Annotated in this window: 44 protein-coding genes and 3 tRNA genes (1 of these 47 cut by a window edge); 19 read left to right on the top strand and 28 right to left on the bottom strand. The window is 62.9% G+C overall.

The features are described 5' to 3' along the window. From QD280_RS14455 to QD280_RS14440, 4 genes are all read left to right on the top strand, one after another. Window positions 1-63, top strand: the final stretch of a protein-coding gene (locus QD280_RS14455; RefSeq protein WP_279839819.1) for a beta-ketoacyl synthase. It extends 1,812 nt beyond the left edge of the window; the window shows 63 of its 1,875 coding nt (coding positions 1,813-1,875); its start codon lies beyond the left edge, outside the window; its stop codon occupies window positions 61-63. A 177-nt stretch (window positions 64-240) separates the two neighbouring features. Continuing rightward, window positions 241-750 carry a pantetheine-phosphate adenylyltransferase gene (gene coaD, locus QD280_RS14450; protein ID WP_043334599.1) on the top strand — a complete coding sequence of 170 codons (510 nt, stop codon included), beginning with the start codon at window positions 241-243 and terminating at the stop codon, window positions 748-750. 10 nt (window positions 751-760) lie between these two features. After that, window positions 761-1,018, top strand: a complete 258-nt coding sequence (locus QD280_RS14445) for a YfhL family 4Fe-4S dicluster ferredoxin (protein ID WP_043334597.1) — start codon at window positions 761-763, stop codon at window positions 1,016-1,018. A 568-nt stretch (window positions 1,019-1,586) separates the two neighbouring features. Beyond that, window positions 1,587-4,517: an MASE3 domain-containing protein gene (locus QD280_RS14440; RefSeq protein ID WP_279839803.1), complete on the top strand. Its 2,931-nt coding sequence runs from the start codon at window positions 1,587-1,589 to the stop codon at window positions 4,515-4,517. Between the two features lie 107 nt (window positions 4,518-4,624). Here the strand turns inward: QD280_RS14440 and QD280_RS14435 are convergent, their stop codons facing one another. Continuing rightward, window positions 4,625-4,906: a hypothetical protein gene (locus tag QD280_RS14435; protein ID WP_234368090.1), complete on the bottom strand. Its 282-nt coding sequence runs from the start codon at window positions 4,904-4,906 to the stop codon at window positions 4,625-4,627. Window positions 4,907-5,179: 273 nt separating this feature from the next. On the opposite strand from QD280_RS14435, the gene QD280_RS14430 reads away from it, so the two are divergent. The 4 genes from QD280_RS14430 to QD280_RS14415 all read left to right on the top strand — a co-directional run bounded on the left by QD280_RS14430 (window position 5,180) and on the right by QD280_RS14415 (window position 10,236). Then, complete coding sequence (locus tag QD280_RS14430) at window positions 5,180-6,514, top strand: MATE family efflux transporter (RefSeq protein ID WP_279839802.1); 1,335 nt, start codon at window positions 5,180-5,182, stop codon at window positions 6,512-6,514. A gap of 168 nt (window positions 6,515-6,682) precedes the next feature. After that, entirely contained in the window at window positions 6,683-7,993 is a 1,311-nt protein-coding gene (locus tag QD280_RS14425) for a short-chain fatty acid transporter (protein WP_153636577.1), read from the top strand. Window positions 7,994-8,265: 272 nt separating this feature from the next. Then, window positions 8,266-8,790, top strand: coding sequence for an acyl-CoA thioesterase (locus QD280_RS14420; protein WP_043332919.1), 525 nt, complete (start codon window positions 8,266-8,268; stop codon window positions 8,788-8,790). Window positions 8,791-8,904: 114 nt separating this feature from the next. Beyond that, window positions 8,905-10,236 carry a methylated-DNA--[protein]-cysteine S-methyltransferase gene (locus QD280_RS14415; RefSeq protein ID WP_279839801.1) on the top strand — a complete coding sequence of 444 codons (1,332 nt, stop codon included), beginning with the start codon at window positions 8,905-8,907 and terminating at the stop codon, window positions 10,234-10,236. 13 nt (window positions 10,237-10,249) lie between these two features. Here QD280_RS14415 and QD280_RS14410 read toward each other — a convergent pair whose 3' ends face one another. After that, window positions 10,250-11,698, bottom strand: a complete 1,449-nt coding sequence (locus QD280_RS14410) for a PLP-dependent aminotransferase family protein (RefSeq protein WP_279839800.1) — start codon at window positions 11,696-11,698, stop codon at window positions 10,250-10,252. Window positions 11,699-11,855: 157 nt separating this feature from the next. Here QD280_RS14410 and QD280_RS14405 point away from each other — a divergent pair, with 157 nt between their 5' ends. The 6 genes from QD280_RS14405 to QD280_RS14380 all read left to right on the top strand — a co-directional run bounded on the left by QD280_RS14405 (window position 11,856) and on the right by QD280_RS14380 (window position 15,945). After that, window positions 11,856-12,458, top strand: a complete 603-nt coding sequence (locus tag QD280_RS14405) for a LysE family translocator (RefSeq protein WP_279839799.1) — start codon at window positions 11,856-11,858, stop codon at window positions 12,456-12,458. 132 nt (window positions 12,459-12,590) lie between these two features. Continuing rightward, on the top strand, window positions 12,591-13,196 hold the full coding sequence (locus QD280_RS14400; RefSeq protein ID WP_043332924.1) for a glutathione S-transferase family protein: 606 nt from the start codon (window positions 12,591-12,593) through the stop codon (window positions 13,194-13,196). A 44-nt stretch (window positions 13,197-13,240) separates the two neighbouring features. Further along, complete coding sequence (locus QD280_RS14395; RefSeq protein ID WP_107335943.1) at window positions 13,241-13,684, top strand: GNAT family N-acetyltransferase; 444 nt, start codon at window positions 13,241-13,243, stop codon at window positions 13,682-13,684. 106 nt (window positions 13,685-13,790) lie between these two features. Further along, a complete protein-coding gene (locus tag QD280_RS14390) occupies window positions 13,791-14,195 on the top strand; it encodes a DoxX family protein (protein WP_043332928.1) in 405 nt (134 codons plus the stop codon). Next, the gene (locus tag QD280_RS14385; RefSeq protein WP_279839798.1) at window positions 14,195-14,779 is read left to right on the top strand and encodes a DNA-3-methyladenine glycosylase I; all 585 of its coding nucleotides are present in this window, start codon (window positions 14,195-14,197) and stop codon (window positions 14,777-14,779) included. Before QD280_RS14390 ends, QD280_RS14385 begins: the two co-directional genes overlap by 1 nt. A gap of 50 nt (window positions 14,780-14,829) precedes the next feature. Next, a complete protein-coding gene (locus tag QD280_RS14380; protein ID WP_279839796.1) occupies window positions 14,830-15,945 on the top strand; it encodes a metal-dependent hydrolase in 1,116 nt (371 codons plus the stop codon). Window positions 15,946-16,030: 85 nt separating this feature from the next. Here the strand turns inward: QD280_RS14380 and QD280_RS14375 are convergent, their stop codons facing one another. From QD280_RS14375 to QD280_RS14365, 3 genes are all read right to left on the bottom strand, one after another. Then, on the bottom strand, window positions 16,031-17,350 hold the full coding sequence (locus QD280_RS14375) for a sodium ion-translocating decarboxylase subunit beta (protein ID WP_192839147.1): 1,320 nt from the start codon (window positions 17,348-17,350) through the stop codon (window positions 16,031-16,033). Window positions 17,351-17,420: 70 nt separating this feature from the next. Further along, window positions 17,421-19,256, bottom strand: coding sequence for a sodium-extruding oxaloacetate decarboxylase subunit alpha (gene oadA / locus QD280_RS14370; protein WP_279839794.1), 1,836 nt, complete (start codon window positions 19,254-19,256; stop codon window positions 17,421-17,423). Window positions 19,257-19,461: 205 nt separating this feature from the next. Beyond that, entirely contained in the window at window positions 19,462-19,728 is a 267-nt protein-coding gene (locus QD280_RS14365) for an OadG family protein (RefSeq protein ID WP_279839792.1), read from the bottom strand. A 256-nt stretch (window positions 19,729-19,984) separates the two neighbouring features. On the opposite strand from QD280_RS14365, the gene QD280_RS14360 reads away from it, so the two are divergent. Beyond that, window positions 19,985-21,043 carry a tRNA-dihydrouridine synthase family protein gene (locus QD280_RS14360; RefSeq protein WP_279834665.1) on the top strand — a complete coding sequence of 353 codons (1,059 nt, stop codon included), beginning with the start codon at window positions 19,985-19,987 and terminating at the stop codon, window positions 21,041-21,043. Between the two features lie 357 nt (window positions 21,044-21,400). Here the strand turns inward: QD280_RS14360 and QD280_RS14355 are convergent. The 9 genes from QD280_RS14355 to QD280_RS14315 all read right to left on the bottom strand — a co-directional run bounded on the left by QD280_RS14355 (window position 21,401) and on the right by QD280_RS14315 (window position 29,570). Then, a tRNA-Arg gene (locus tag QD280_RS14355) sits at window positions 21,401-21,477 on the bottom strand. 96 nt (window positions 21,478-21,573) lie between these two features. After that, window positions 21,574-21,650 (bottom strand) — tRNA-Arg (locus tag QD280_RS14350). Window positions 21,651-21,672: 22 nt separating this feature from the next. Beyond that, a tRNA-Ser gene (locus QD280_RS14345) sits at window positions 21,673-21,765 on the bottom strand. Between the two features lie 463 nt (window positions 21,766-22,228). Next, window positions 22,229-22,420, bottom strand: coding sequence for a carbon storage regulator CsrA (gene csrA / locus QD280_RS14340; protein WP_043332937.1), 192 nt, complete (start codon window positions 22,418-22,420; stop codon window positions 22,229-22,231). A gap of 358 nt (window positions 22,421-22,778) precedes the next feature. Beyond that, window positions 22,779-24,026: an aspartate kinase gene (locus QD280_RS14335; protein ID WP_043332939.1), complete on the bottom strand. Its 1,248-nt coding sequence runs from the start codon at window positions 24,024-24,026 to the stop codon at window positions 22,779-22,781. 109 nt (window positions 24,027-24,135) lie between these two features. Then, entirely contained in the window at window positions 24,136-26,739 is a 2,604-nt protein-coding gene (gene alaS / locus QD280_RS14330; RefSeq protein ID WP_279839790.1) for an alanine--tRNA ligase, read from the bottom strand. Window positions 26,740-26,981: 242 nt separating this feature from the next. Next, window positions 26,982-27,566 carry a regulatory protein RecX gene (locus tag QD280_RS14325; protein WP_153636995.1) on the bottom strand — a complete coding sequence of 195 codons (585 nt, stop codon included), beginning with the start codon at window positions 27,564-27,566 and terminating at the stop codon, window positions 26,982-26,984. Between the two features lie 232 nt (window positions 27,567-27,798). Continuing rightward, on the bottom strand, window positions 27,799-28,866 hold the full coding sequence (gene recA, locus QD280_RS14320; RefSeq protein WP_192839149.1) for a recombinase RecA: 1,068 nt from the start codon (window positions 28,864-28,866) through the stop codon (window positions 27,799-27,801). Between the two features lie 215 nt (window positions 28,867-29,081). Continuing rightward, entirely contained in the window at window positions 29,082-29,570 is a 489-nt protein-coding gene (locus QD280_RS14315; RefSeq protein WP_279839818.1) for a CinA family protein, read from the bottom strand. Window positions 29,571-29,784: 214 nt separating this feature from the next. Here QD280_RS14315 and mutS point away from each other — a divergent pair, with 214 nt between their 5' ends. After that, entirely contained in the window at window positions 29,785-32,364 is a 2,580-nt protein-coding gene (gene mutS, locus QD280_RS14310; RefSeq protein WP_279839787.1) for a DNA mismatch repair protein MutS, read from the top strand. Window positions 32,365-32,642: 278 nt separating this feature from the next. Continuing rightward, window positions 32,643-32,966, top strand: coding sequence for a ferredoxin FdxA (fdxA, locus tag QD280_RS14305; RefSeq protein ID WP_043333067.1), 324 nt, complete (start codon window positions 32,643-32,645; stop codon window positions 32,964-32,966). Window positions 32,967-34,228: 1,262 nt separating this feature from the next. Here the strand turns inward: fdxA and eno are convergent. The 12 genes from eno to pilM all read right to left on the bottom strand — a co-directional run bounded on the left by eno (window position 34,229) and on the right by pilM (window position 51,647). After that, entirely contained in the window at window positions 34,229-35,518 is a 1,290-nt protein-coding gene (gene eno, locus QD280_RS14300; RefSeq protein WP_043332946.1) for a phosphopyruvate hydratase, read from the bottom strand. Window positions 35,519-35,620: 102 nt separating this feature from the next. Further along, entirely contained in the window at window positions 35,621-36,472 is an 852-nt protein-coding gene (gene kdsA, locus QD280_RS14295; RefSeq protein ID WP_192839151.1) for a 3-deoxy-8-phosphooctulonate synthase, read from the bottom strand. A gap of 131 nt (window positions 36,473-36,603) precedes the next feature. After that, entirely contained in the window at window positions 36,604-38,244 is a 1,641-nt protein-coding gene (locus QD280_RS14290) for a CTP synthase (protein WP_043332948.1), read from the bottom strand. Between the two features lie 194 nt (window positions 38,245-38,438). Beyond that, window positions 38,439-39,854 carry an FAD-dependent oxidoreductase gene (locus QD280_RS14285; RefSeq protein ID WP_043332950.1) on the bottom strand — a complete coding sequence of 472 codons (1,416 nt, stop codon included), beginning with the start codon at window positions 39,852-39,854 and terminating at the stop codon, window positions 38,439-38,441. Between the two features lie 77 nt (window positions 39,855-39,931). Then, entirely contained in the window at window positions 39,932-44,383 is a 4,452-nt protein-coding gene (gltB, locus tag QD280_RS14280; protein ID WP_192839153.1) for a glutamate synthase large subunit, read from the bottom strand. A gap of 507 nt (window positions 44,384-44,890) precedes the next feature. Beyond that, the gene (gene aroB, locus QD280_RS14275; RefSeq protein WP_054556505.1) at window positions 44,891-45,997 is read right to left on the bottom strand and encodes a 3-dehydroquinate synthase; all 1,107 of its coding nucleotides are present in this window, start codon (window positions 45,995-45,997) and stop codon (window positions 44,891-44,893) included. A gap of 69 nt (window positions 45,998-46,066) precedes the next feature. Beyond that, a complete protein-coding gene (gene aroK, locus QD280_RS14270) occupies window positions 46,067-46,609 on the bottom strand; it encodes a shikimate kinase AroK (RefSeq protein WP_054556506.1) in 543 nt (180 codons plus the stop codon). Next, the gene (locus tag QD280_RS14265) at window positions 46,609-48,666 is read right to left on the bottom strand and encodes a type IV pilus secretin PilQ family protein (RefSeq protein ID WP_107335935.1); all 2,058 of its coding nucleotides are present in this window, start codon (window positions 48,664-48,666) and stop codon (window positions 46,609-46,611) included. The genes aroK and QD280_RS14265 overlap by 1 nt, the downstream gene beginning before the upstream one ends. A gap of 152 nt (window positions 48,667-48,818) precedes the next feature. Next, window positions 48,819-49,370, bottom strand: a complete 552-nt coding sequence (locus QD280_RS14260) for a pilus assembly protein PilP (RefSeq protein ID WP_192839155.1) — start codon at window positions 49,368-49,370, stop codon at window positions 48,819-48,821. Further along, a complete protein-coding gene (locus tag QD280_RS14255; RefSeq protein WP_043332958.1) occupies window positions 49,367-49,999 on the bottom strand; it encodes a type 4a pilus biogenesis protein PilO in 633 nt (210 codons plus the stop codon). Before QD280_RS14255 ends, QD280_RS14260 begins: the two co-directional genes overlap by 4 nt. Beyond that, window positions 49,996-50,586: a PilN domain-containing protein gene (locus QD280_RS14250; RefSeq protein ID WP_064503256.1), complete on the bottom strand. Its 591-nt coding sequence runs from the start codon at window positions 50,584-50,586 to the stop codon at window positions 49,996-49,998. Before QD280_RS14250 ends, QD280_RS14255 begins: the two co-directional genes overlap by 4 nt. After that, complete coding sequence (gene pilM / locus QD280_RS14245) at window positions 50,583-51,647, bottom strand: type IV pilus assembly protein PilM (RefSeq protein ID WP_279839782.1); 1,065 nt, start codon at window positions 51,645-51,647, stop codon at window positions 50,583-50,585. The genes QD280_RS14250 and pilM overlap by 4 nt, the downstream gene beginning before the upstream one ends. 248 nt (window positions 51,648-51,895) lie before the next feature. On the opposite strand from pilM, the gene QD280_RS14240 reads away from it, so the two are divergent. Further along, complete coding sequence (locus QD280_RS14240; protein WP_192839156.1) at window positions 51,896-54,412, top strand: penicillin-binding protein 1A; 2,517 nt, start codon at window positions 51,896-51,898, stop codon at window positions 54,410-54,412. A 224-nt stretch (window positions 54,413-54,636) separates the two neighbouring features. Beyond that, window positions 54,637-55,398, top strand: a complete 762-nt coding sequence (locus QD280_RS14235; RefSeq protein ID WP_043332961.1) for a DUF481 domain-containing protein — start codon at window positions 54,637-54,639, stop codon at window positions 55,396-55,398. A gap of 188 nt (window positions 55,399-55,586) precedes the next feature. On the opposite strand, the gene QD280_RS14230 is transcribed toward QD280_RS14235, so the two are convergent. Beyond that, the gene (locus tag QD280_RS14230) at window positions 55,587-56,855 is read right to left on the bottom strand and encodes a malic enzyme-like NAD(P)-binding protein (RefSeq protein WP_054556560.1); all 1,269 of its coding nucleotides are present in this window, start codon (window positions 56,853-56,855) and stop codon (window positions 55,587-55,589) included. Window positions 56,856-57,424: 569 nt separating this feature from the next. Continuing rightward, window positions 57,425-57,637 (bottom strand): 50S ribosomal protein L31, encoded by a 213-nt coding sequence (rpmE, locus tag QD280_RS14225; protein ID WP_054556509.1) that lies wholly within the window; start codon window positions 57,635-57,637, stop codon window positions 57,425-57,427. Window positions 57,638-57,671: the final 34 nt, after the last annotated feature.

The raw sequence follows: 57,671 nt of genomic DNA, 5'->3' as shown, positions 1-57,671 counted from the left end.
CGTATCCCCGGCTATGCGAAGCCCGTCTCGCTCAAGGTCGACAACCCCTTCGGTTCGCTGTAAGACCTGCTCGCTACCCCTCCCGGGTTGCGCACTCGCTGTCGAATCCCCTCCCGCGACTGGCAAGCCGCGCGAGGGGTTCTACACTCGGCGTACCGGCCTTCTGCGGCTCCTCATCCTTCGTCGTCCACTGCAGCCGGTCACCAGGCTGATCCGCTGCCGACAGAGCTCGAGTTCGTCATGCCCAAGAACATTGCCGTCTATCCCGGCACCTTCGACCCGATCACCAATGGCCATACCGACCTGATCGAGCGCGGCGCGCGCCTGTTCGACAAGGTGGTGGTCGCGGTGGCTTACAGCCCCAGCAAACGCCCCGCGCTGCCGCTGGAGATGCGCATCGATCTGGCACGCCGGATTCTGGCGCATCTCGACAATGTCGAGGTCATCGGTTTCAGCTGCCTGCTGACAGAGCTGCTTGAGCAGCAGAATGCGCGTATCATTCTGCGCGGCCTGCGTGCGGTCTCCGACTTCGAGTACGAACTGCAGCTGGCCAACATGAACCGGGCCCAGGCGCCGCACGTCGATAGCCTGTTCCTGACCCCGGAATTACAGAACTCCTACATTTCATCGACCATCGTGCGCGAGATATCGCGTCATGGCGGTGATGTGTCGCGTCTGGTGCATCCGCTGGTGGCCGAGACCCTCGCCCGGCATTTCTCCGCTACCGACGACGACACCGCCACAAGCTGAGGACAGCATCATGGCCCTGATCATCACTGATGAGTGCATCAACTGCGACGTCTGCGAGCCGGAATGTCCCAATGGGGCCATCTCGCCGGGGGAAGAGATCTACGTCATCGACCCGGACCTGTGCACCGAATGCGTCGGACACTTCGATGAGCCGCAATGTCAGCAAGTCTGCCCTGTCGACTGCATCCCGCTCGACCCGGCCAACAAGGAAAGCCAGGAAGAGCTGATGGACAAGTACCACATCATCACGGCCGCACTCGGCAACTGATTGCCGCCTGCTCCGGCAGCCGTCATGGCGATGACATGGCTTGTATTGCGCCACATCCGTCGTGACGGCTGCTTTCTTATTGCCTGACACCTCCTGCCTTCTCCGCAAGCCCTCTTCCTCAAGTCCTTTCCTCAGGCTCGGCCCTGACTGACGCTTCAGCGCCTGATTCGCCAACGCGACGCCTCTTGCCGCGAGACAGCAACGGGTAACGTAACCGACTGGCACTAACACCGACTGGCAAAGGCGCGACGGGCAAAGACGCCGGCTGGCGACACACTTCGTTCGCGATCAAGACCTCCCCCGGCGCGCTGCCCGCCATTGCCTGCTCTCGCCGTCCTCCCTGCTGGCCCCGCTGCTGACCCCGCTGCTGACCCCGCTGCTGGCCTCACGGCTGACATGGCCAGACAGCATCGTGGCTACCAGCCTGCTCTCGGCCCCTGCCTAAACGGCTACGCAATTAATACCAAACGCTACGTCAGGTTATTTTCTGTTAGGGTAATGTAAACAATCTATTCTATCCTGTAGTGATAAAGTCACTGTCGTACCCTTTAACGCGCACGGATTGCCCATGTCCTCTCGCTCTCTCTCTACCGTTCTCAAGCGCCCCTTCCTGGGGACACGCACACAGCTGCCCAATGCCGGCACGGCGATGCTGCTTGTCATGCTGGCGATCATGGTGGTCTTGATCGTGGTGCCGCGTCCGCAGCTGTTCAGCTCGGTCGGACAGTACCTCGTCCCGCATTCACTGCTGGAAATGGGCGCGATACTGGTCGCACTGATGTCTGCCGTCTCCATCTTCCAGGGGCACCGTCGGACACTGCCGACCAGCTTTCTGGTCATGGGGTGCGCCTTCATGCTCTCCGCCTTCTTCGACATGGTGCACATCTTCAGCTACGACGGCATGCCCGACTTCGTCAGCGAAGCCTCCGTCAGCAAGGCCATCCATTTCTGGCTGGCAGGGCGGACCGCCTTCATCATCGCGCTGCTGGCCCCCTGCCTGCTGACAGCCCGCCCCGTACCGCGCCGCTATCTGCCCGTGGCCTTTGGCTTGACGCTCGCCATCGGGCTGGCGGTGAGCTGGATAGGCCTCTTTCATCTCGACTTCCTGCCAGAGACCTTCATCGTCGGCAGTGGCCTGACTGCCTGGAAGATCGGCTACGAGTGGGCCCTGGCGCTGAGCGCTGTGCTGGCCGCGGTACTTCTGCTCGGCGCGCGCCGACTGCCTGAAGGCACCAATGCCGGCTGGCTGGCGGTCGCGGCGCTGGCCACGGGAATTTCCGAACTGTGCTTCACCCTTTATGCCACTGCCTTCGATGTCTTCAATCTGCTCGGCCATCTGTACAAGGTGGTGGCTTACGCGATGATCTATCACGCCATCTATTCATCGCGCATGGTCTACCCCTATCAGCAGCTGCAGAAGATGAGTGACGCCCTGGGCGAGGCCGAACAACGCTGGCAGTTCGCGCTGGAAGGCTCAGGCGCCGGCGTCTGGGACTGGAAGCAGGATACCGATCACGTCTTCTACTCTCCGCAGTGGAAAGCGACGCTCGGCTTCCAGGAACACGAGATCGGCAGCAGCTTCGATGAGTGGAAGTCACGCATCCACCCGGATGACATGCCGCGCACCCTCGACGACCTGAAACAGCACTTTGAAGGCCACAGCGCAGAATATCGCAACGAGCACCGCATGCTGACGCGCAACGGTGAATGGAAGTGGATTCTCGATCAGGGACGCGTGGTGGAGCGTGCCGAGGATGGCAGGCCCCTGCGCATGATCGGTACTCACAGCGATATCGACTGGATCAAGGAGCAGCAGCAACGCCTGATCAGCAGCCGTGCCCGTCTGCGCTCCATCTATCACTCCGCACCGGTGGGCATCATCGTCGCCGACCGGGATGGCACCATCGCGGATGCCAACTCGGCCATGCATGCCCTGCTGGGCAAGAGTGATGCCGAGCTTTTCCAGCAATCGCTGTGGGGGCTGTTCTCACTGGATGAGATCAGTCGCATGAAACGTGCCTGGGGCCAGCTGCAGCGCGAGGGCGGCAGCTTCCAGGACGAATACCACATGCAGACTGACACGGGGCAGATGTTCTGGGCGGAAGTCACCCTCACGCCGCTGGAGGGCGAGGAGCGCACCCTGGTACTGATCAACAATATCGAGGACCGCCGCCGCGCCATCGAGTTGCTCGAGGAGAATGCGACTCTGTATCAGGAAGTCTTCAGCACCGGCAACGCCATCAAGCTGCTGATCGACCCGGAGCTTGCCGAGATCATCGATGCCAACCCGGTCGCCGCCGACTTCTATGGCTACAGCATCGGCGAGATGTGCGGCATGCCACTGGGCCGTATCAACGTGCTGGCCAGCCAGTCGCTCTCCAAGCGCATCCGTGCGGTCGTCAACCGTACCGACAACCACTTCGAGGCCAGCCATCAGCTTGCCAACGGTGAATTACGTGATGTCGAGATCTTTACCGGCCCGGTGGACCTGAACGGCCGCACCCTGCTGTTCTCCATCGTTCACGACATCACCGATCGCAAGCGTGCCCAGCGCGACCTGCAGGCCGCCAACCTCAAGCTGTCGCGACTCTCCGAGAGCCGCAGCCAGATCCATCACCTCGCGGAATGCCTGCTGACCTGCTCCCAGCTCGATGAGATCATCACCCAGCTCAATGTTCGTCTGCCCAGCCTGTTTGCCGGCTGCGAAGGCAACGTGACCCTGCATGACCCGAATGACATCAATCAGACGATGCATATCAACTGGGGGTCACCGCCCACCGACGCTCGTCACCTCAAACAGACGCTGACGGTCGGGGATGGCCAGGTGGGGGAGTTCGTGCTGCTGATCCCGCCGGAAGAAGACAGCCTGGAACGCCTTCAACCCCTGGCGGAAGATGTCAGCCATCTGGTGATGCTGGCACTGGCCGACCTGCAGCTGAAGCGGGGTCTGGCACATGAGGCGCGCAAGGATACGCTGACGCGCCTCTTCAATCGTCGTCACCTCGATGAGGTGCTGCCCCAGAAACTGGCCGAGGCCAGCATCGGCAACCCGCTGTCCCTGGTGGTGCTGGATCTCGACCACTTCAAGCAGGTCAACGATACCTACGGACACGAGATGGGCGATCAGGTCCTCACGCGCCTGGCCAACCTGATACGTGAGTCGCTGCGCAGCTCCGATGAAGCCTGTCGCTACGGTGGCGAGGAGTTCGTGATCCTGATTCCCGGTGCCAGCGCAGCGGTGTCACGCGCACGTGTCGAGGCCATTCTCGAAGCCTTCCACGAAGAAGTCTTCGAGCATGAGACGCTGGGGCCGCTGACCGGCTTGAGCTTCTCCGCCGGGGTCGCCAACGCGCCGCATGACAGCCAGGCCACCGACGCACTGTTCAACATGGCCGACAATGCGCTCTACCAGGCGAAACGCGCCGGACGCAAACGCGTGTTGTGCTTCAACTCACTGCCGCCCGCAGCCGATAGCCACGCCAGGCAACCCGCGCACTGACCCCATCTCTCACCACCCTTCAGACACGACAACGCCGACCCTCGAGGTCGGCGTTGTCGTGTCCAGCCATGAGCGACGCGTGCTCACCAGCCGCGATCAGGACATCCTCAATCCCAATCGACACGCGTGGTCTTGCAGCCGAGGCAGCGAGCGAAGGTCGCCTGCGCCGGGGTCGCGACCAGTACGCGCGCCGTCTCATCGATATTCTGCCCCATGGCCGCGAAGGGAGCCGACACGACAAAGATGGCAGCACCGACGACGGTCGTGGCTAGCAACAGTGGACGCCCGATAAGGGCATCGGCCACCATCATGCCTGCGCTGGGTGTGTCGTCACCCTGCTCGCTGGGCAGCTCGATGGCCTGCACCGGCGTCGCCAGCACCAGCGTCATGCCAGCTACTGCAAGCCCAGTGCGCAATCGCGTGCTTCGCTGAAGAATCGTGCGTTTCATAGTCAGTTCCCTTGCGTCCGGACGCTCCATGCGTCCCTGTTATGGGTCTTCGCGCCAGTGGATCTCTCGGCTGGCGCATGGCAGGCCTTGCCATCAAGTCACCAGAACTAGATTAGCGCTCCAGCGCCATTACGCCCAGCCCTGCCAGGCCTTATCCTGATCAACGCGACCGCTCCCGGCTGACGTTACCTTCACCCCTCATTCGGACCCAACATGCCCGCCCCTTCCCTGAAGACCGCCACACTGCCTTCCGCCGATCGCCATATGTGGCGCCTGGCCTGGCCCATCATCCTTTCCAACATTTCCGTGCCGTTACTGGGGCTGGTGGATACCGCCGTGGTCGGGCATCTCGAGGATGCGGTGTATCTGGGCGCGGTCACGCTGGGCGCGGTCCTCTTCAGCTTTCTGTACTGGGGCTTCGGGTTCCTGCGCATGGGCACGACCGGCATGACGGCACAGGCCCATGGCCGTGAAGACCACGATGGCCTGCGCACCCTGCTGGGCCAGGGCATCGGGCTGGCACTCGCCATCGGGCTGGTGTTGATCATCGCCGGCTCGCCGCTGATCACCCTGGGACTATCGCTGATGGAGGCCAGCGAGGCCACGCGTGCCCTGGCCCATGACTACGCCAGCATCCGTCTGTGGTCGGCGCCGGCGGTGCTGATCAACTACGTGATTCTGGGCTGGTTCCTGGGGCTGGGGAATTCGCGCGTCACGCTCGGCATCCTGGTGCTGACCAATGGCGTCAACATCCTGCTCGACCTGGCCTTCGTGCCCGGGCTGGGCATGACCAGCGATGGCGTGGCGCTGGCCAGCGTGATCGCCGACTACTGTGCGCTGGCCACGGGCCTGTGGCTGGTCGCCCGCCAGCTCAGACGCATGCCGGGGCGCAGTGACCGCGCAGCGCTGCTGTCTCTCCCCGCCTGGGGCGCGCTGATCCGCGTCAATCAGCATCTGTTCGTGCGCACCCTGTGCCTGCTGGGCGCGACGGCCTATTTCACCTCGCAGGGTGCCAGCTTCGGCGATGATGTTCTGGCGGCCAATGCGGTGCTGCTGCAGTTCGTGATGATGACGTCCTATGCACTGGATGGCTTCGCCCAGGCGGCGGAGTCAGAAGTCGGGCGAGCCGTCGGCCAGAACGACTGGCAACGCTTCGCGCGCAGCGTGGGGGCGGCAACCCGTTTCTCCTTGATCACCGCGACAGCGGCCAGCGGCCTGCTCTGGCTCTGCGGGCCGGCGTTGATCCACCTGCTGACCGACATTCCCGAAGTCCGTGCCCTGGCCACCCTCTATCTGCCCTGGATGGTCGCCATGCCCCTGGTCGCGGTGTGGAGCTACCTGCTGGACGGCATCTTCATCGGTGCCACGGCGACGCGTGAAATGCGCAATACGCTGGTGGTATCCCTGCTGGCCTTCATCGGCCTGTGGCCGTTGCTCGAAGGCTTCGGCAATCATGGACTGTGGCTGGCCTTCCTGCTGTTCACCAGCGTGCGCTCTGCCGTGCTCGGCGGCTACTACCTGCATCATCGCCGCCATCATTGGCGCTGATGCCATGCCCGTTGGAGCCTCCAGCAGGTTGATGCAGCGCTGAAAGGCTTGCCGCTGGCATTGGCGTGCCACTCGACCATCGCGCGATATTCCCCTGATAGCGAATAGACTAATGTGAGCGTGCCAACCCGTTTCCCATACTGATAAAAAGCCAACAGGGACTCTCACATGCTGCAATCGCTATCACGGCCAGCCGTCAAGCTGGTTGAGCGCTATCTGCCTGACCCCTATATCTTCGTCTTGTTGCTGACCGTCGTTGCAGCGGCAGCCGCCATGCTCATCGAACAGCGCTCCCCCACCGAGGTGATGCGCTATTGGGGCGATGGCTTCTGGAATCTGCTGACCTTCTCGATGCAGATGCTGCTGGTGTTGATCTCGGGCTTCATGCTCGCCAACACCCCGCCGGTGAAGAAAGGCCTGGCCAGCATCGCCTCGCTGGCCAGAACGCCCGGCAGCGCCATCATGCTGGTCACCTTCGTGTCGCTGATCGCCAGCTGGATCAACTGGGGCTTCGGGCTGGTCATCGGGGCACTGTTCGCCAAGCAGCTGGCCAAGATGATCAAGGTCGATTACCGCCTGCTGATCGCCAGTGCCTACTCCGGTTTCGTGATCTGGCATGCGGGCATCTCGGGCTCGATTCCGCTGACCATCGCCACCGCAGGCCACTTCACCGAGGACAGCATCGGCATCGTGCCCACCTCGGACACCATCTTCGCCTTCTTCAATATCGCCATCGTCGCGGCGCTCTTGATCATCATGCCGCTGGTCAATCGCGCCATGATGCCCTTCGAGAAGGAAAGCGTGTACGTGGACCCAGCCCTGCTCGAGGAGAAGCACACCGAGATCAGCGACCAGCCTCGTCCCGCCGAGCGTCTCGAGAACTCGCCGATTCTCGCCTGGGTCGTCGGGCTATTCGGCCTCGCCTGGCTGGTGGATCACTTCGTGATTCGTGGCGGCGGACTGAACCTGAACGTGATCAACTTCAGCTTCCTGTTCCTGGCCATCGTGCTGCATGGCACGCCGCGCAAGCTGCTGGACAGTCTGAATGAAGCCATCAAGGGTGGCGCAGGCATCGTCATCCAGTTCCCCTTCTACGCCGGCATCATGGCGATCATGGTGCAGTCGGGACTGGCCGCCACGCTGTCCGAAGGCTTCGTGTCGATTGCCACCGCCGACAGCCTGCCGTTCTGGTCCTTCATCAGTGCCGGTATCGTCAATCTGTTCGTGCCCTCCGGTGGCGGTCAGTGGGCCGTGCAGGCACCGGTCATGATTCCCGCCGCGCAGGCATTGGGTGCCGACCTGTCACGCGTCGCCATGGCCGTCGCCTGGGGCGATGCCTGGACCAACATGCTGCAGCCCTTCTGGGCATTGCCGGTGCTTGCCATCGCCGGCCTCAAGGCCAAGGACATCATGGGCTTCTGCCTGGTGCAGCTGCTGGTGACCGGCATCATCATCTCGCTGGGTCTGACGCTGCTTTGACACCCACCTGACGGCGGCGTCAGCTAGCCCTTTCAGCCTGCCATTCAGATAGCCTGCCTGATAACCCCGCAAGCTCCTTGCCCCCACAGGCGACTGTGGGGGCAAGGTCGTTTATAGATAGCTGATATGCCGCTCACGGGGTGCCAAGACGTCACGAATCCCGCAGACTAGCCATTATCCCTCTCTGCGCGGCATGCCAGAGCCATTGCTTCACCTGAGAGCCCCTGACAGCTCCCACTCACCTGACAGGCCCGTGCCTGAAGGACGCCCCAATGAGCGAGAACCAGCCAGAACAGACCGCCCTCAACGAAGCTCTGCCCGGCCAGCATCAGTTGATCATGACCGAGCTGATGACCCCCGACATGGCCAACTTCAGTGGCAAGGTGCACGGTGGCGCCATCCTCAAGAAGCTGGATGAAGTCGCCTACGCCTGTGCCAGTCGCTACAGCGGCAGCTACGTCGTCACCCTCTCGGTCGACCAGGTGCGCTTCAAGCAGCCGATCCACGTCGGCGAGCTGGTGACCTTCCTGGCCTCGGTCAATCACGTCGGCCGCTCCTCGATGGAGATCGGTATCAAGGTGGTCGCCGAATCCATCCAGGGACGCCTGATTCGCCATACCAACAGCTGCTATCTGACCATGGTCGCGGTCGATTCCAACGGCCAGCCGGTGCCGGTGCCGCCACTCAACCTGGAAACCCAGGAACAGAAGCTGCGCTTCCACAAGGCCGCCATCCGCAAGAAGCTGCGCAAGCAGGCCGAAGAAGAAGAGAAGCGCCAGGAATCCATCGAGTTCTGAGCGAACCCCGGCAAATGCTGCGAGCGCAATCCTGACAGTCAGCACAAGATACGGAGTGCACAGCCCCGAGCGGATGGCGATACTGATCGTGAACCTTGCACAGCGAGATTAACGATGACATCAGTGTCCGGCGAAAAGACAGCGGCAGGCATGACGGCACCACCTGCCGCTGGCGACGCTCAAGGGTGCGATGAGGCCATCTGGCAGCGTCTGCTGGCGCGCCAGCCGATCGCCTGGGAGACGCTGCGCTACGGCGTGATCACCACTGGCATCTTCTGTCGCATCGGCTGCCCATCCCCGGCGCCACGCCGCGACAACCTGCGCCTGTTTGCCGATTGTCACGCGGCGCGAGCCGCAGGCATGCGCGCCTGTCGGCGCTGTCATCCTGAGCAGTCCGACAAGCCTGATCGCTCTCAGGCCGACAAGCAGACTCGCCATCCCGTCAGGGCCACGTCTGGAGCACCGACGATGCCGGAATCGAACGCTTCACATTCATGCGCCTCCACTGCCGCCCGCTCGACACCTGCGAATGCTGACTCAACCCCCGCCTCGCCCTGGCCGCTGACGGTATGTCGGCAGCTGGAGCAGGCCGTCGCCGCAGGCGAGCCCTCCCCGACACTCGCAAGCCTGGCGGCGGAGCACGGGATAAGCGCCTCTCATCTTCAGCGCCGCTTCACGGCACTGCTGGGCCTGTCACCTTCCGAGTACTCGGCGGGTCTGCGTCAGATGCAGTTCCATGCGCTGCTGGAGGAAGGCCATGGCGTGACCGAGGCGATCATCGCCGCCGGCTATCGTTCCAGCAGTCGCGCCTATGCGCGCAGGGACGGCATCACGCCCAGCGCCCGCCGCTCCGGCGGCCAGGGAGAAGACCTGCTGGCACTACATTGGCCGTGCCGCTTCGGGATACCGGAGCAGTCCTGCTGGCTGAGCGCAGGACTCAGCGCGCGTGGCGTGGTCGTCATTCAGCTCAGCGACAGTCGTGAGGCGGGCCAGCAGGCACTGGAAGCACGCCTGCCCAGGGCCAACTGGCAGCAGATGGAGACAGTGACAGACGAGCAGGACGGCAACACTCACGCGGCCAGTCGCCTGCTGCATACCTCACTGGGGGCACGGTTGCTAGCCCTGTGTGAGCAACCGGAGACCAGTCATGCGCTGCTGCTCGAGCTACCGCTGGATGTGCGTGGCACTGCCTTTCAATTGAGCGTCTGGCAGCAGCTCAACGCCACCGTGAGTGGCGATACCCTGACCTACCGCCAGCTGGCCGAGGTGCTCGAGCGGCCGACCGCCAGCCGCGCCGTCGCCAATGCCTGTGGTGCCAATCCGCTGGCTCTGCTGACACCTTGTCATCGTGTGGTACGCGGCGATGGCGGGCTCGGCGGCTATCGCTGGGGCGTGCCGCTCAAGCAGGCCAGATTGGCGCAGGAATCCGGCACCCGCCGGGAGTGACCGCGGCGAAGCGCTAGAGTGTCATGGGGCGCAGCGCAGGCGGCGCCTGCAGCTGCTCGCGCACGATTTCCAGCGCGTGGGTCAGCGCCTCACGGCTCTCGGCGGCGCTCAGGCACAGCCGGATGGCCTGCGGTGGCGGCTCATTGCCGACACAGAAGGGCTCGGCGCTGGTGACGTGCACCCCCCGCTCGGCCAATGACGCGACCATCGCCTGACTGCGCTGCCCTTCGGGCAACTCGAGCCACAGATCGAACGAGGACGGCCGCGCCGCCGGCGACCACTCCGCCAGCAGCGTGCGGGCCAGTCGCTGGCGCGCGCGCATCTCCTCCATCTGCCACGCCACCAGCTGTGTCGCGTTGCCGCTGGTCAGCCAGGCGCAAACCGTCTCCATCAACAGCGGCGCCACCATCCAGCTGTGGCTGCGCAGCACTGCGCCGATGCGGGTCAGTACCTCCACCGGCGCCCGCAATACGCCCAGGCGCAGGCCGCCAGCCAGCAACTTGGAGGTGCTGAAGACATACAGGGTGCGCTCCGGCGCCATCTGATAGAGCCGCGTACCGCACTCCTCGTCGGGCAGATATTGCACCCCATCTTCCAGAATCCAGAAGTCATGCTGGCGCGCGAGGGCGACCAGTGCCTCGCGCCGTGCATGAGACAACTGTGCCGCGCCCGGATTGTTCTGCTCGGCCATCACATAGACCATTCTGGGTGCCTGCTGACGACACAGCCGCGCCAGCGCCTCGACATCCATGCCGTCCTTGCCCAGCGGCACCCGCAACAGCTTGAGGCCACGTTCGGCGCTGGCGACGATCAAGCCGGGATAGGTCAGTGCGCCGGTAACCACGGCATCCCCGGGTGCCAGCAGTGCCGACAACGCCAGAGTGATGCCATTCTGGCCGCCCTGGGTCAGCATCAGCTCCTCGGGGTCGACCGGCATGCCGAGCTCGCCCATCCAGCTCGCCAGCAACTGCCGGTGGCTGCCGTCGCCGAATTCATTCTGATACTCGACACTGCGCAGCAAGGCCTCGGGTGACTGGCTGATCGCGGCCAGCGCTGCCGCCATTCCCTGCTGCCGCGCGGGGTGAGGCGGTGGCAGGCTCATGGTGAGATCGATCACGCCGGATGCCGGCAGCGCGCCCTCCTGTTCTGGCGCCAATCCATAGACCTTGCTGGCACGCAGGGCATGCCCGAAGCTGCTGAAGGACCCATGCGCGCTTCGGGTGGCGCCATTGATGTAGGTGCCGCTCCCGACACGCGCCGACACCAGGCCACTCCGCTCAGCCTCGGCGTAGCCTCGTGTCACCGTGCCGATGGTCACCCCCAGCGCATCCGCCAGCCGCCGTTGAGGCGGCAGTCGCTCGCCTTCCTTGAGTTGGCCCGCGGCGATATCGAGGCGGATGGCCTCCGCCAGCGCACGGTAACGCGGCATGGCGGGATCCAGGGTCGGAATCCACATTGTCATGGTGACAAAAAACCTGTTGACGGTAATTGTCATCAGATTATGCTCAAAACATGCCGCCAACAAGCCACAAAACACAGGAATGTGCCGGCATCCGCAAATTGAACCCATACAGTCAGACACGCCACCTCGACAACGCCCACCACGCTGAAGGACACCCATGGAATCCCTCGCCTTTCTGGCCCCCGCCACGCTTTTCATGCTGTCGATGACCCTGACACCCGGCCCCAACAACGTGATGTTGACGGCCTCGGGGGCCAACTATGGTTACTGGCGCACCCTACCGCATATCTTCGGCATCCTGATCGGCTGCCTGGTGCTGTTCATCGCCATCGCGCTGGGGCTGGGGCTGGTCTTCGAGCGTTATCCCATCGTGCAGACGCTGCTGAAGGTGCTGGGCAGTGCCTACCTGCTCTACCTGGCCTGGAAGATCGCCACCGCCCCGCCCCCTGACTTCGCCAGCCAGCAGGATGCGCGTCCGATGACCTTCCTCGCGGCGTGCCTGTTCCAGTTCGCCAACCCCAAGGCCTGGGTGATGGGCATGGCGCTGATGGCAAGCTTTCTGCCCGAGGAAGGCCCGGCACTGCTCAACGCCGTATTGCTGGCAGGCTTCGCGGAACTGGTCGCGCTGCCGTGCATCTCGCTGTGGGCGGGCTTCGGAACCGCCATCGGGCGCCTGTTGAATACCGAGCGCGCCTGGAAGATCTTCAACCGCATGATGGGCGTACTGACCGCTTCCTGCGTGGTGATGATCCTCGGCTGACCTCAGCCTGCGTCTGGAGTACGCGGATGACACCGGAGCGTCGAACACTGTTCGAATAATCACTGTTCATGCAGACGAGGTTGGTTAGACTGTCGAGACGCCAATTCCACGCTCGCACAGGACGCTCCCTGCATGCTGACACTCTACGGTGATCGCCGCTCCGGCAACTGCTACAAGGTCGAGCTGCTGCTGCACCTGCTCGAACGCCATCATCACTACATCGAGGTCGATATTCTGGCCGGCGACACCCGCACGCCGGAATTCCTGACCCGCAATGTCAATGGCAAGATTCCGCTGCTGGAGCTGCATCGCGGCGAGACACTGTCAGAGTCGAACGCCATCCTGAATTACCTCGCCGATGGCAGTGACTATCTGCCGAGTGACCCCTTCCTGCGCGCCAAGGTGCTGCAGTGGCAGTTCTTCGAGCAGTACAGCCATGAGCCGTACATCGCCACCGCCCGCTTCATCAATCGCTACCTCGGCCTCCCCGACGAGCGCCGCGCCGAGTACGCCGCCAAGCAGGATGGCGGCAAGCGCGCCCTGCGCGTGATGGAGCACCATCTCGCCGAGCATGACTGGCTGGTCGGGGACCGATTCACGATTGCCGACATTTCCCTTTATGCTTATACGCATGTTGCCGATGAAGGCGGCTTCGCGCTGGATGACTATCCCGCCATTCAGGCGTGGCTGGCACGCGTCGCGGCGCAGCCGGGGCATTTCGATATCCCGCGGGACTGATAGGATATGGCATCCCCGACGACCGCCGTTTGCCAGGACACACGATGCCAACCTTGACCTATCGTCCGATGACACCGGAAGACCACCCTGCCTTCATCGCCATGATGGAGGCGACTCCCGGCGTGGTCATCCGCGATGCTGACCGCCATGCCCCTGTCGCCCGCTATCTGGCGCGCAATCCCGGCATGAGCCATTTGGCCTTTCTCGATGAGCGCCTGGTCGGCTGCGCCATGGCGGGCCATGACGGCAAGCGCGGCTATCTTCAGCATGTGATGACGGCGCCGGACATGCGTGGCCAGGGCATCGCCAGCACGCTGGTCGACCGCTGTCTGGCAGCCTTGGCCAGCGAAGGCATCGACAAGGTGCATCTGGATACCCTGCACGACAACCATGACGCTCATCGCTTCTGGGAGCGTCTTGGCTGGTCCAACCGCAATGCCGAGATCGTGCGCTTCTCGCGCATTCTGGTGGACAACCCCAACGCCTGAGACAGCCGCCTTCTATTCGGACGACCGCTAAGCAAGCCCGACGACCGCCAAGCAAGCCCGACGACGACTGAGCAAGCCCGACGACCGCTGAGCAAGGAGCTCTACCGTGCAATTTCTCGAAAATGACGACCTCGGCAAGCTGATACTGCGCCTGATGCTGGGCCTGCTATTGCTGTTTCATGGCCTCTCGAAATTGCTCGGTGATGGCGGCACGCTGAGCTGGATCGCCGGCGAGCTCGAGAATCTGGGCATCCCGGGCGTGGTGGCCTATGGCGTCTACATTGGCGAGATCATCGCGCCCATCATGCTGGTGCTCGGCGTGCACTCGCGCATCGCCGGTCTGATCGTGGTCGCCAACATGCTGTTCGCCTTTGCCGTGGCGCACATGGGCCAGCTGTTGAGCCTGTCGCCCTCCGGCGGCTGGGCGCTGGAGCTGCAAGGCTTCTTCCTCGCCAGCGCCCTGGCCATCGTCTTTCTCGGCAGCGGCCGCTTCGCGGTACAGGAGGACTGATGGCCGACGTCGTCACCGCCAGCACCTATTGCGAGAATGCTCCCCAGCACCCGATTCATGGCCCTTATCATGACCATGAATACGGCTTTCCGGTCAGCGATGACCGGGTGCTGTTCGAACGCTTCGTGCTTGAGATCAATCAGGCCGGCCTCTCCTGGCTGACGGTACTCAAGAAGCGCGCGGCCTTCCGCGAGGCCTTCGAGGAATACGATATCGCGCGCATCGCCGCCTACGGGGACGAGGATCGCGCGCGCCTGCTCAGCAATGCCGGCATCATTCGCAACCGGCTCAAGATCAATGCCGTGATCCACAACGCAGGCGTGGTGATGCAGCTCAAGGATTCCCACGGCAGCTTCAGTGCCTGGCTGGATGCCCACCATCCACAACCGCTGTCAGCCTGGATCAAGCTGTTCAAGAAGGCCTTCCGCTTCACCGGCCCCGAGATCGTCAACGAGCTGCTGATGAGCTGCGGCTATCTGCCCGGCTGTCATCGTGATGATTGTCCGGTGCAGGCACGCGTGCTGGATGCCGGCCCGCGTTGGGCCGAGCCGGGCGCCCTGGCGGCGATCCGCGCAGATGACTGACGCCTGCTCCCACGCCTCCCGCTCTTTACTCCCTCACAGGTAGCCCACACATGGACTCCCTCACCCAGATCTGCCTCGGGGCCGTCGTTGGCGGCGCCGTCATGGCGCCGGCCATTCGCCGCCTGCCCAGCCCGAAACGCGGCGCGGCCATCCGCTATGCACTGCTCGGCGGTGCGGCACTCGGCACCCTGCCCGACCTCGACGTGATGATCGACTACGGCGACGCGGTCGCCAATTACACCCATCACCGCGGCTTCAGCCATTCCCTGCCGATGCTGGCGCTTTTGGGCATCGTGCTCGGCTGGCTTCTGGCGCGCCTGCCACGTCTGGCGAGTCTCGGCCGTGGTCGGCTGATCGCCTACTGCGTGCTGTGCCTGGTCACCCACCCGCTGCTGGACAGCTTCACCACCTATGGCACCCAGCTGCTGTGGCCGTGGCCCAGCCGTCCCATCAGTCTGGCCAGCGTCTTCATCATCGACCCGCTCTACACCCTGCCGCTGCTGATCACCGGCCTGTGGGTAGCGATTCGTGGTCGCGCCGGGCGCCTTCTGACCGCGGGTCTCATGCTCTCGAGCCTCTATCTGGGCTGGGGGCTGGCCGCCAAGAGCTGGGTCGAACATCGCGTGGCGCCGCTGCTGGCCAGCCAGGGCTTCGCCGACGCCCCGCGTATGGTGCAGCCGACTCCCTTCAACAGCCTGCTGTGGCGTGTCAGCGCAACCACGCCGCAGGCGGATCACGAGTGGATGGTCAGCGTGTTCGACTCCGATGCGCAGCTGGCGTCTCTCGCACGCCGTGATTTTCCGCGCCATCCGACGCTGGATGCCGAGGTCGCGAAGCTGGAGGACGGCCAGCGTCTGCGCTGGTTCGCGGCGCCCTATCTGCGCGCGAGCCGCGAGCAGACCCCAGAGGGTGAGACGCTGCTGGCAGTGACCGATACACGCCTGGGCTCACCCGGCTATCACCCCTTCCGCTTTGCCCTCGCACGCCAGAACGCCGCGGGGGAATGGCAAGGGCTCGAGGACAGCCAGCGCCTGCCCAGCCGGCCTGTCGATCGCGCCGCCCTGCTAAGCCTCTGGCAGGCCGTCCACGACCCGCAGACGCGCATGCAGCCGAATCAGCGCACCGTCTCTGCCACGCCCTCAAATCCCTCGGCCGAGACAAGATAAAGCGCCGCTGATGAAGGCCCGAGATACGACAACGCCCGCCATGGTAGCCATGGCGGGCGTTGTCGTATCAGTGCTGTGGTGACGATCAGCCGAGGTACTTGATCATCACCCCCGCAGCAACCGCCGAGCCGATCACGCCGGCCACGTTCGGCCCCATGGCATGCATCAACAGGAAGTTGTGCGGGTTGTACTCGAGCCCGACCTTGTTGGAGACACGTGCCGCCATCGGCACCGCCGAGACACCGGCCGACCCGATCAGCGGATTGATCGGTGTCTTGGAGACCTTGTTCATCAGCTTGGCCATCAGTACCCCGCAGGCCGTGCCGATACCGAAGGCGACCACGCCGAGGGCCAGAATACCCAGCGTCTCCACCGCCAGGAACTTGTCGGCCTGCAGCTTGGAGCCCACCGACAGTCCCAGGAAGATGGTGGTGATGTTGATCAGTGCGTTCTGCGCGGTATCCGACAGACGCTCCACCACACCACACTCGCGCATCAGGTTACCGAAGCAGAACATGCCCAGCAGCGGTGCGGCGTCCGGCAGCAGCATCGCCACCATGATCAGCAGCACCAGCGGGAACAGGATCTTCTCGGTCTTGGACACCGGGCGCAGCTGGGTCATGACCAGGCTGCGTTCCTTGGCGGTGGTCAGCGCGCGCATGATCGGCGGCTGGATCATCGGCACCAGTGCCATGTAGGAGTAGGACGCCACGGCGATCGCGCCCAGCAGCTCCGGCGCCAGCAGACTGGCGACATAGATGGAGGTCGGGCCGTCCGCACCGCCGATGATGCCGATGGCCGCCGACTGCTGCAGGCTGAAGTCCATCAGGCCCATCGAGGTCAACGCCACCGCGCCCAGCAGGGTCGCGAAGATGCCGAACTGCGCCGCCGCACCGAGGAACAGGGTCTTGGGATTGGCCAGCAGCGGGCCGAAGTCCGTCATCGCGCCCACGCCCATGAAGATCACCAGCGGCGCGATGCCGGAGGCGATCGCCACGCTGTAGAAGCTGTAGAGCATGCCGTTGGAGAAGCCGCCATCCAGCGCCATGTTGCTGGCCTGCTGCTTGAGCGCGGCGGGAATCTCGCCATGCAGCGCCTGCTCCACCGCGTGACGTGCCTCATCCAGCGGCAGGCTGGCGATGTTGACGTTGAGCAGATTGGCCATCGAAGCCAGAAGCTCCGGCTTGCCGAGATGGGCCGCCTGCTCGGCGGCAGACAGCGCCAGCCCGGCTTCCGGGATGTTGGCCAGAATGCCGCCGAAGCCGATCGGCACCAGCAGCAGGGGTTCGAAGTTCTTGCGGATCGCCAGATAAAGCAGGCCAAGGCCGATGACGATCATCGCCAGCTGGCCGAAGCTCATGTTGTAGAGCCCCGAGCCGTGCCAGAGGTTGAGTATCTTGTCCATGTCGTGTCGCCTTGCAGAGGAGCATCACCGACCGGCCCGCCGCGCATGACGACGGGCCGGACACACCGGCTCAGAGGGTGATCAGAACGTCGCCGACACTGACACTGTCGCCTTCCTTGACCTTCACCGCGGAGACGGTACCGGCCTGGTGGGCACGGATCTCGGTCTCCATCTTCATCGCCTCGAGGATGATGACCACATCCCCTTCGGCCACGCTGTCACCGACACTGACATTGACCTTGAAGATGTTGCCCGCCAGCGGCGCACTCACCGGCTCACCGGAGGCGGCCTGTGCGGCAGGTGCCGCCGCTACGGCTGCCGGAGCAGGCGCCGCTGGCGCGCTGGCCTGCACCTGGGTGATGTCTCCACCCTCGGCGATCTCGACCACATACTGCTTGCCGTTGACGTTCAGGGTGTAGGTCTGCGGACCGCTCGACGCGGCTTGAGTACTGACGGCTGGAGCACTGGAGACCGGCGCACTTGCAGCCTTGGACGCCTTGTCATCGACAGCCTGCGGGGCGGGCTCGAAGGCATCCGGGTTGCCACGGTTGCGCAGGAACTTGAGGCCGATCTGCGGGAACAGCGCGTAGGTCAGCACATCATCGGTCTCGCGCTCGCCGCCTTCCAGCGTGATGCCCTCTTCACTGGCCTTGCCCTTGAGCTCCTCACGCAGACGCTCCATCTCCGGCGTCAGGTTGTCGGCCGGGCGGCAGGTGATCGGCTCGCCGCCTTCCAGCACGCGGGACTGAAGCTCGCTGTCGAAGGGCGCCGGTGCCGCGCCATATTCGCCCTTGAGCAGCGCCTGCACTTCCTTGGAGATCGACTTGTAGCGCTCACCCATCATCACGTTCATCACCGACTGGGTGCCGACGATCTGTGAGGTCGGGGTCACCAGCGGGATATAGCCCAGGTCCTTGCGTACACGCGGAATCTCGGCGAGCACGTCATCCAGCTTGTCACCGGCGCCCTGCTCCTTGAGCTGGCTTTCCATGTTGGTGAGCATGCCACCCGGCACCTGCGCGACCAAGATGCGCGAGTCGATACCGCGCAGACTGCCCTCGAAGGCCGCGTATTTCTTGCGCACTTCGCGGAAATAGCCGGCGATATCCTCGAGTTTCTCGAGATCGAGCCCGGTATCGCGCTCGGTTCCCGCCAGCATCGCGACCACGGATTCCGTCGGGCTATGGCCGTAGGTCATCGACATGGAAGAGATGGAGGTGTCGACGTTGTCGATGCCCGCCTCGATAGCCTTGAGGGCCGTGGCGGTGGAAAGCCCGGTGGTGGCGTGGCACTGCATGTGGATCGGGATCGACAGGCTCGCCTTGAGGCGCGAGACCAGTTCAAAGGCGGTGTACGGCGTCAGCAGGCCTGCCATGTCCTTGATCGCCAGTGACTGGGCACCCATGGACTCGATCTTCTGTGCCAGCTCGACCCACATCTCCAGGGTGTGCACGGGGCTCACGGTGTAGGAGATGGTGCCCTGGGCATGCTTGCCCTGATCCAGTACCGCCTTGAGCGGACGCTCGAGGTTGCGCGGGTCATTCATGGCATCGAAGACACGGAAGACATCGACACCGCTGGTCGCGGCACGCTTGACGAAGGTATCCACCACATCATCGGCGTAATGACGATAGCCGAGCAGGTTCTGGGCGCGCAGCAGCATCTGCTGCTGGGTCTTGGGCATCGCTTCCTTCAGAGCACGAATGCGCGCCCAGGGATCTTCGCCCAGGTAGCGAATGCAGGCGTCGAAGGTCGCGCCGCCCCAGCTCTCCAGCGACCAGAAGCCGATGTCGTCCAGCTTGGCGGCGATCGGCAGCATGTCATCGAGGCGCATGCGCGTGGCCAGCAATGACTGATGCGCGTCGCGCAGTACCACATCCGTGATGCCCAGCGGTTGCTTGTCCATGAGTGATCCCTTGTTCTTTATATTGTGGATATCGAGTTCTGCGCGCGCTGCAGGCAGCCTGTTGCGTCAGCCTGCAACACAGAATATTGCACTCGGGGGGAGGTCTACCCACCGTACTGCTCGTGATAGAATCGCCGCCTGCTACTCTTGGCAGTGGTCGGACGCTCGGCAGAGCCCAGACGCTATCGGCGAAGCCGCGCAAGCGTCAGTGCTTGTGCTGGTCCTGCCGGAAGCGGTGAATCGCCGCGGCCATGACGGCCGTCAGTTCGCTATCGTCCCCTGCCGCAGGGGCCGGGGCAGCCGGCGCCCGCGCAGCACCTGGCGCAGCGGGCACTGGTGCAGGCGCGAAGCGATCCACCAGCCTGGCCATCGCCATCATGGCGACCACCAGCAGACTTAGAAACACGAACACGAACCCCATCCCGAACACCATCAGGTTCAAGCCTTCACCGAGCAGATCATTCTCTTGCATGCCAGTGTCCTCGAGTCTTTCTCGTTATCGAGCCGCACTACGGCGCAGCGCCTGCGCTGAACGCCAATGTCTTCGGTCACGCCGGACACGGCACGACGGATAGGCTCCGCCGCCGATAGCCTCTGTCGGTATGCCCATGCAGCTGCATTCAATGCTTGTTGGTCGCTCTAAAGTGCCTGATTCCACGGCAATTGCAATGACACCATCGTTGACCCCACAGGCCCTCGCGCGGGCCGGCCGCATCGGCATCGCGCCGATGGAAGGCGTGATAGATGACATCACGCGCGAATGTCTCACCGGCCTTGGCGGCTACGACTGGTGCGTGACGGAATTCGTGCGCGTGACCCACGTCAAGTTACCGCCGCGCGTCTTCAAGCGCATCTGTCCGGAGCTGCTCGACGCCTCCCCGACACAGACGGCCCGTACACGACACGAGACCCCGGTCGCCCTGCAGCTGCTGGGAGCCGACCCCGAGGCACTGGGCATCAATGCCCGCGTCGCCGCGCGTCTGGGTGCGCCAAGCGTCGATATCAATTTCGGCTGCCCGGCCAAGACCGTCAACCGGCATGATGGTGGCGCGGCGCTGCTGCGCTCGCCGGAACGCGTCTTCCGCGCGGTGGAAGGCGTGCGCAAGGCACTCGAGGGGACGGGCGTGCCGGTCACCGCCAAGATTCGTCTCGGCTTCAATGATCGGCGCCTGGCGCTGGCCTGCGCTCAGGCGGCCGAGGCAGGCGGTGCGACCCAGCTGGTGGTGCATGGGCGCACCAAACAGGAAGGCTATCGCCCACCGGCGCATTGGGAATGGATCGGCAAGATCACCTCCGAGCTTTCCATTCCGGTGGTCGCCAATGGCGATATCTGGGATATGCACTGCTACTGGCGGGCGCGCTCCCTGTCCGGCTGTCGCGATGTCATGCTGGGGCGGGCCGCCCTGGCCGACCCCTTCCTGGCGGCGCGCATCAAGCATTGGCAAGCGACCGGCGAGCTGCTGCCCGAGACGGACTGGACACAGCGTGCGCAGGTGCTGCTCTCCCATGCTGAGCGCTGCGCCCACCTCCCCGACAAGGTGATGGTGCCGCTGCTCAAGCAGTGGATGAACATGATGCGCCAGAGCGGCAACGCGGAAGCCGAAAGCCGTTTCCAGGCCATCAAGCGCCACAAGGGGCGCGCCGAGTTCTTCACCGGCCTGGTGGCCGGCACTGCGCTGGAGCTGGCGCCGAGCCTTCTGACGTCGGTGACTCGCATGCCGGAGCCGGCTCAAACACCAGAATCGCCTCAGACATCGGAAACGGAAGCAGCGACCACCCCGGCCTGAGCCTGCACTTGAACCGGAGCCGGAACCGAAACCGGAACATCAGCACCGGCCAACACCCGATCCGGTCGCTGCCCCGATCAGTGAACCAAAAAAAGGGCGCCCCTCGCGAAAAGGGCGCCCTGGCGATCGTCCGCCCGAAGGCGTGACATCACAGTCAAGGAAAGCGGTAGAACACTCAGATCGTCAGCAATGCGGGGATCGGGGCCGTGCAGGCGGCGATCACTCGGCGCTGACCTTGCCTCAGAGCCTTGCCTCATAGCCTGGCTCAATAGCCTGGCTCAATAGCCTGGCTTCTTTCATTGCCTGACTTTTCTTCAGACGAAGAAAAACCCGCTTCAGTGAAGCGGGTTTTTCAATTGGCGCGCCCTGGAGGATTCGAACCTCCGACCGCCTGATTCGTAGTCAGGTACTCTATCCAGCTGAGCTAAGGGCGCATAAACCTTGAAATCTGTGGCCTGAGCATTTCAAATGACTTCAGGACTTTATCGTGCGAGTACTGCGTCTTTCCAACTTCATGTCTTGCGTTGCAGTGGCGCGCCCTGGAGGATTCGAACCTCCGACCGCCTGATTCGTAGTCAGGTACTCTATCCAGCTGAGCTAAGGGCGCATCTTACTGCATTTGTACCTAATGGCGGAGAGAGAGGGATTCGAACCCTCGATAGGGCTATAAACCCTATACTCCCTTAGCAGGGGAGCGCCTTCAGCCACTCGGCCACCTCTCCTCATCAGGTACGGCGCATATCTTACTCATTTGATTGGGCTTTGTCCAGCCCCTGTGTCGATTTTTTGGCTTCGATGCTGAACATCTCATCACCACTCGACAACAGGCTCGAGGCTGCGCGCCCCCAAGCAATCTCCCCGCATGAACCAGAACATGACGATGGCTAGCCTGTCGTCGCGTCTAGTTCGAGGGAGCGGGCATATTACCGAACCAGAATCGGCTTGTCTCCCCCTTTTTGAGAAAAAAGCCAAATTTTTCCCTTACGGAACACAGACTTGAACAAGCCACCCTCTCCTCACCCCGCATGAGCCGCTGCTCATGGAGGTACGTACGCCGTTGTTCATGAGCTAGGCGGGCCGCCCTCGCCTGCACCAGGCCCACACACGCGAACGCCAGCCATGGGGACAATGGCTGGCGTTCATCGGGTCGTGCAGGATCGTGCGACGTGCAGGCGCAGCATGCCGTCAGGCGATGGCATCGCCATTGTCTTCTTTCTCACGCTGGATGCGCTGATAGATCTCTTCTCGATGGACGGCAACGTCCTTGGGCGCGTTCACACCGATACGCACCTGATTACCTTTCACTCCGAGAACGGTGACAGTGATGTCGTCTCCGATCATCAGAGTTTCACCCACTCTACGGGTCAGGATGAGCATGACTGATCTCCTTGTCAGAAATTCAAAACAGCTGGGACTTCAACGGGATGTGGAGGCGGCGATCGACCGGGACAAGTCGACCACCCTGATGCATGAAGCTCGAATTATGCGCTATGCATGCTCCGACGGCCAATGCCATACCTTCATCACACCCGATAGACACGTTGAATGAAAGCGCCCGATGCACAGACTGACATTCAGAAGAATGACAGAAAATGCATCGGGCGCTATCGACTTCACGTGCCGCACGTCTGCCAGACCAATATCCCCGGCCTGGGCACCGACGCTTTACGACTTGGGCAAGTCATTGATTGTCGGTGTCTTTACGACTTCCTTGCTGCACGCTCCGTGGTGAGACTCAGGCAGTCTCGTCGCTGATCGCTTCTGCATCCAGCCCGAAAGCGGTGTGCAGGGAGCGAACCGCCAGCTCCATGAATTTCTCGTCGATCAGGACGGAAATCTTGATCTCTGAAGTGGAGACCATGCGGATATTGATGCCTTCTTCCGCCAGCACGCGGAACATCTTGGAGGCGACACCGGCGTGAGAACGCATGCCGACACCGACCAGCGAGACCTTGGCGATGTTGTCATCACCGCGCATCTCACCACCACCGACGGACGGAATCACCGTCTCGGTCAGGATGCGCTGGGTCGCCTTGAAGTCGGTCTTGGCGACGGTGAAGGAGAAGTCAGTGGTATTGCCGTCCGGAGAGACGTTCTGGACGATCATGTCGATTTCGATGTTGGAATCGGCGATCGGGCCCAGAATCTTGGAAGCGACACCCGGGATATCCGGCGTGTTGAGCAGAGTCAGCTTGGCTTCGTTGACATTGAAGGCGATGCCGGAGATCAGCGGTTCTTCCATGTTGTCTTCTTCCTCAGCGACGATCAGGGTACCCGGGCCATCCTCGAAGGAAGACAGCACACGCAGGGGAACATTGTACTTGCCGGCGAATTCCACCGAGCGGATCTGCAGGATCTTGGAGCCCAGGCTCGCCATTTCCAGCATTTCCTCGACGGTCACCGTTTCCAGACGACGTGCCTTGGAGCACACGCGCGGGTCAGTGGTATAGACACCATCGACATCGGTGTAGATCTGGCACTCATCCGCCTTCAGTGCGGCAGCCAGGGCGACACCGGTGGTGTCAGAGCCACCACGACCGAGCGTCGTGATGTTGCCCTCTTCATCGACACCCTGGAAGCCTGCCACCACGACCACCTTGCCATCGTCGAGGTCTTCACGCAGGTCATCGGTATCGATGTGCTGGATACGCGCCTTGGTGTGCGCGCTATCGGTGCGGATTCCCACCTGCGCCCCTGTGTAGGAGGTCGCATCGACGCCGATCTTCTGCAGCGCCATGGCCAGCAGGGAAATGGTGACCTGCTCGCCAGTGGAGACCAGCATGTCCATCTCGCGCGGTGTCGGGTCATCATTGATCTCGCTGGCGAGACCGATCAGTCGGTTGGTCTCGCCACTCATGGCAGAGACGACCACGACAATCTGATGGCCTTCATCGCGGAATCGCTTGACCTTCTCGGCGACGGCCTTGATCCGCTCCACCGAGCCGACCGAAGTGCCTCCGAACTTCTGAACGTATAGCGCCATGTGCGTTTCCGTTATCCGTGTCCGTTTGCGTTGTCCCCACATGAAGCTCATGTGAGCCCAAAAAGAGGCCGGGTCTCCTCAAGAGGAGCCCGGCCTTCATCTTGTACTGTCAGCCCAGCTGGGCGTCTACCCATGATGGCACACCGGCCAGTGCGCCCGGAAGCGAGGCGGCGTCACTGCCACCGGCCTGGGCCATGTCAGCACGACCGCCACCCTTGCCGCCGACCTGCTCGGCCACGTGACGCACCAGGTCACCCGCCTTGACGCGTGAGGTCAGGTCATCGGTGACACCGGCAATCAGGCTGACCTTGTCACCGTCCGCGACGCCGAGCACCAGAATGCCGGAGCCGAGCTTGGACTTGAGGTCATCCATCAGGCCACGCAGCTCCTTGCCGGAGACGCCTTCGACCTGCTTGGCCAGCACCTTGATGCCTTGGACATTCGCGATGTCGCTGAGCATGTCGCTGGCCGAAGCGGACGCCAGCTTGGCCTTGAGGCGTTCAAGCTCCTTCTCGAGGCCGCGGTTGCGCTCCAGCAGGCTGCCGACGCGCTCCTCGACCTGCTCCGGCTTGGCCTTGAGACGCTCACCGAGGCGAGCCAGAGTCGCTTCCTGCGCGAGCAGGAAGTCACGCGCGGCGCGACCGGTGATGGCCTCGATACGACGCACGCCGGACGCGATGCCGGTCTCGGCGAGAATGTGCATCTGGCCGATGTCGCCGCTGCGCTTGACGTGAGTCCCACCGCACAGCTCGATGGAGAAGGCATCCTGACCGATGGTCAGCACGCGGACTTCCTCACCATACTTGGCATCGAAGAGAGCCGCTGCGCCGCGCGCCTTGGCCTCATCGAGGCTCATGAACTCGATGGTGGTCTCGGCGTTGGCCAGGATCTGCGCGTTGACGATGCGCTCGACCTCGGACAGCTGCTCGGCCGTCATCGCCTCAAAGTGGCTGAAGTCGAAGCGCAGACGCTCGGCCGTGACCAGCGAGCCCTTCTGCTGAACGTGCTCGCCCAGCACCAGACGCAGCGCTTCGTGCAGCAGGTGCGTGGCGGAGTGGTTGCGCACGGAAGCCGCGCGCAGCTCGGCATCGACCTGCGGACGCACCTTGTCACCGACCTTGAGAGCGCCTTCGATCAGCACACCGTGATGCAGGTGATGGCCAGTCTGCTTCTGGGTATCGCTGACCTGGAAGCGGCCGCCATCCAGATGCAGATAACCTGTGTCACCGGCCTGGCCACCTGACTCGCCGTAGAACGGGGTGGTATCGAGTACCACGATGCCCTTGGTGTCCACCTCGAGCTGCTCGACGGCATTGCCTTCGGCGTCGAACAGCGAGGTGACGGTGGCTTCCCCTTCCAGCTGGTCGTAACCGGTGAAGACGGTCTCGCCTTCCAGCACCAGGCTGGCGGAGTAGTCGCCGCCGAAGTTGCTGGCGGCACGGGCGCGATCACGCTGTGCTTCCAGGGCCGCCTGGAAACCTGCCTCATCGAGGATCAGCTCGCGCTCGCGGCAGATGTCGGCGGTCAGGTCATACGGGAAGCCGTAGGTGTCGTAGAGCTTGAAGATGGTCTCGCCGTCGAGGGTATTGCCCTCGAGGCCAGCGATGGCTTCTTCCAGAAGCTTCATGCCATGTTCCAGCGTACGCGCGAACTGCTCTTCTTCCTTGAGCAGCACACGTTCGATCTGCTCGCGAGCGGCGCGCAGTTCCGGATAGGCATCGCCCATCTCGCTGTCCAGAGCCGCGACCAGCTTGTAGAAGAAGCTGCCACGCGCCCCCAGCTTGTGACCGTGACGCACGGCGCGACGGATGATGCGACGCAGCACGTAGCCACGGCCTTCGTTGGACGGCAGAACGCCATCGGCGATCAGGAAGGCACACGAGCGGATGTGGTCAGCCACCACGCGCAGTGACGGCGTGGCGATGTTGTCGTGACCGATGATCTCGGCTGCTGCGGCCAGCAGATTCTGGAACAGGTCGATCTCGTAGTTGGAGTGCACGCCCTGCATCACGGCCGCGACACGCTCCAGGCCCATGCCGGTATCGATGGACGGCTTGGGCAGCGGGTGCAGCGTGCCCTCGGCGTCACGATCGAACTGCATGAAGACCAGGTTCCAGATCTCGATGTAGCGATCGCCGTCCTCGTCCGGGCTGCCCGGCGGGCCACCGGCGACGTCTTCGCCGTGGTCATAGAAGATCTCGGAGGACGGACCACACGGACCGGTGTCGCCCATCTGCCAGAAGTTGTCCTCGTCGAGACGCGAGAAGCGGTTCTGATCGATGCCGACCTCGTTGAACCAGATGTCACGGGCTTCGTCATCGCTGACGTGCACGGTGACCCACAGCTTCTCCTTCGGCAGGCCGAGTTCTTCGGTCAGAAACTTCCAGGCGAACTGGATGGCTTCGCGCTTGAAGTAGTCGCCGAAGCTGAAGTTGCCCAGCATCTCGAAGAAGGTGTGGTGACGGGCAGTATAGCCGACGTTGTCCAGGTCATTGTGCTTGCCACCGGCGCGCACGCAGCGCTGCGCGGAGGTTGCACGGCTGTAGCCACGCGGGTCACGGCCCAGGAAGACATCCTTGAAGGGCACCATGCCGGCGTTGGTGAACAGCAGGGTCGGGTCGTTGTTCGGCACCAGGGAGCTGGTGGGAACGATGGTATGGCCCTGCTTCTCGAAATAGGTCAGGAAGGCGTTTCTGATTTCTGCGCTTTTCATAGAGGTTCCGTAGCGATGTGCGTAAAGACGCTCCGGGGGTCTTCTGCATGACTTCCGCATGGTTTCTGCATATTCATCCATGTGGGTATGCATGGAGGTGCAATGAAAAGCATGAAAGAAGGCGCCTGCCCCGTGCCGTCGCAAGACGACCTAGTATAACGTCTGTTCGCGCAAGCTAAAGGGGGGGAAATGTCTTGAAGCGCCGGTTTGCGCGTCATGAGAGCCAAACAGTCGCCCGCCAGCTAGCCTTCTTCGCCCTCATCACTCCAGGCGGACTCCATGGCATAGCGCAGCTGCTCATAGTCGAAGCCGCGCTGGAGCAGAAAGCGTTCGCGCCGTGCGCGCTCCTTGTGCCCCTCGCCGGGGCCGGAGAAGCGCCTGGCCAGCGTCTCGCGCGCCAGTTCGAAGAAATCCACCGCCTCGACATGACCGAAGGCATCCGGCGTCGGGTCACTGGCGGCACGCATCACGGCATTGAGCGTCTCGCTATCGATACCACGCTGGCGCAGCTCCTGCTGGATACGCCTCGGCCCCTGCCCGCGCAGCACTCGCGTCCGCAGGAAGCTGGCGGCAAAGCGCTCATCGGATTGCAGGCCCTCCTCGGCCATGCGCTCCAGCACCTCCTCGATCAGCAGCTCGACCTCATCGCGACTCAAGGCCGCCTGTGCGCCCTCCTCGCCCGCGGCTTGCCGCTCTGCCAATTCGTCATCGCTGACCGCCCGCAGGTAGTCACGCTCCTTGAGATAGTCGTGCAGCTCGCGGCGGCTATGCTCGCGGCGCGCCAGGCGCGCGATGGCATCATTGCGCGCACGCCGTTGCGGCGTCATCGCGCCTGAGTCGAGCGGTTGATACTCAGGCCCACCCATTTCAGCGCTGTCATCGTGCATGGTCATGCTCCCCGGGGTTGAGCAGAAGGACATCGATGGACGTGAACGCAAGGCGCCCGCCTCCGAGTCATCGGGGCGGGCGCCTTGGGATCATCTCACCGGGTCGGAAACGACACGGTGCGATGACGCCAGCCTGGCGGCTGGCGCTCTAGCTCTTTCTTCTGGACGAACCTCAATCGAGATCGATATCCAGGTCGTCTTCACTCTCGGCGGCCGCGGTCTCTTTCGGCTCTTCCTTGGTTTCCGGTGCTGCCAGCAACTGTGCGCGGATCTGGGTTTCAATCTCCTCCATGATGGCGGGATTGTCTTCCAGGTACTGGGCGGAGTTGGCCTTGCCCTGACCGATCTTGCTGCCCTGATAGCTGTACCAGGCGCCTGACTTGCCGACCAGACCACACTGCACGCCCAGGTCGATCACCTCACCGGCGTGATAGATGCCCTTGCCGTAAAGAATCTGGAACTCGGCCTGACGGAACGGCGGCGCGACCTTGTTCTTGACGACCTTGACGCGGGTCTCGTTACCGGTGACTTCATCACCGGACTTCACGGAACCGGTACGACGGATATCCAGACGCACACTGGCGTAGAACTTCAGTGCGTTACCGCCCGTCGTGGTTTCGGGGCTGCCGAACATCACGCCGATCTTCATGCGGATCTGGTTGATGAACACCACCATGCAGTTGGCGTTCTTGATGTGACCCGTCACCTTGCGCAGCGCCTGGGACATCAGACGCGCCTGCAGGCCGACGTGGGAGTCGCCCATCTCGCCTTCGATCTCGGCACGCGGCGTCAGTGCCGCCACGGAGTCGACGATGATGACGTCAACGCCGCCGGAACGTACCAGCATGTCGACGATCTCGAGCGCCTGCTCACCGGTGTCCGGCTGGGAGACCAGCATCTCGTCCAGATTGACGCCCAGCTTCTCGGCGTAGGACGGATCCAGCGCGTGCTCGGCATCGATGAAGGCACAGACCTTGCCCTGCTTCTGCGCCTGGGCGATGACCGAGAGGGTCAGTGTCGTCTTGCCCGAGGATTCCGGGCCGTAGATCTCGACCACGCGCCCGAAGGGCAGGCCGCCGATGCCGAGTGCGATATCCAGCCCCAGAGAACCGGTGGAAACCGACGGGATGGCCACACGCGGGGCATCGCCCATGCGCATGACGGCGCCCTTGCCGAACTGGCGCTCGATCTGGGACAGCGCCGCGTTCAGCGCCTTGGTACGATTGTCGTCCTTTGCCATGTGGCCTCCTGTCGAACGGCGGAGCCACACGGGCTGCCACCTGGAATAGAGAATTCTGTCACTGAGAGCTGAGCAGACACCGTCAGACTAGCGGCTGAGGTGTCGTGGCAAAACCCTGTATACATGGACAGTATAATGCCGCAAGTTGCGTCACTCTGCCAGTCCGGTGATGCGCTTTTTCAGGCAGCACCCTCAACGCGGGGCTTGCATCGGGCTCACGCGTCTTCGGTGCCGATCTGCAAGGCCTCCACGCGCTCGATCAAGCCCTGCAACGCCTCCCGCACGGCGGCGTCGCGTACGGCCTGCCGGTCGCCGGGAAAGTGACAGCAGCGTGCCTGCTGGCGCGCCTCGCTCCCCCACGCCAGCCATACGGTGCCGACGGGCTTCTCGTCACTTCCCCCGCCGGGGCCGGCCACACCGCTGATCGCCACCCCCAGCTCAGCGCCGCTTTCGCGACAGGCGCCCCGCACCATCTCGCACACGACTGCCTCGGAGACGGCACCGAACTCTTCAAGCGATGCCTCACTGACCCCCAGCAGGCGCTGCTTGGTGGCATTGGAATAGGTCACGTAGCCCGCATCGAAATAGCTGGAGCTGCCGGCAATCGCCGTGATCGCCGCACTCACCCCGCCCCCGGTGCACGACTCTGCGGTGGTGACACGCACGCCGCGCGCGACTGCCAGCGCCTGCAGCTGCTCAGCCAGGGCATTCGCGCACGCAGCCTCGGGGGTCGTACCAGTCAATTGGCTCACGAACTTTCTCCTTGTGGAGGTCATCGGGTGAAAAGGGCAGCAAGCAGGAGACATCACAGGCATTGGAGCCGGCCGCGCCAGTCCGTAGAATATCGCGCATCCCGCATGCCGTGCTCTCGCATGTGTGCTTTTTCCCATTGCAGTGCAGTCAAGGAAGTCCATGGCCATGGCCAAGAACAGCGCGCCCCAGATGACGCCGATGATGACGCAGTACATGAAGATCAAACGCGAGCACCCCGGCGTGCTGCTGTTCTATCGCATGGGCGACTTCTATGAACTGTTTCATGAGGACGCCAAGCGCGCAGCACAACTGCTCGATATCACGTTGACGGCGCGCGGCAGCTCCGGTGGCTCACCGATTCCCATGGCAGGGGTGCCCTACCACAGCGCTGAAGGCTATCTGGCACGCCTGGTCAAGATGGGCGAATCAGTGGCCATCTGCGAGCAGATCGGTGACCCGGCGACCAGCAAGGGACCTGTCGAGCGCAAGGTCGTACGTATCGTCACGCCGGGGACGCTGCACGATGAGGCGCTGCTGGATGCCAGCCGTGACAACCTGCTGGTGGCGCTGCACCGTGATGGTGAGACCTGGGGCCTGGCCGCTCTCGAGCTCTCTTCCGGTCGCTTCAGCGTGCTCGAGGTCAATGGTGATGACGAGCTGCTGGCCGAGATCCAGCGCCTGTCGCCTGCCGAAGTCATGGTCGGCGAAAGCCGTACCCTCCCCGCCAGCCTGTCCTCGCGCCCGGGCCTGACCCGCCAGAGCGATTGGCACTTCGATCACGAGACTGCCTTGCGCCTGCTGTGCGATCAGTTCGGCGTCCAGGACCTCAATGGCTTCGGCTGCAGTCACCTGACGCGCGCCGTCACGGCAGCCGGCGCCCTGCTCGACTATGCTCGCGACACGCAGCGCACCGGCCTGCCCCACGTGACCGCGCTGGCCGTCGAGAGCCGCGATGACTCGGTGGTGATCGATGCCGCCAGCCGTCGCAACCTCGAGATCGATACCAACCTGGGCGGCACCAGCGACAACACGCTGGCCAGCGTGCTGGACGTCACCGCGACCGCGATGGGCTCACGCCTGCTCAAGCGCTGGCTCAACCGCCCGCTGCGCGATCAGCTCCAGATCGGCCAGCGTCAGGCGGCGGTGCAACGTCTGCTGGATGGCGACTACCCCTTCGAGCTGCAAGGTCTGCTCAAGCGCATCGGCGATGTGGAGCGTATCCTCGCCCGTGTCGCGCTACGCAGCGCGCGCCCCCGTGACATGGCACGCCTGCGCGATGGCCTCAATACCCTGCCCGAGCTGCGCGCCGTGCTCGCCAGCGTCGAGAAAGGCAGCGCCATCGATGACCTGCGCGATGCCATCCGCCTGTTCCCGGCACTTTCCGCGATGCTCAGCGAGGCGCTGGTCGAGAATCCGCCGGTGGTGCTGCGCGATGGTGGCGTGATCGCCGATGGCTACGACGATGAGCTGGACGAGTATCGCGGCCTGTCCGAGAACGCCGGCCAGTATCTGGTCGCACTCGAGACCCGCGAGCGCGAGCGCACCGGCCTGAGCAACCTCAAGGTCGGCTACAACCGCGTGCATGGCTACTTCATCGAGCTGCCGCGCTCGCAATCGGCCGAGGCCCCGCCGGAATACATCCGCCGCCAGACCCTCAAGAATGCCGAGCGCTTCATCATCCCCGAGCTCAAGGAGTTCGAGGACAAGGCACTGTCTGCCAAGTCCAAGTCACTGGCGCGCGAGAAGCTGCTGTATGAGCACCTGCTGGATGATTTGAATACCGAACTGGATGGCCTGCAGCAGACGGCCCGCGCGCTGGCGTCACTGGATGTACTGACCGCCTTCGCCGATCGCGCTGCCGCACTCGATTTCGTGCGCCCTGAACTCAGCGAGACCCCGGGCATCGATATCGAAGGCGGACGCCATCCGGTGGTCGAGCATGTCAGCGATCATCCCTTCGTTCCCAACGATGTGCGCTTCGATGATACGCGGCGCATGCTGGTGATCACCGGCCCCAACATGGGCGGTAAATCCACCTACATGCGCCAGACGGCACTGATCGCTCTGCTCGCGCATACCGGCAGCTTCGTGCCGGCGTCGCGCGCCTGCATCGGCCCGCTGGACCGTATCTTCACGCGCATCGGCTCCTCGGACGACCTGGCCGGCGGCCGCTCGACCTTCATGGTCGAGATGACCGAGACCGCCAGCATCCTGCACAACGCCACTGACGAGAGCTTGGTATTGATGGATGAAATCGGCCGTGGCACCTCGACCTTCGATGGCCTGTCACTGGCATGGGCCAGCGCCGAGCATCTGGCGCGCACGCGTGCCTTCACCCTGTTCGCGACCCATTACTTCGAGATGACGGCGCTGCCCGAGCATGCCGATGCCGTCGCCAACGTGCACCTGACGGCCGCTGAGCACGGCGATGGCATCGTCTTCATGCACCGCGTCGAGGAAGGCCCTGCCAGCCAGAGCTATGGCCTGCAGGTGGCCCAGCTGGCCGGGGTGCCGCAGAGCGTCATCCTGCGGGCACGCGAGAAGCTGACCAGCCTGGAGCAGCAGGAAGTCGATCGTCCGCAGGTGGCGCGCGAGGATGCGCTGGGCCAGCCGGTACCGCAGCAGAATGACCTGTTTGCGGCACCGCCGCATCCGGTCGTCGAGGCCCTCAATGGCCTGGACCCGGATGATCTTAGCCCCAAGCGAGCGCTGGAGCTGATCTACGAATGGCACCGTCAGCGCTGAGCGCCCTCGCACCGAGCCAGCGTTGGCGCGCCTGGCTCGAGAATGAGTGGCAAGGCCCGAGAGTGAGCGGCAAGGCTCGACAGCACCTTCGGGCATAGCACCATTCCAAAACGATCCGCCCCTGCTGATTGCGGGGGCGGCAGAGCGCCACTAGAATAACGCCTTATAACATCTGCGCCGCTTATAACCTGAAGGCCATGATGTCGCCGAGACGACACATGGTGGGCGCCTGGACCACGACCTACGAGAGAGACGCCAATCCGCGTCAGGAGACCTGCATGGCATTCATCGTCACCGAGAACTGCATTCGCTGCAAATACACCGACTGCGTGGAAGTCTGCCCGGTGGATTGCTTCTACGAAGGCCCGAACTTCCTGGTGATCAACCCGGATGAGTGCATTGACTGCGCGCTGTGTGAGCCGGAATGCCCCGCCGAAGCCATCTTCTCCGAAGATGAAGTGCCGGAGAACCAGAAGGAATTCATCGAGCTGAATGCCGATCTGGCCGAAGTCTGGCCGAACATCAGCGAGAAGAAGGACGCCATGGAAGACGCCGAGAAGTGGGATGGTGTCGATGGCAAGCTTGAGTATCTGGAGCAGTAAGCCCCTCAAGCAAACCGCATCTCACGTGGCAAGTGGCTTGCCCGCCCTGACCGGGCAAGCCCGGCTCTCACGACAGAAACGGCAGCGATTCCTCCGGGAGCCGCTGCCGTTTCTATATCTGATGCCGGAAGCCGGTGCCTCAAGCTCATGCCAGGAGCTCATGTCAGGAGCTCAGCCCCTGACATTCAGGCATAAAAAAGGGCGACCCCGTAAGGTCGCCCGCTCCAAGCGTGTCCCTGTCGATCCATCCTGGATCGCACTCCTGAGTGCTGTCCCTGCCCTTCACGACATCCTGTCATTCGGGGCGCACCGTCACGCGTGGCGGGCATTGCAGCACTGCTCGCGCAGCTGTCCCACCGCAATGCCCGTTAGTGCAGATATTTGCCTGTCCTGCTGTCCTGCCCATGCATTGCCCGGCGTCCTGCCTGTACCGCTCCCTGCCTGTGCAGCTGACAGCCTCACGACATTCTTTGTCCGACCATCCTTGTCGTGGCTTCCTGCCACTTGATGCTGCCGCTGTCTGCCCCATCATTCCTGACGCGGATGATGTCCCGTCATCCGTCACTTCCTGTGAAGGGCAAGCTTCCTGACTGCATATCAGAGCCTGAGGCTCTTCGACACTCCGTGTCGTTATCGTGCTTCCTGCCTGTGTGGCGCTTCCCATCGCCGACGGATCATCCTGATCCAGACACACTCCGGTGTCATGCCCGCTATCCTTGCTTCCCTAGCATCTCTCGCCTGACTCCTTCAAGCGAAGATATGCAGCTCTCTGCTACCGACGTCCATGTCAGGTCCTTTTCCGCCGAGCGTCCTGCTCAGCGGGGCGAAACGTCCTATCTCGCCATCAAGTCTTTTCTGATCATCCCGTTGGCATCCTGCCGAGACTGCGGTGTCCCGCCGCACCCTCACGTCCATGCAGCCATTCTGGGCAGCATTCGCCGGCGAGGCAACTAGCCAAACCGCTTAACCCGCTATACCTGAACAGGCCGTCAAAGAAAATATATTCAACAAAATCAGATAGATATTGAAGAACATACGTTCATATCCGCAGGCAACTCGCAGCCAGTGTCTCGATTGTCCTGCGGGATTTGTAAGAGATGGCTTACACGAAATCAGTGCCTGAAAGCGGCCTGTTTCCTGCATCCCCCTCAAACGCACGCAATCATCGCCTGCAATGCACAACGGGGCCGTGCCAGAAGGCACGACCCCGTTGCAAGTTACCTCTGCGATGCTGGGCGTTGAGCCCCTCACATCACAGGCGATTACTGACCCTTGATCTCTTTCAGGCCGTTGTAAGCCACGTCACCCAGCTGCTGCTCGATCACCAGCAAACGGTTGTACTTGGCGACACGGTCAGAGCGGCACAGAGAGCCGGTCTTGATCTGGCCAGCACAGGTACCGACGGCGAGGTCGGCGATGGTGGTGTCTTCGGTCTCGCCACTGCGGTGGGAGATGACCGCGGTGAAGCCGGCGGCCTGCGCCATCTTGATCGCATCCAGGGTCTCGGACAGTGAGCCGATCTGGTTGAACTTGATCAGGATGGAGTTGCCGATGCCTTCATCGATACCACGGCTCAGGATGCGCGTGTTGGTGACGAACAGGTCGTCGCCGACCAGCTGCACCTTGTCGCCCAGCTCGTCGGTCAGCATCTTCCAGCCTTCCCAGTCGGACTCGTCCATACCGTCTTCGATGGAGACGATCGGATATTCCGCGGCCAGGCCGGCCAGATAGTCGACGAAACCACGTGCGTCGAAGCTCTTGCCTTCGCCGGACAGGTTGTACTGACCGTCCTTGTAGAACTCGGAAGACGCGCAATCCAGCGCCAGGGTCACATCGGTGCCCAGGGTGTAGCCTGCATCGCTGACGGCCTGCTTGATGACGGCCAGTGCTTCGGAGTTGGACGCCAGGTTCGGTGCAAAGCCACCTTCATCACCCACGGAGGTGCTCAGCTCGCGACCCTGCAGCACCTTCTTCAGCGCGTGGAAGATCTCGGCGCCGGTGCGCAGTGCTTCGCGGAAGGTCGGCGCGCCGACCGGCTGGACCATGAACTCCTGGATGTCGACGTTGTTGTCGGCATGCTCACCGCCGTTGATGATGTTCATCATCGGCACCGGCATGGAGTACTGGCCCGGCTGACCGTAGAGCTCAGCGATGTGAGCGTAGAGCTCGATGCCCTTGGCCTGCGCTGCCGCCTTGGCAGCCGCCAGAGAGACGGCAAGAATCGCGTTGGCACCCAGCGATTCCTTGTTCTCGGTACCGTCCAGCGCCAGCATGGCATCGTCCAGCGCGCGCTGGTCGAGTGCATCCATGCCCACGAGGCGCTCGCGGATCGCGCCATTGACGGCTTCGACTGCCTTCAGCACGCCCTTGCCCAGATAACGGCTCTTGTCGCCATCACGCAATTCCAGCGCTTCACGCGAACCGGTGGAGGCACCGGAAGGAGCGCAGGCACTGGCGCGTTGGCCACCTTCCAGCACGACCTCGGCCTGTACGGTCGGGTTACCACGGGAATCGAGCACCTCAAGGGCGCGGATTTCGACGATATTGGCCATTTTGTGTCGTCCTCTACACGGGGGATTGAAACACCACGACGGGCATCTTGCCCATAGTGCAAAAAGGCCGCTCACACAGGGGTGAACGGCCAGTAGTCCTGCTCAACGAATGTCCAGCGGCGCGAAGCCCTTGACCAGCGCATCCAGCGATTGCAGCTGGCGCAGGAAGGGTTCGAGCTGGTCCAGCGGCAAGGCGCAGGGGCCGTCACACTTGGCGTTGTCCGGGTCCGGATGCGCTTCGAGGAACAGACCCGCCAACCCCAATGCGACACCGGAGCGTGCCAGATCGAAGACCTGCTCACGACGGCCGCCAGCGGAATCGGCTCGCCCGCCCGGGCGCTGCAACGAGTGGGTGACATCGAACAATACCGGCAGGCCGCTATCCTTCATCTCGGCCATGCCGAGCATGTCGACCACCAGGTTGTTGTAACCGAAGCTGGAGCCACGCTCGCACAACAGAATCCGATCATTGCCCGCTTCACCGCACTTGGCGACGATATGGCGCATCTCGTGCGGCGCGAGGAACTGCGGCTTCTTGACGTTGATGACGGCGCCGGTGCGCGCCATGGCCACGACCAGGTCCGTCTGCCGTGCCAGGAAGGCCGGCAGCTGGATGACATCGGCCACTTCCGCCACGGCTGCCGCCTGATGCGGCTCATGCACGTCCGTGATGATCGGCACACCGAAGCGCGACTTGATCTCGGCCAGAATCTCGAGCCCCTTCTCCATCCCGGGACCGCGGTAGGAGTGCATGGAGCTGCGATTGGCCTTGTCGAAGCTGGCCTTGAAGACGTACGGCATGCCCAGGCGTGACGTCACTTCGACGTACTGCTCGGCGACTTCCAGCGCCAGCTCCCGCGATTCGAGCACGTTCATGCCACCGAAAAGCGTCATCGGACGATCGTTGGCGACTTGCAGACCCGCAAAATCGATCACGCGTTGTTCGTTGCTCATCTCTGCACCGTCCATCAAATCGTTGTCCATCGGCAGTCTGCCTGAGGATGCTCTGGCGAACATCAAGACATGCAACCACCGCGGAGAAGACCTACGGGCGCCACCCGAGGTGGCGCCCGCTCAACACCCTATCACTCGCCGCGAGTACGCGCCGCCTTGTGATTGAGCGCGGCATTCACGAAGCCGGTGAACAGCGGATGGCCATCACGCGGCGTGGAGGTGAATTCCGGGTGGAACTGACATGCCACGAACCACGGGTGATCCGGCAGCTCGACCATCTCGACCAGCGAGTTGTCGACGCTGCGACCGGAGAAGATCAGGCCCGCTTCTTCCAGGGCCGGCACGAACTGGTCGTTGACCTCATAGCGGTGACGGTGACGCTCGACGATCTCGTCGCTGCCGTAGGCCTGATGCGCCTTGGAGCCGTTGAGCAGGCTGCAGGCCTGGCCGCCGAGACGCATGGTGCCGCCCAGATCAGACGCCGCGTCGCGGGTCTCGATCTTGCCTTCCGGCGTCAGCCACTCGGTGATCAGGCCGACCACCGGGTGCTGGGTGTCATGGGTGAACTCGGTGGAGTTGGCATCGCTCCAGCCCGCCACGTTACGCGCGAACTCGATGACGGCAACCTGCATGCCCAGGCAGATGCCCAGATACGGCACCTTGTTCTCACGCGCGAAGCGCGCAGTGGCGATCTTGCCTTCCACGCCACGCTCGCCGAAGCCGCCCGGCACCAGCACAGCGTCCTTGCCGATCAGACGGTCGGTGCCGTTGCGCTCGATTTCCTCGGAGTCGATGAAGTCGACGTTGACCTTCACACGCCCCTGGATACCGGCGTGAATCAGCGCCTCGTTCAGCGACTTGTAGGCGTCGAGCAGCTCCATGTACTTGCCGACCATCGCGATGTTGATGGTCTTGAGCGGATTGAGCTTGGCGTCGAGCACCGCGACCCACTCGGACATGTCGGCCTCTTTGGCCTCCAGGCGGAACTTGTCGCAGACGATCTCATCGAGGCCGGCTTCGTGGAGCATCAACGGAATGCGATAGATGGTGTCGGCATCCTGCAGGGAGACGACGGCACGCTCTTCGACGTTGGTGAACAGCGAGATCTTGCGACGCTCGCTTTCCTCGATCTCGACTTCGCTGCGGCAGATCAGGATATCCGGCTGGATACCGATGGAACGCAGCTCCTTGACGCTGTGCTGGGTCGGCTTGGTCTTGGTCTCGCCGGCCGTCTTGATGTACGGCACCAGCGTCAGGTGCATGAAGAGCGCACGCTCGCCACCCAGCTGCGCACGCAGCTGACGGATGGACTCCAGGAACGGCAGCGACTCGATGTCACCTACGGTACCGCCGATCTCGACCAGTGCGACGTCATAGCCTTCACCGCCGGCGATCACGCGACGCTTGATCTCGTCGGTGATGTGCGGGATGACCTGCACCGTTCCGCCGAGGTAGTCACCGCGGCGCTCCTTGCGCAGCACGTGCTCGTAGACGCGACCGGTGGTGAAGTTGTTGCCCTGGGTCATGCGCGAGCGGATGAAACGCTCGTAGTGACCGAGGTCGAGGTCGGTTTCCGCGCCATCTTCGGTGACAAAGACTTCGCCGTGCTGGAACGGGCTCATGGTGCCCGGATCGACGTTGATGTACGGATCCAGCTTGAGGATGGTGACCTTGAGGCCACGGGCCTCGAGAATAGCCGCCAGCGAAGCGGATGCGATGCCCTTGCCAAGCGAGGACACAACGCCGCCCGTCACGAAGATAAATCGTGTCATGGAAACCTGCCGAAAACGTGAGCTGTAGGAGAGATCCGGGGGAACGGATCAGGATGGGTCGCCAGTCTAGCGGAAAGGCTGCTCCGGCTCAATTTGAATGCCACCACCTGCCCATCTCGCGTCGCCATCCGATGCACCCGCCATAACGCATCAGACCCGCCGTGGCGGGCCTGATGCGTGACGTCACATGACCTTTACACTTCCAGGAAATCAAGAATCCCTTCAGCGGCACGGCGACCTTCATCGATGGCGGTCACCACCAGATCGGAGCCGCGCACCATGTCACCGCCAGCGAACACCTTGGCGTTGGTGGTCTGGAAGGCATGACGCTCGGCGCTGGTCGCGATGCGGCCACGCTCATCGACGGCGATGTCGAAGTCGGCGAACCACGGCGCAGGGCTTGCCTGGAAGCCGAAGGCCACGACCACGGCATCCGCCGGCAGAATCTCTTCAGAGCCCGGCACCACTTCCGGACGCTGACGGCCATTGGCATCCGGCTCACCCAGACGGGTGCGCACGACCTTGACGCCTTCGACCTTGCCATCGCCGACCACTGCCACCGGCTGACGGTTGAAGAGGAAATCGACGCCTTCTTCGCGGGCATTGGTCACCTCACGACGTGAGCCCGGCATGTTGGCCTCGTCACGACGGTAGGCGCAGGTCACGCTTTCCGCGCCCTGACGGATGGAGGTGCGGTTGCAGTCCATCGCGGTATCACCGCCGCCGAGCACCACGACCTTCTTGCCTTCCATGGAGACGTAATCCGCCGGGTCCTTCTCGAAGCCCAGGCAGTGATTGACGTTGGCGATCAGGAAGTCGAGCGCCTTGTGCACGCCCGGCAGATCCTCGCCCGGGAAGCCGCCACTCATGGCGTTGTAGGTACCCATGCCCAGGAAGACGGCATCGTATTCCTCGAGCAGCGCATCGAAGGTCACATCACGCCCGACCTCGACGTTGAGACGGAACTCCATGCCCATCTCTTCGAAGATCTCGCGGCGACGCGTCATCACGCCCTTCTCGAGCTTGAACTCCGGGATACCGAAGGTCAGCAGACCGCCGATTTCCGGATGGCGATCATAGATCACCGGACGCACGCCATTGCGCACCAGGATATCGGCGGCACCGAGACCCGCCGGGCCTGCACCGATGATGGCGACGCGCTTGTCGGTCCAGCTGACCTTGGACATGTCGGGGCGCCAGCCCATCGCGAAGGCGGTGTCGGTGATGTACTTCTCCACCGAGCCGATGGTGACGGCACCGAAGCCGTCATTCAGGGTGCAGTCGCCCTCGCAGAGACGGTCCTGCGGGCAGACGCGACCACAGACTTCCGGCAGCGAGTTGGTCTGGTGCGAAAGCTCGGCGGCCTCGAGGATGTTGCCCTCGGAGACCAGCTTCAGCCAGTTGGGAATGTAGTTGTGTACCGGGCACTTCCACTCACAGTAGGGATTGCCACAGCCCAGGCAGCGATGTGCCTGACTGGCGGCTTCTACCGGCTTGAACTCGGCATAGATCTCGTTGAACTCACGTGCGCGCACGCGAGCATCTTTCTTCTGCGGGTCCTGACGACCCACATCGATGAACTGGAAGTCGTTGGCGAGCTGATTGGCCATGATGAATCCTCCTTCAAAATCCGGGCACCGTCGCGGTGCGGGCCCTCACCCGAGGCATGCTGGGGTGAGGGATGCGATCACTCCGGCTGACGCCGTGACTGGTCCAGCAGGCCGTTGAGGCTTGCCGCCTTCGGCTTGACCAACCAGAAGTGACGCACGAAGTCAGGGAAATCACGCAGGATGTCGCGCCCGCGCTCGGAGCCGGTCTCGGCCACATATTCCTCGATGACTTCGCGCAGATGGCGACGGTAGGCCTCCATGGCTTCGGTATTGATGCGGTGGATTTCCACCAGCTCGTGGTTGTACTTGTCGACGAAGTCGCGATTCTCGTCCAGCACGTAGGCGAAGCCGCCCGTCATGCCCGCACCGAAGTTGACGCCTGTCTCGCCCAATACGCACACCAGACCGCCGGTCATGTACTCACAGCAGTGGTCACCCGCGCCTTCGATCACGGCGTGCGCACCGGAGTTGCGCACCCCGAAGCGCTCGCCGGCGGTGCCCGCGGCATACAGCCGTCCGCCGGTCGCGCCGTACAGGCAGGTGTTGCCGATGATGGCGGTCTTGTGGCTCTCGAAGCGCGAACCACGCGGCGGCACGATGGTCAGCTTGCCGCCGTTCATGCCCTTGCCGACATAGTCGTTGGCGTCGCCTTCCAGATGCATCTCGAGCCCGTGCGCGTTCCAAACACCGAAGCTCTGGCCTGCCACACCGGTCAGGCTGACCTTGAGCGGCGAGCCTGCCAGCCCGGCCTCGCCATAGCGCTTGGCGATTTCACCCGAGACACGCGCGCCCACCGAGCGATCACAGTTGGTGACATGGAAGCTGAACTCGCCACCGCTGCGGCTGTCGATCGCCGACTCCATCGCGGCCAGCATCTCGAGGTTCTTGGCGCCGGGATCATGCGGCTCGTTGCGGCTGACCTGGCAGAACTGCGGCGCGTCCTTGGGCACGAAGTCATTGCCCAGCAACGGCGTGAGGTCAAGACGACGCTGCGCGTTGGTCTCACCTTCTAGCACTTCGAGCAGATCGGTACGACCGATCAGGTCGGTGATCTGACGCACGCCCAGCAGTGCCATCAGCTCGCGCACTTCCTCGGCGATGAAGCGGAAGTAGTGCTTGACCATCTCGACGGTGCCGCGGAAATGCTCGTCACGCAGCGCCTGGTGCTGGGTCGCGACACCGGTGGCACAGTTGTTCAGGTGGCAGATGCGCAGGTACTTGCAGCCCAGCGCGACCATCGGCGCGGTGCCGAAGCCGAAGCTCTCGGCGCCCAGGATCGCGGCCTTGACCACGTCCAGGCCGGTCTTGAGGCCGCCATCCGTCTGCAGACGGATCTTGTGGCGCAGCTGGTTGATGCGCAGCGCCTGATGCACCTCGGGCAGCCCCAGTTCCCACGGGGAACCGGCGTGCTTGATCGAGGTGATCGGGCTGGCCGCGGTGCCACCGTCATAGCCGGAGACGGTGATCAGGTCGGCGTACGCCTTGGCGACACCGGTGGCGATGGTGCCGATCCCCGGCTCGGAGACCAGCTTGACCGAGACCTGCGCCGACGGATTGACCTGCTTGAGATCGAAGATCAGCTGCGCCAGATCCTCGATGGAATAGATATCGTGGTGCGGCGGCGGCGAGATCAGTGTCACCCCCGGCACGGCGTAGCGCAGGCGTGCAATCAGGTCGTTGACCTTGCCACCCGGCAGCTGACCGCCCTCACCGGGCTTGGCGCCCTGTGCGACCTTGATCTGCAGTACCTCGGCATTGACCAGGTACGCCGGCGTGACACCGAAGCGACCGGAGGCGATCTGCTTGATCTTGGAGGAGCGCACGGTGCCGTAACGCGCCGGGTCCTCACCACCCTCACCGGAGTTGGAGCGCCCACCGGCCTCGTTCATGGCCTGGGCCAGCGCTTCATGTGCCTCGGGAGACAGTGCGCCAAGCGACATGCCGGCACTGTCGAAGCGCGGCAACAGGGACTCGACGGACTCGACTTCCTCGATCGGCAGCGGCTCGGCGACCGGCTTGAGGGTCAGCAGGTCACGAATGGTCGCCACCGGGCGCTCGTTGACCAGGCGCGCGAATTCCTTCCACTTGCCGTAGTCACCCTGCTGCACGGCCTGCTGCAGCTTCACCACCACATCCGGGTTGTAGGCGTGGTATTCGCCGCCATGCACGTACTTGACCAGTCCGCCCTGCTTGATGCGCTTGCGCGGCAGCCAGGCTTCACGGGCCAGTAGCTCCTGCTGGAACTGCAGCTCGGCAAAGCCGGCGCCTTCGATGCGCGAGGCCATGCCGGTGAAGCACATGTCCATGACTTCACTGTTGAGACCGACCGCCTCGAACAGCTGCGAGCCACGGTAGGAGCCGATGTGCGAGATGCCCATCTTGGACAGGATCTTGTAGAGGCCCTTCTGCATGCCCTTGCGATAGTTCTCGCGGGCATCAGCCGGGTTGCCGGACAGCTCGCCGGTGCGATGCATGTCAGCCATCACCTGATAGGCAAGGTACGGGTAGACCGCCGTGGCGCCGACCCCGAACAGCACTGCCATCTGGTGCGCATCACGCGCATAGCCGGTCTCGATCACCAGGTTGACGCGCGGGCGCAGGGCCAGCGCACCGAGGTGATGATGGATGGCGCCGGTCGCCAGTGCGGCGTGGATCGGCAGCTGCCCCTTCTTCAAGCCACAGTCGCTGAGTACCAGGATCACCTTGCCATTGCGCGCCGCTTCCTCGGCCTGCTGACAGAGGGCCTTGAGCGCCTGCTTGAGGGAATCCTGCGCCGGATCGTAGTGCAGCTTGAGCGTCTGCGAGGTGAAGGCCGGATCTTCGTGATTGACCAGCGCATTGAACTTGCGCGGTGACAGCACCGGCGTGGTCAGGATCAGGCGATGCGCGTGCTCCGGCGTCGCGTCGAAGATGTTGAGCTCGGCGCCACAGCAGGTCTCCAGCGACATCACGATCGCTTCGCGCAGCGGATCGATTGGCGGGTTGGTGACCTGGGCAAACTTCTGACGGAAGTAGTCGGTCAGCACGCGGTTCTGGCGCGACAGCACGGCCATCGGCGTGTCATCGCCCATGGAGCCGACCGCCTCCTGACCGCTCTCGGCCAGCGGGCGCAGCAGCTGATCGCGCTCCTCGAAGCTGACCTGAAACATCTTCTGGTAGACGTCCAGCTGATCGGCATCCATCGGCTGGAAACGCGCCAGCTCGGTCAGTGCTGACTCGAGATAGTTGGCGTTCTCACGCAGCCAGCGCTTGTAGGGATGCGCGCCCTTGAGGCGCTCGCTGACCTGATCGGTGTGCAGCACTTCACCGGTCTCGGTATCGACACCCAGCACCTGCCCCGGCCCGACGCGCCCCTTGGCGACGACATCTTCCGGCTTGTAATCGTAGGTGCCGATCTCGGAGGCCAGGGTGATGAAACCATTGCGCGTGATGACCCAACGCGCCGGACGCAGGCCGTTGCGGTCCAGCATGCACACGGCGTGGCGACCGTCGGTGAGCACGATGCCCGCCGGGCCGTCCCAGGCCTCCATGTGCATGGAGTTGTATTCGTAGAAGGCACGCAGATCGGAGTCCATCTGCTCGACGTTCTGCCACGCCGGCGGCACCATCATGCGGATGGCGCGATAGATATCCATGCCACCGGTCAGCAGGACTTCCAGCATGTTGTCCATGCTGGAGGAGTCGGAGCCGACAGTGTTGACGATCTCGTCCAGCTCGGCGATCTCGGGCAGCTGCTCGGAGACGAAGTTCTCCTTGCGCGCGTTGGCCCAGCCGCGGTTGGCCTCGATGGTGTTGATCTCGCCGTTGTGGGCGAGGAAGCGGAACGGCTGGGCCAGCGGCCAGCGCGGCGCGGTGTTGGTCGAGAAGCGCTGGTGGAAGACACAGATCGCGGTCTCGAGGCGCGGGTCGCCCAGGTCCTTGTAGAAGCGCGGAAGATCTTCCGGCATCACCAGACCCTTGAAGGAGATGACCTTGCCGGAAAGCGAGCAGACGTAGAAGTCCTCTTCACTCTTCAGCGCCTGCTCGGCATAACGGCGCGCCATGAACAGATCGACATTGAAGGCGATGTCGGTGCGCTCGTCGGCGGCACCGACGAAGACCTGACGGATGCGCGGCAGGCAGTCGCGGGCCATCGGGCCGCACACGCTGTCATCTACCGGCATGTCGCGCCAGCCCAGCACCTCGAGATTGCGCGCGCTCAGCGCCGACTCGAAGGCGTCACGCGCGGACTGTTCACGCGCGTCATCATCAGGCAGGAAAAGCGTGCCGACGGCATAGCGGGCGCCCAGTTCCAGCCCGAGGGTCTCTCGAGCGATCTGGCGCATGAAGCCGTCCGGCATCTTGAGCAGCAGGCCACAGCCATCGCCGGTCTTGCCGTCAGCGGCAATCCCGCCACGGTGGGTCATGCAGGTCAGGGATTCAATGGCGGTCTGCAGCAGTTCATGGCTCGCCTGCCCTTCCATATGGGCGATCAGACCGAAGCCGCAGTTGTCGCGGAACTCTCCCGGATGGTGGAGACCTTTGTTCATGGGGCGTGCCTCACGGAGAAATCATGTGTCCAGATGCTTTTTTTCAAGCATTTTCCCGGTTATAGTTATCGGTTATCTTTATTTTTATACCTGCCGATAGTGGCGCCATCAGTGTCGCTACACGACGCCAGATTTCCCTCGAGCATATCCCCCAGCTTCCCGCCTGCGCAATTCTCCACAGGTCGCCCATCGACCAAAAAAACCTGACAAAACCGAAGGTTAGAAGAACCTTCAACCAAAAAACCCTGTAGGCTCAAGCGCTTAGCGGGTAGACATGCCTCATGAATTTCGCCTTGCAACTTTAGTATTGGTTGAATAAAAAACAGCGTTTTTATTCGATTTACCCCATACCGATTACGCATACGGCATACCAATTCAGGAATCACGCTTCACCAATGACTCCGTCACGGCGCGCTGACACCCGCCAAAAGAAAAGCCGCCACCCAGAGGGTGACGGCTTGCGTGGTCGTGCAGCGCCCATGAACCAGCCGTTGGCTGGCCGGGATGTCAGCGAGAGCTGCGTGGCCAGTGCTCCAGCATGTCGGCCAGCACACCGGCTGGCGCCTCTTCGGTAATCACCGCTCGGCCGATACGCTCAAGCAGGATCAGGCGCAGACGGCCATCGACATTCTTCTTGTCCAGCTGCATGTGCTTGAGGAAGTCCTCGACGCCCATGTCTTCCGGAGCCGCCAGCGGCAGGCCCGCCTTGGCGATGATGTGCGAGACACGCTCCACATCGGCACTCGACAGCCAGCCCATGCGCGCCGAAAGCTCAGCCGCCATCAGCATGCCGGTGCCGACGGCTTCGCCGTGCAGCCAGACGCCATAGCCCTGGTCCGTCTCGATGGCATGCCCGAAGGTGTGCCCCAGATTGAGCAGCGCACGCACGCCCTGCTCGGTCTCATCCTGTGCCACGACATCCGCCTTGATGGCACAGCTGCGGCGAATGGCTTCACCGAGCAGGGTCTCGTCCAGCGCCATCAGGGCCGTCATGTTGTCTTCCAGCCAGCTCAGGAAGCTTTCATCCCACAGCAGACCATACTTGATGACCTCGGCCATGCCCGCTGACAGCTCACGCTGCGGCAATGTCTTGAGGCTTGCGGTATCGATCAGCACCAGACGAGGCTGCCAGAAGGCGCCCAGCATGTTCTTGCCACGCGGATGGTTGACGCCGGTCTTGCCGCCCACCGAGGAATCCACCTGTGACAGCAGTGTGGTCGGCACCTGAATGAAGGCCGCGCCCCGCTGATAGCAGGCCGCCGCGAAGCCGGTCATGTCACCGATCACACCGCCACCGAGGGCGATCAAGGTACAGCGGCGATTGAAGCCGGCCTCGAGCAGGGCATCCCAGATCAGGCCGATGCTGGCCATGTGCTTGGTCTGCTCACCGTCGTCGAGAATGACCTCGCGGATATCGAGCCCCTCGCCCAACGAGGCCTTCAGTGCGTCCAGATACAGCGGTGCCACCACGGTGTTGGTGACGATCATCACCTGACGCCCCGCAAGGTGCTCACGAATCAGATCACCACGTGCGGTCAGGCCCGGCCCGATATGAATGGGGTAACTACGCTCGCCGAGCGCGACATCAAGACGATGAGCAGGTGCCAGGGACATCAGAATTCTCCTTGGGCGAAACAGATGACAGCGACTGATGCCCGCCAGGGCCACCAGGCGCTGATGAGACTAGCCAGGGGCGTGCAACGGGTCCGCCAGCGCCTTGATGCGACGACGGATCTCGTTGGTGACCGCCCGAGGACTGCGCCGATCGGTACGCACGATGATATCGGCCGTCTCGCGGTAAAGCGGGTCACGCAACTCGAACAGGCGCTTGAGCACCCGCCCGGGGTCATCCTGCTGCAACAGCGGACGATTGCGATCACGGCCGGCTCGCTTGAGCTGCTGTTCGACAGGCGCGTAGAGGTACACGACAGTGCCGCGTTCGCGCAGTACGCGCCGATTGGCCTCCGCCATGATGGCGCCGCCACCGGTGGCCATCACGACTTCCCTGAGCGAGGTCAGCTCATCGATGACAGCCTGCTCACGTTCACGAAAGCCGGACTCGCCCTCGACGTCGAAAATCCACGGAATGCTGGCTCCGCAGCGGTCTTCAATCACATGGTCGCTATCGCAAAATTCACGATGCAAGTCGGCCGCCAGCAGGCGGCCGATAGTGCTCTTGCCGGCCCCCATGGGGCCGACAAGGAATACGTTGGGAATCACATGCATCAGCGCACCGCCAGGCCGTCCTCGATGATCTTCGGGGTAATGAATACCAGCAATTCTACCTTCTCGTTGGACTCTTCGGTATAGCGGAACAGATTCCCGATCACCGGCAGGTCCCCGAGGAAGGGCGTCTTGAAGACGCTGCGAATCTGCTCGGAGGTCAGAATGCCGCCCAGCACCACGGTTTCGCCATCATTGACCAGCACCTGCGTCTCGATCTCATTGGTATCGATGGCCGGTTCGCCATTGAAGCTGTCATCGGAGACATCGTCATTGTTGATCAACAGATCCATGATGATGCGATTGTCAGGCGTGATCTGCGGCGTCACTTCCAATGCCAGCACCGCTTCCTTGAACTCGATGTTGGTCGCACCGCTGGAGGTCGCCTCCTCGTAGGGAATTTCCTGACCCTGCTTGATGACGGCCTTCTTCTGGTTGGCGGTGATGATCTTGGGCTGGGAGATGGTCTGGCTCTTGCCTTCGCTTTCCAGCGCCGAGAGCTCCAGGTCCAGCAGGATATCGCCGGACAGGTAACCGAAGCTGAAGGTGCTGCCCGGATCACTGTCATCGCCGAGATTGACACTCAGGCCGCCATCACTGGTCGTACCGGTCGACGCGCCTTCCAGGCCGAACTTGCCGTTGCTGCTGTTGGAAAGCCCCCAATTGACACCGATCTCGCTGGAGACACTGCTACGCGCGATGACGATGCGCGCCTCGATCTGCACCTGACGCACCGGGATATCGAGATATTCCAGCGTGCCGCGAATGGACTCGAGCGTATCGCGGGTATCCTGGATCAGCATGGTGTTGGTGCGCTCATCGACCATCACGCGGCCCCGCTCGGACAGCAGACCGATGCCGCCTTCACCGCGCAGCAACGCCGCTAGGTCCGCCGCCTTGGCATAACGCACCTGGATGTATTCGGTGGTCATCGGCGCCAGCTCCTTGACCTGCTGGTTCGCCTCGAGCTCCTTGCGCTCCAGTGCCGCCAGCTCTTCCGCCGGCGCGACCATCAGCACGTTGCCCATGCGACGACTGGCCAGACCGTTGGACTTGAGCACCAGATCCAGCGCCTGATCCCAGGGCACTTCCTTCAGGTTCAGGGTCACGTTGCCGGTGACGTTGTCACTGGCGACCAGATTGAGCCCCGTGAAGTCAGCGATGATCTGCAGCACGGAGCGCACTTCGATGTTCTGGAAGTTGAGCGAGATCTTCTTGCCGGTGTAGGGGAACTTGTCCTTGATGCGCTCCGCCTGCTCTTCACGCGTCAGCGGCTTGACCTCGAGCACCAGCTCGTTGCCTGCCTGGGTGGCCAGCTGGGTGTAGTAGCCACTGGCGTCCACCACCATGCGCACGCCATCACGGGTACGCTGCGGATCGATACGCGTCACCGGCGTGGCGAAATCGCCGACATCCAGCACCTGATTCATCTCCGGCGGCAGCTTCACGCCCTTGATGTCGACGTAGATCTTGCGCCCACGCTCGGTGACGCGTGACTCGACATTGGAGCGGTTGAAGTTGATCACGACGCGACCTTCACCGTCCGTGCCACGACGGAAATCGATACCACTGACGGCCGGCTCGCTGGCCACTTCCAGGGCACGATTGTCCGGCGGCACGTTGGCGGCGTTCGCCTGGGAAGCAGCCGCAGGCTGAGCGCCCGGCGCTCCGCCCTGCTCGCCGATGATGACGTAGAGGCTGTTGCCCTCGGTGCGCGTGACGTACGGCTTGGACTGGTTGAGCTTCATGACCAGACGCGTGCGCGAGCCGGCCTCCAGCGCCACCAGTTCGTCCACGCCGCTGAGCCCCAGATCGAAGCGACGCTTGTCGAGCTGACTGCTGGTATCCAGGAGGTCGATGGTGATGCGCGGCGGCGTCTCGATACGGTAGCCCTTGACCTCCGGCACTCCGCCGACGAAGTCGAGCTTGAGCTCCATACGGTCGCCCCCGAGGGCGGTGAAGTTGAGGTCCTGCAGCGACGATGCAGCCATCGCCACATTCGCCATCAGGCTACCGACTGCCGCCAGCCCCAGCAGACTCATTCGTTGCAATCGCGTCATGTTCCCTAGTCCCCTGTCTCGCCGTGGCTCCGTTCAACCGTCGGGCTGATCGCGCCTTATTCTTATCGAAGCGTTATGGTGTCGGTCGCCAACTCTTGCGGGTCGACCGTTCGTCTTCCGTGACAATATGGCTACTGCCAACGCCAGTGATCTCAACCACCTTGCGACACGGGCTCTTTCAGCGCCATGGCGCGAGACCGCTCTATCCAACCGCCCTGACCATTGGGCACGATTTCCACCATATCGATCTGCGTATCACCGATACGGGTGATCCTGCCGAAGTTGCTGCCCATGTGGTTGCCGACCCGCACACGCTGCACTTCCTGCTCCGGCGTCAGAATCAACGCCGAACGCGCGCCATCGACATCCAGCGTCCCGACCATGCTGAGCTGCTCCATCGGCCAGGCTTCCAGTGGTTCACGAGGGCGATCGAGGTCCGGTCGCACACCGTTGTCGACGGCCGTCAGCTCCTCTTCGGGCTCCGGCAGGCGTGACTGGAAAGGACTGCGCGCATCCGCCATGTCATAGGTGACGGGATGATACTCGGGTTGCGGCGGCAACTCCTGCACCTTGCCGGAAGGACGCCCTCTCAAGGACTCGAGCTCCCCCTCCAGCGCGCCCAGCTGCGGATCTCCACACCCCGCCAGCAGAGTGACCAGCAACACACTTCCCATCACGGTATTTCGACGTGTCATCAGGCTCATTGCTTGCCTCCTGATGTTGCCGGGGTCTGACGATAATTGTAGGTCTTGGCCAGCAGCGAAAGCTCGAGATCATCGCTGTTGGCGACCGGCGTCAGCACGAAATCATGCAGCGTCACGATGCGTGAAAGCCCCGCGACACCGGAAATGAAGGCGGCGATACGATGATAGTCGCCGCGCACCTTGATATCGAAAGGTTGTTCGACGTAGAAGTTGCGATTCTCCGCCGGCTTCAGACGAATGTACTCGACCGCCAGCTGGTTGTTGATCGCCGTCTCGCTGATGTCATCCAGCAGCGCTGGGACTTCCGCGTCGGTGGGCAGCATTTCCAGCAGCTGCCCCATGCGGGACTCCAGCTCCACCATCTGCTCGCGCATGGCCGGCAGGTTGGCGGCCTTGAACGCCTTGCTCTCGAACTGCTGGAGCAGCTGACTTTCCTGGGCACGCAGACGCTCGAGGTCTTCCGCCTTGGGCGCCGCAAGGAACCAATGGGACGCCCAGAACAGGGCGCCCAGCACGATGAGCGCCAGCACGGCCTGCAGCGTGACCGGCCAGATGCCGGCTTCCTTCAGGTCAAGATCACGAAAATCCGTCGACTTGAGGCGGCGGATTTCAGCATCGATGAAACTCATCGCCGACCTCCTTTCTTGTCATTTTCCGCATCGGCAGCGCTCAGCGCCGACCCCGTCGGGCGCTCCGGAATCATGATATTGAAGCTGCGCTGATCGTCGTCATTGCTCTGCACATCGGAGAGCGTCGGGGTGCCGAAGGAATCCGACAGGGCGATGGCGCGCATCAGGCCCGAGACCTGACGCGTGCTTTCCGCCGTGCCATTCGCCTTGAGCTGGCGCCCGCTGCGGCTGATGCTCTGATACCAGGCGCCGTCCACCAGAGACGTCACCAGCTGATTGAAGACCCGTACCGTTTCCGGACGCGAGAACTGCAGACTGCGGATCAGTTCTATCTGGTCGAGCATCTGGGTGCGGCGTGCCTCGATGTCCTCGACTTCCTTGATGTCACGATTGAGGCGGGCCATTTCCTTCTCGATGAAGGCATGGCGCTGCTGCTGCGCCTCGAGCTGGCTCTGGTAATACTCGCTCATGCCATAGCCGCCACCGATACCGATGACAGCCGCCAGTGCCAGTATGCCCATGAAGCGCTTGCTGCGCTTCTCACGCCGGTCTTCACGCCAGGAAAGCAGGTTGATCTCGATGGTCATGAGCGCTTCCTCATCGCAAGACCGCAGGCCGTGAGCATCGCCGGGGCATCGCCCGCCAGCGCCTGGATGTCGACGCGCGGATTGACGCTCATGTGAGTGAAGGGGTTGGCCATGATCACTTCAAGCCCGGTGTGCTCCGCCAGGCCTTCACGCAGCCCGACGATGGCGGCCGTACCGCCCCCGAGCAGGATACGCTGCACCTCGCGGCGCTTGCCGGCGGTGTAATAGAGCTGCAGTGAGCGTGCGATCTGCTGGATGAGCGTCTCGCGGAACGGACCCAGCACTTCGCTGTCATAGGTATCCGGCAGACCGCCACGCTTCTTGGCCAGGCCCGCCTCATCATTGGAGAGATCGAAGCGATTCATGATCTCGTCCGTCAGCTGACGCCCCCCGAAGACGGCGTCGCGACTGTAGACGATGCGACCATTCTGGATGACGTGGAAGGCGGTCATCGTCGCGCCGATATCGACGACGGCAACGCACTCTTCGTTGTCGTAGGTCGGCGGCAACTGATGACGCAGCTCGCCGAAGGCGCGCTCGAGGGAGAAGGTCTCGACATCGACGGCAGCCGGCTCGAGGCCGGCCTGGGACAGTGCCGAGGTCAGCTGATCGACGTCCAGGCTGCGACACGCCACCAGCAGCAGGTCCTGATGATCGGGATTGCGCGGATTGACGCCCAGATGCTGGAAGTCGAACGCGACATCGTTCAGCGGAAAGGGAAAGTGCTTCTCGGACTCGAGCGCGATGCGCTGCTCGATCTCGTCATCGGCGAGATTGGCCGGGAAGCTCAGTGTCTTGGTGATGGCAGCGCTCGCGGGAACCGCGACCACAGCACGCTTCGAGCGCGGCTGTGCCTGCTCGACCGCGCGCTTGATGGCCAGCACGACTTCGTCCATGTCCCGTATACGTCGCTCGACGACTGCGCCTTCCTTGAGTGGACGCACCGCATAGCTATCGATCTGGTATCGATTTCCTTGCCTGGACAGCTCCAGGAGCTTCACCGTGGCCGACGTGATATCAACCCCGATGAGTCCCTTGCCGGCGGATTTGAGTCCCAGCAATTGGCGTTCCCCTGCTCTGATGACGATCTTGCCAGACTGGCTGGCCGCCGGTTCCCTGACGACGTTGCCGCGACACCCTCTATCATTCCAGGATGTTACATTATGTTTCCCAGAATAACACAACAGACGCGCAAGTCAGGGTTCAACGCTGGCCGCATCTGAACCCGCTACTTATAATGCCCCAGCAATGGAATTGCCAATCCCCGCGCAGCCACTCGCTTTTCTTACCCACGGACCCTGTCTTGCCCATGAAGCTATTGAGACGACTATTTTCGCCAGTGTTCTGGCTGCTGCTATCACTATGTGCCGCGGGACTTCTGGCCATCGTTGGCGCTTCGCTGTACTTCTCGCCGGGCCTGCCCGACGTCCACCAGCTTCAGGATACCAAGCTGCAGACGCCACTGCGCATCTATACCCGCGATGGCAAGCTGATCGGCGAATACGGTGACCAGCGCCGCATCCCGGTCACCTACGACGAGATCCCCGAGACCTTCGTCGACGCCCTCCTCGCCGCCGAGGACAGCAACTTCTTCTCCCACCCGGGCATCGACCCCAAGGGGCTGGCGCGCGCGGCCGTGCAGCTGGCCTCCAGCGGCAGCATCCAGTCCGGTGGCAGCACCATCACCATGCAGGTGGCGCGCAACTATCTGCTGACGCTGGACCAGACCTTCACGCGCAAGATTCGCGAGATTCTGCTGTCGCTGCAGATGGAAGAGATCCTCTCCAAGCAGGAGATCATGGAGCTCTACGTCAACAAGATCTTCCTGGGCCATCGCGCCTACGGGATCGCCGCCGCTGCGCGCACCTACTACGACAAGTCCCTGGATGAACTGACCCTGGCCGAGCAGGCCATGCTGGCCGGCCTGCCCAAGGCGCCGTCGAGCTTCAACCCGCTGACCAACCCGCAGCGCGCACTGATCCGTCGCAACTGGATCCTGCTGCGCATGAAGGAGCTGGGCTACATCGAGCCCCAAGCCTATGACGAAGCCGTCAAGGCACCGATCACCGCGGCACGCCACTACTCCAGACCGGAAGTGCAGGCACCCTACGTCGCGGAAATGGCACGCAGCTTCGCCGTCGACCGCTTCGGCGACAAGGCCTACACCGACAACGTCCGCATCACCACGACGCTGGACAGCTCGCTGCAGCCAATGGCACGTGATGCGCTGATCAAGGGGCTGATCGCCTACGATACCCGCCATGGTTGGCGCGGGGTCGAGGAATCCGACATCGCCGCCTCGCTAGCGGAAGCTCAGGACCAGACCGATCAGGCCGGCCTCGAGGAAGAACTCTCCAAGTCACCGGAAGTGCTGGAAACCGCCAAGCAGGCAGCCCAGAAGAGCGAGAAGCGCATCGCCGGCATCGACCGTGATGTCTCGAACTGGCTGAAAGTGCTCGATCGCACCCCGGATTACGGCCCGCTGAAGGCCGCCATCGTGGTGGAAAGCACCGGCAAGCAGATGAAGGCACTGCTGGCCGACGCCACGGTCGTGACCCTCGACTGGGACGGCCTGAAGTGGGCACGCGAGTACAAGAGCGCCAAATGGCGTGGTGGCGTGCCGGGTTCGGCCGCCGAGATCGCCAAGGCCGGTGATCTGGTACGCGTGATCAAGCAGGACGACGGCTACCGTCTGGGCCAGCTGCCGGACGCGCAATCCGCCATCGTCTCGCTGGACCCGGAAAGTGGCGCCATCCTCGCCCTGCAAGGTGGCTTCAGCTACTCCGCCAGCAAGTTCAACCGCGCCATCCAGGCACGCCGTCAGGCAGGCTCGATCTTCAAGCCGTTCGTCTATCTGTCCGGGCTCGAGCAGGCCGGCATGTCACCGGCGACCATCATCAACAACGCCCCCGTCGTGCTTCAGGATGGCGGCAAGGTGTGGCGTCCGGAAAATGCCGGCGGCAAGTTCACCGGCCCGACCCGTATCCGCGTTGGCCTGTATCGCTCGCTGAACCTGGTCTCCGTGCGCCTGCTGCAGACGGTCGGCCTCGACAAGACTCTCGACTTCCTGGTCAAGCTGGGCTTCCAGCGTGACGAGCTGCCCAATGGCCTGTCACTGGCCCTGGGCAGCGCCTCGCTGACCCCGCTGGAGATGGCACGCGGCTATGCCGTGCTCTCCAATGGCGGCTTCCGTGTCGAGCCCTGGTACATCGATACCATCACGCGTGGCGATGACGAGACCGACTATGAAGCGCATCCGCCGGTTGCCTGCGCCAACTGTGCGCCGGGCATGGTCACCGTCAATCGTGACGGTCGCCAGTACCCGCTGGCCGAGCGTGTCGCCTCCCCTGAATCCATGTATCTGATTCGTGACATGATGCAGGATGTCATCAAGCGCGGTACTGGCCGTGGCGCCCTGGCGCTGGGTCGTGATGACCTGGCCGGCAAGACCGGCACCACCAACGACCAGCGTGATGCCTGGTTCTCCGGCTTCAACAGCAAGCTGGTGGCCACGGTCTGGGTCGGCAAGGACTCCAATGACACCCTGGCCGAGTATGGCGCCCAGGCCGCCCTGCCCATCTGGGTCGACTACATGCGCGGCGCCCTCAAGGGCATGCCGTCCTCCACCATGGAGCGTCCGGACAACATCGTGACGGCGACCATCGACCCGGACTCTGGCAAGCGCCTGCGCAGCGGTCAGTCCGGTGGCATCAGTGAGCTGTTCCGCAAGGATAATCTGCCGCCCTACCAGGAACGTACCATCCGCAAGGAGCTGGAGCAGGAAAGCGGTTCGGAAGGTACCGGAACTTTCGAGGCCATCTTCTGATCTGATCTCCAGACCTCGCCTGCCAGCCTCATCGGCAGGGGGAGAGCCCAAGGAAGAGCGGCCGCTGGTCGCTCTTCTGCCATCTGAGCATTCGCAAGGCTCCCCCGTATCGCGATCCACTGGTAGCGTCCGGATGACGCGCCAGGCCGCCTCGCTCAGCAAGCGTCATCTCGCAAGCCATATTCCCGATGATGATGTCATGCCTCAAACATGCCGGAGTTCGCATGCTTCACCCATTGCCCACACTGCGCAGGACCGCGTTTCTGTGCCTGGCCCTGCTTCCCCTCGACACGGCTGTCGCAGACGACCTCTTCTATGCGCCACCACCCGCCAGCGAGGACTCTGAGCCCTTCAGCGGCCAGGCCGAGCTGGGCTTCACCAAGCTGTCGGGCAACTCGAACAGCGAGACCCTGCTGGGCAAGACCAGCCTGTCCTGGCACCTGAAGCCCTGGACCCACACCTTCCGAGTGGAGGCCAAGCACGTCTCCAGCAGTGGCGAGACCACGACCGACAAGTACCTGGTCGGCCAGCGCGAGCGCTATGACCTCAGCGATGATCACTACGCCTTCGGGCTGCTGCGCTGGGAGAAGGAGCGCTTCTCCGGCTACAACCACCAGGTCACCTCCATCGTCGGCGAGGGCATCACGATACTGGATGGCCCCGAGCACAACCTCTCCCTCGAGGCCGGGCCGGGCTATCGCTTCGATGACATCACGGCGGGGGATCACGAGAACTACCTGCTGGGCTATGGCGCGATGGATTACCGCTGGCAGCTGTCCGACACCTCCAAGTTCGAGCAGCAGTTCTCGGCGGAGGCCACGCGCGAGAACGTGATCAGTCGCAGCTATACCGCGCTGACGGTCGCCATCAATGCAAGCCTCGCCCTCAAGCTCTCGCACGAGATCGAGAACAACACCAACCCGCCCGACGAGTCGGATGCCAAGACCGACACCACCACGGCGGCCTCCATCCTCTACAGCTTCTGAGCACAGGCCTGACGCCTGCCTGCCGGGGCGCCAGTAGCTCGTGGCTCGTGGCTCGCGGTTCATGGCTCAAGGCTCAAGGCTGAAAGCAGCCACCAACAAAAAGCCCTCGCCGGAATCTCCGACGAGGGCTTTTTCATGTCTTGCGTCGCTTCAGCGACGCCGCCAACCGGCCATTCGACCGCTGACGCTTAACCGTAGACCTGATCTGTGCTGGTCAGCGGGTAGTGCGCCGGGTACGGCTTGCGTGCGACACCGGAATCGATGGCCGCCTGGGCCACGGCGGCCGGCAGACGCTCGAGCAGACGCGAGTCCATCGGCGTCGGGATGATGTAACCCGGGCCGAATTCGAGGCTGTCGATCTCGTAGGCATCCAGCACATCCTGGCTGACCGGCTCACGCGCCAGGTCTTTCAGAGCGTGAACGGCGGCCAGCTTCATCTCTTCATTGATGCGCGTCGCACGCACATCCAGCGCGCCACGGAAGATGAACGGGAAGCCCAGCACGTTGTTGACCTGGTTCGGGTAGTCGGAGCGACCTGTCGCCATGATGACGTCCGGGCGTGCTTCGCGAGCGGTATCCGGATGAATCTCCGGGTCCGGGTTGGAGCAGGCGAAGACGATCGGGTTGGCGGCCATCTTCTTGAGCTGCTCGGCCTTGAGCAGGTTCGGGCCGGACAGACCGACGAATACGTCGGCACCATCGATGGCGTCGTCCAGCGTGCGCAGCTCGGTCTCGGTGGCGAACATCGCCTTGTACTGGTTCAGATCATCACGGCCGCTGTGGATCACGCCCTTGCGGTCGAGCATGAAGATGTTCTCGACCTTGGCACCACTGGCCACCAGCAGCTTCATGCAGGCGATGGCGGCAGCGCCGGCACCCAGGCAGACGATACGCGCGTCTTCCAGCTTCTTGCCGGCGATATCCAGGGCGTTGAGCATGCCGGCCGCGGTGACGATGGCGGTACCGTGCTGGTCGTCATGGAAGACCGGGATGTTGCACTGCTCGATCAGCGCCTGTTCGACTTCGAAGCACTCCGGCGCCTTGATGTCTTCCAGGTTGATGCCACCGTAGGTGGTGTGGATGCGACGCACGGTGTCGATGAAGGCCTGCGGGCTTTCCGCATCCACTTCGACATCGACGGAGTTGATGCCAGCGAAGCGCTTGAACAGCACGCCCTTGCCTTCCATGACCGGCTTGGAAGCCAGCGGCCCCAGGTTGCCCAGGCCAAGGATGGCAGTCCCGTCAGAGATGACCGCGACCAGATTGCCCTTGCCGGTGTACAGGTAGGCATTTTCCGGGTCGGCGGCGATTTCGCGGCACGGCTCGGCAACGCCCGGGCTGTAGGCCAGCGCCAGGTGCTTGGCGGTCTCGGTCGGCTTGGTCAGCTCGATGGAGAGCTTTCCGGGAATCGGTTCGGCGTGATATTGCAGTGCTGCTTTCTTCATGGCATCAGACATGCGTGTCATCCGGTATTTTGGCGGGGGGGTTGGCTGCTCCAGAATATAGAAAAAGACACCTCTGAACAACCGACGCAACTTGCTGTTATGCATGGCTTTAAAACGGTCGTTTAAAAAATGTTTTAGCCATTCGTCTAACGTTATGGATGCCCTACCCAGCCATAAACCTTTCCTTATCGCTGACCGGCTTTCACGCCGATTTCGGCCCGAGATGACGCCACGATTCGCGCAAGATCCTCGATTTTCGACCGTTCGCTGACGCAACTCGCTATTCCGACGCGCTTGATGCAGAGGCAGAGCAGAAAAAGTGCCAAATCGGAAACAATCTTTCCTTTCAGCAAGCCCAGCGCCGGGGTGAGATCTTCGCCAGACCATCACGCCAGGCCATCACGCCAGACCATTACGACCAGACCATCACGACAAGGGCATCCCGGGCCGGCTGCCATGGTCGTGGCTCTCTTCAGAGCGGCCTGAACGACAGGCACAAAAAAACCCGCTCGTGAGCGGGTTTTTCGTCCATGACGCTGCAAGATGCGCAGCGCCATGAAAGCGACAAGCAGCTGAAGGTATCAGCGCTTGATGGCAGCACCGAAACGCTTGTTGAAGCGCTCGACGCGACCACCGGTGGTAGCCTGCTTCTGCTTGCCGGTGTAGAACGGGTGGCACTCGGAGCACACGTCAAGCGCGAAAGTCTGCTTGGAAGTGGTACCGATTTCGTGCTGCGCGCCGCAGGAGCAAGTTGCGGTCTGGCGCTGGTAGTCCGGATGGATACCCTGTTTCATGATGTGTAACCTCAGGTCGCTGTGCACCGCCACC

It is taken from the genome of Cobetia sp. 1AS1, from assembly GCF_029846435.1.
In the GTDB taxonomy this organism is placed as follows: Bacteria; Pseudomonadota; Gammaproteobacteria; order Pseudomonadales; family Halomonadaceae; genus Cobetia; species Cobetia amphilecti.
This window is presented reverse-complemented; position numbering and strand designations above follow the sequence as displayed.

Coding starts and splice junctions, on each gene's coding strand:
- QD280_RS14415 (WP_279839801.1), top strand. CDS start 8,905: ATGACATCAGTGTCCGGCGAAAAGACAGCGGCAGGCATGACGGCACCA.
- csrA (WP_043332937.1), bottom strand. CDS start 22,420: ATGCTCATCCTGACCCGTAGAGTGGGTGAAACTCTGATGATCGGAGAC.
- QD280_RS14385 (WP_279839798.1), top strand. CDS start 14,195: ATGGCCGACGTCGTCACCGCCAGCACCTATTGCGAGAATGCTCCCCAG.
- QD280_RS14290 (WP_043332948.1), bottom strand. CDS start 38,244: ATGACACGATTTATCTTCGTGACGGGCGGCGTTGTGTCCTCGCTTGGC.
- QD280_RS14425 (WP_153636577.1), top strand. CDS start 6,683: ATGCTGCAATCGCTATCACGGCCAGCCGTCAAGCTGGTTGAGCGCTAT.
- recA (WP_192839149.1), bottom strand. CDS start 28,866: ATGGCAAAGGACGACAATCGTACCAAGGCGCTGAACGCGGCGCTGTCC.
- QD280_RS14240 (WP_192839156.1), top strand. CDS start 51,896: ATGAAGCTATTGAGACGACTATTTTCGCCAGTGTTCTGGCTGCTGCTA.
- QD280_RS14395 (WP_107335943.1), top strand. CDS start 13,241: ATGCCAACCTTGACCTATCGTCCGATGACACCGGAAGACCACCCTGCC.
- QD280_RS14435 (WP_234368090.1), bottom strand. CDS start 4,906: ATGACGCTGGTGCTGGCGACGCCGGTGCAGGCCATCGAGCTGCCCAGC.
- aroB (WP_054556505.1), bottom strand. CDS start 45,997: ATGTCCCTGGCACCTGCTCATCGTCTTGATGTCGCGCTCGGCGAGCGT.
- QD280_RS14250 (WP_064503256.1), bottom strand. CDS start 50,586: ATGACCATCGAGATCAACCTGCTTTCCTGGCGTGAAGACCGGCGTGAG.
- QD280_RS14260 (WP_192839155.1), bottom strand. CDS start 49,370: ATGAGCCTGATGACACGTCGAAATACCGTGATGGGAAGTGTGTTGCTG.
- QD280_RS14420 (WP_043332919.1), top strand. CDS start 8,266: ATGAGCGAGAACCAGCCAGAACAGACCGCCCTCAACGAAGCTCTGCCC.
- mutS (WP_279839787.1), top strand. CDS start 29,785: ATGGCCAAGAACAGCGCGCCCCAGATGACGCCGATGATGACGCAGTAC.
- QD280_RS14365 (WP_279839792.1), bottom strand. CDS start 19,728: ATGCAAGAGAATGATCTGCTCGGTGAAGGCTTGAACCTGATGGTGTTC.
- kdsA (WP_192839151.1), bottom strand. CDS start 36,472: ATGAGCAACGAACAACGCGTGATCGATTTTGCGGGTCTGCAAGTCGCC.
- QD280_RS14430 (WP_279839802.1), top strand. CDS start 5,180: ATGCCCGCCCCTTCCCTGAAGACCGCCACACTGCCTTCCGCCGATCGC.
- QD280_RS14360 (WP_279834665.1), top strand. CDS start 19,985: ATGGAAGGCGTGATAGATGACATCACGCGCGAATGTCTCACCGGCCTT.
- QD280_RS14265 (WP_107335935.1), bottom strand. CDS start 48,666: ATGACGCGATTGCAACGAATGAGTCTGCTGGGGCTGGCGGCAGTCGGT.
- QD280_RS14410 (WP_279839800.1), bottom strand. CDS start 11,698: ATGACAATGTGGATTCCGACCCTGGATCCCGCCATGCCGCGTTACCGT.
- QD280_RS14325 (WP_153636995.1), bottom strand. CDS start 27,566: ATGACGCCGCAACGGCGTGCGCGCAATGATGCCATCGCGCGCCTGGCG.
- gltB (WP_192839153.1), bottom strand. CDS start 44,383: ATGAACAAAGGTCTCCACCATCCGGGAGAGTTCCGCGACAACTGCGGC.
- eno (WP_043332946.1), bottom strand. CDS start 35,518: ATGGCCAATATCGTCGAAATCCGCGCCCTTGAGGTGCTCGATTCCCGT.
- QD280_RS14400 (WP_043332924.1), top strand. CDS start 12,591: ATGCTGACACTCTACGGTGATCGCCGCTCCGGCAACTGCTACAAGGTC.
- coaD (WP_043334599.1), top strand. CDS start 241: ATGCCCAAGAACATTGCCGTCTATCCCGGCACCTTCGACCCGATCACC.
- QD280_RS14255 (WP_043332958.1), bottom strand. CDS start 49,999: ATGAGTTTCATCGATGCTGAAATCCGCCGCCTCAAGTCGACGGATTTT.
- fdxA (WP_043333067.1), top strand. CDS start 32,643: ATGGCATTCATCGTCACCGAGAACTGCATTCGCTGCAAATACACCGAC.
- QD280_RS14335 (WP_043332939.1), bottom strand. CDS start 24,026: ATGGCGCTATACGTTCAGAAGTTCGGAGGCACTTCGGTCGGCTCGGTG.
- aroK (WP_054556506.1), bottom strand. CDS start 46,609: ATGCATGTGATTCCCAACGTATTCCTTGTCGGCCCCATGGGGGCCGGC.
- QD280_RS14235 (WP_043332961.1), top strand. CDS start 54,637: ATGCTTCACCCATTGCCCACACTGCGCAGGACCGCGTTTCTGTGCCTG.
- QD280_RS14445 (WP_043334597.1), top strand. CDS start 761: ATGGCCCTGATCATCACTGATGAGTGCATCAACTGCGACGTCTGCGAG.
- QD280_RS14405 (WP_279839799.1), top strand. CDS start 11,856: ATGGAATCCCTCGCCTTTCTGGCCCCCGCCACGCTTTTCATGCTGTCG.
- QD280_RS14440 (WP_279839803.1), top strand. CDS start 1,587: ATGTCCTCTCGCTCTCTCTCTACCGTTCTCAAGCGCCCCTTCCTGGGG.
- oadA (WP_279839794.1), bottom strand. CDS start 19,256: ATGGACAAGCAACCGCTGGGCATCACGGATGTGGTACTGCGCGACGCG.
- QD280_RS14285 (WP_043332950.1), bottom strand. CDS start 39,854: ATGGCCAATCAGCTCGCCAACGACTTCCAGTTCATCGATGTGGGTCGT.
- rpmE (WP_054556509.1), bottom strand. CDS start 57,637: ATGAAACAGGGTATCCATCCGGACTACCAGCGCCAGACCGCAACTTGC.
- QD280_RS14230 (WP_054556560.1), bottom strand. CDS start 56,855: ATGTCTGATGCCATGAAGAAAGCAGCACTGCAATATCACGCCGAACCG.
- QD280_RS14380 (WP_279839796.1), top strand. CDS start 14,830: ATGGACTCCCTCACCCAGATCTGCCTCGGGGCCGTCGTTGGCGGCGCC.
- alaS (WP_279839790.1), bottom strand. CDS start 26,739: ATGAAAAGCGCAGAAATCAGAAACGCCTTCCTGACCTATTTCGAGAAG.
- QD280_RS14375 (WP_192839147.1), bottom strand. CDS start 17,350: ATGGACAAGATACTCAACCTCTGGCACGGCTCGGGGCTCTACAACATG.